At 53.4% G+C, this 57,671-nt stretch carries 60 protein-coding genes and 3 tRNA genes (1 of these 63 running past the window's edge); 61 read left to right on the top strand and 2 right to left on the bottom strand.

Annotation, left to right across the window (positions count from 1 at the left end):
• The 7 genes from KJ869_09895 to KJ869_09925 all read left to right on the top strand — a co-directional run.
• A partial coding sequence (locus KJ869_09895) for a tetratricopeptide repeat protein (GenBank protein ID MBU1577500.1) occupies positions 1-580 on the top strand: 580 nt, incomplete at its 5' end.
• Between the two features lie 198 nt (positions 581-778).
• Positions 779-1,180 carry a type II toxin-antitoxin system RelE/ParE family toxin gene (locus KJ869_09900; GenBank protein MBU1577501.1) on the top strand — a complete coding sequence of 134 codons (402 nt, stop codon included), beginning with the start codon at positions 779-781 and terminating at the stop codon, positions 1,178-1,180.
• Positions 1,155-1,436 carry a helix-turn-helix domain-containing protein gene (locus KJ869_09905; protein MBU1577502.1) on the top strand — a complete coding sequence of 94 codons (282 nt, stop codon included), beginning with the start codon at positions 1,155-1,157 and terminating at the stop codon, positions 1,434-1,436. Before KJ869_09900 ends, KJ869_09905 begins: the two co-directional genes overlap by 26 nt.
• A gap of 105 nt (positions 1,437-1,541) precedes the next feature.
• Complete coding sequence (ispG, locus tag KJ869_09910) at positions 1,542-2,615, top strand: flavodoxin-dependent (E)-4-hydroxy-3-methylbut-2-enyl-diphosphate synthase (GenBank protein MBU1577503.1); 1,074 nt, start codon at positions 1,542-1,544, stop codon at positions 2,613-2,615.
• A 197-nt stretch (positions 2,616-2,812) separates the two neighbouring features.
• Positions 2,813-3,694: a signal peptide peptidase SppA gene (sppA, locus tag KJ869_09915; GenBank protein MBU1577504.1), complete on the top strand. Its 882-nt coding sequence runs from the start codon at positions 2,813-2,815 to the stop codon at positions 3,692-3,694.
• A gap of 128 nt (positions 3,695-3,822) precedes the next feature.
• A tRNA-Cys gene (locus KJ869_09920) sits at positions 3,823-3,897 on the top strand.
• Between the two features lie 178 nt (positions 3,898-4,075).
• Positions 4,076-4,163: transfer RNA gene (locus tag KJ869_09925), tRNA-Leu, on the top strand.
• An 847-nt stretch (positions 4,164-5,010) separates the two neighbouring features.
• On the opposite strand, the gene KJ869_09930 is transcribed toward KJ869_09925, so the two are convergent.
• Positions 5,011-5,086: transfer RNA gene (locus tag KJ869_09930), tRNA-Gly, on the bottom strand.
• A gap of 193 nt (positions 5,087-5,279) precedes the next feature.
• Between KJ869_09930 and KJ869_09935 the strand changes: the two genes are divergently transcribed.
• The 7 genes from KJ869_09935 to KJ869_09965 all read left to right on the top strand — a co-directional run bounded on the left by KJ869_09935 (position 5,280) and on the right by KJ869_09965 (position 12,570).
• Positions 5,280-5,483, top strand: coding sequence for a 4Fe-4S binding protein (locus KJ869_09935; GenBank protein ID MBU1577505.1), 204 nt, complete (start codon positions 5,280-5,282; stop codon positions 5,481-5,483).
• 60 nt (positions 5,484-5,543) lie between these two features.
• The gene (gene vorB / locus KJ869_09940; protein ID MBU1577506.1) at positions 5,544-6,800 is read left to right on the top strand and encodes a 3-methyl-2-oxobutanoate dehydrogenase subunit VorB; all 1,257 of its coding nucleotides are present in this window, start codon (positions 5,544-5,546) and stop codon (positions 6,798-6,800) included.
• Positions 6,800-7,555, top strand: a complete 756-nt coding sequence (locus tag KJ869_09945; GenBank protein MBU1577507.1) for a 2-oxoglutarate oxidoreductase — start codon at positions 6,800-6,802, stop codon at positions 7,553-7,555. The genes vorB and KJ869_09945 overlap by 1 nt, the downstream gene beginning before the upstream one ends.
• Entirely contained in the window at positions 7,555-8,091 is a 537-nt protein-coding gene (locus KJ869_09950; protein MBU1577508.1) for a 2-oxoacid:acceptor oxidoreductase family protein, read from the top strand. Before KJ869_09945 ends, KJ869_09950 begins: the two co-directional genes overlap by 1 nt.
• 99 nt (positions 8,092-8,190) lie before the next feature.
• Positions 8,191-9,576, top strand: a complete 1,386-nt coding sequence (locus KJ869_09955) for a tetratricopeptide repeat protein (GenBank protein MBU1577509.1) — start codon at positions 8,191-8,193, stop codon at positions 9,574-9,576.
• Between the two features lie 19 nt (positions 9,577-9,595).
• Positions 9,596-10,360: a hypothetical protein gene (locus KJ869_09960; GenBank protein MBU1577510.1), complete on the top strand. Its 765-nt coding sequence runs from the start codon at positions 9,596-9,598 to the stop codon at positions 10,358-10,360.
• A gap of 836 nt (positions 10,361-11,196) precedes the next feature.
• Positions 11,197-12,570: a T9SS type A sorting domain-containing protein gene (locus KJ869_09965; GenBank protein ID MBU1577511.1), complete on the top strand. Its 1,374-nt coding sequence runs from the start codon at positions 11,197-11,199 to the stop codon at positions 12,568-12,570.
• A 55-nt stretch (positions 12,571-12,625) separates the two neighbouring features.
• Here KJ869_09965 and KJ869_09970 read toward each other — a convergent pair whose 3' ends face one another.
• The gene (locus tag KJ869_09970) at positions 12,626-13,147 is read right to left on the bottom strand and encodes a hypothetical protein (protein MBU1577512.1); all 522 of its coding nucleotides are present in this window, start codon (positions 13,145-13,147) and stop codon (positions 12,626-12,628) included.
• 175 nt (positions 13,148-13,322) lie between these two features.
• Between KJ869_09970 and pgsA the strand changes: the two genes are divergently transcribed.
• The 47 genes from pgsA to alaS all read left to right on the top strand — a co-directional run.
• Positions 13,323-13,919, top strand: coding sequence for a CDP-diacylglycerol--glycerol-3-phosphate 3-phosphatidyltransferase (pgsA, locus tag KJ869_09975; GenBank protein ID MBU1577513.1), 597 nt, complete (start codon positions 13,323-13,325; stop codon positions 13,917-13,919).
• Between the two features lie 3 nt (positions 13,920-13,922).
• Positions 13,923-14,438 (top strand): phosphatidylglycerophosphatase A, encoded by a 516-nt coding sequence (locus tag KJ869_09980; GenBank protein MBU1577514.1) that lies wholly within the window; start codon positions 13,923-13,925, stop codon positions 14,436-14,438.
• A 55-nt stretch (positions 14,439-14,493) separates the two neighbouring features.
• The gene (locus tag KJ869_09985; GenBank protein MBU1577515.1) at positions 14,494-15,729 is read left to right on the top strand and encodes a competence/damage-inducible protein A; all 1,236 of its coding nucleotides are present in this window, start codon (positions 14,494-14,496) and stop codon (positions 15,727-15,729) included.
• A 300-nt stretch (positions 15,730-16,029) separates the two neighbouring features.
• Complete coding sequence (gene thpR / locus KJ869_09990) at positions 16,030-16,602, top strand: RNA 2',3'-cyclic phosphodiesterase (GenBank protein MBU1577516.1); 573 nt, start codon at positions 16,030-16,032, stop codon at positions 16,600-16,602.
• Positions 16,603-16,695: 93 nt separating this feature from the next.
• On the top strand, positions 16,696-17,424 hold the full coding sequence (gene truA / locus KJ869_09995) for a tRNA pseudouridine(38-40) synthase TruA (protein ID MBU1577517.1): 729 nt from the start codon (positions 16,696-16,698) through the stop codon (positions 17,422-17,424).
• Positions 17,425-17,946, top strand: a complete 522-nt coding sequence (locus tag KJ869_10000; GenBank protein MBU1577518.1) for a Mov34/MPN/PAD-1 family protein — start codon at positions 17,425-17,427, stop codon at positions 17,944-17,946. It begins immediately after the preceding gene.
• Positions 17,943-19,019 carry a peptide chain release factor 1 gene (gene prfA / locus KJ869_10005; protein MBU1577519.1) on the top strand — a complete coding sequence of 359 codons (1,077 nt, stop codon included), beginning with the start codon at positions 17,943-17,945 and terminating at the stop codon, positions 19,017-19,019. Before KJ869_10000 ends, prfA begins: the two co-directional genes overlap by 4 nt.
• A gap of 31 nt (positions 19,020-19,050) precedes the next feature.
• Positions 19,051-19,893: a peptide chain release factor N(5)-glutamine methyltransferase gene (gene prmC, locus KJ869_10010; protein ID MBU1577520.1), complete on the top strand. Its 843-nt coding sequence runs from the start codon at positions 19,051-19,053 to the stop codon at positions 19,891-19,893.
• Positions 19,894-19,989: 96 nt separating this feature from the next.
• On the top strand, positions 19,990-20,301 hold the full coding sequence (locus tag KJ869_10015; GenBank protein MBU1577521.1) for a (2Fe-2S)-binding protein: 312 nt from the start codon (positions 19,990-19,992) through the stop codon (positions 20,299-20,301).
• 31 nt (positions 20,302-20,332) lie between these two features.
• Positions 20,333-21,415 (top strand): FAD-dependent oxidoreductase, encoded by a 1,083-nt coding sequence (locus KJ869_10020; protein ID MBU1577522.1) that lies wholly within the window; start codon positions 20,333-20,335, stop codon positions 21,413-21,415.
• A 15-nt stretch (positions 21,416-21,430) separates the two neighbouring features.
• A complete protein-coding gene (locus KJ869_10025; protein MBU1577523.1) occupies positions 21,431-22,225 on the top strand; it encodes a hypothetical protein in 795 nt (264 codons plus the stop codon).
• 8 nt (positions 22,226-22,233) lie between these two features.
• Complete coding sequence (locus tag KJ869_10030; protein MBU1577524.1) at positions 22,234-22,734, top strand: 4Fe-4S binding protein; 501 nt, start codon at positions 22,234-22,236, stop codon at positions 22,732-22,734.
• Between the two features lie 136 nt (positions 22,735-22,870).
• Positions 22,871-24,010 (top strand): fibronectin type III domain-containing protein, encoded by a 1,140-nt coding sequence (locus KJ869_10035; GenBank protein ID MBU1577525.1) that lies wholly within the window; start codon positions 22,871-22,873, stop codon positions 24,008-24,010.
• Positions 24,011-24,022: 12 nt separating this feature from the next.
• Entirely contained in the window at positions 24,023-24,643 is a 621-nt protein-coding gene (locus tag KJ869_10040; GenBank protein ID MBU1577526.1) for a hypothetical protein, read from the top strand.
• Position 24,644: 1 nt separating this feature from the next.
• Complete coding sequence (locus KJ869_10045) at positions 24,645-25,496, top strand: hypothetical protein (protein ID MBU1577527.1); 852 nt, start codon at positions 24,645-24,647, stop codon at positions 25,494-25,496.
• Positions 25,497-25,539: 43 nt separating this feature from the next.
• Entirely contained in the window at positions 25,540-26,172 is a 633-nt protein-coding gene (locus KJ869_10050; protein ID MBU1577528.1) for a hypothetical protein, read from the top strand.
• Between the two features lie 86 nt (positions 26,173-26,258).
• A complete protein-coding gene (locus KJ869_10055; GenBank protein MBU1577529.1) occupies positions 26,259-27,440 on the top strand; it encodes a fibronectin type III domain-containing protein in 1,182 nt (393 codons plus the stop codon).
• Between the two features lie 9 nt (positions 27,441-27,449).
• On the top strand, positions 27,450-28,088 hold the full coding sequence (locus KJ869_10060; protein MBU1577530.1) for a hypothetical protein: 639 nt from the start codon (positions 27,450-27,452) through the stop codon (positions 28,086-28,088).
• On the top strand, positions 28,085-28,933 hold the full coding sequence (locus KJ869_10065) for a hypothetical protein (protein MBU1577531.1): 849 nt from the start codon (positions 28,085-28,087) through the stop codon (positions 28,931-28,933). Before KJ869_10060 ends, KJ869_10065 begins: the two co-directional genes overlap by 4 nt.
• A 10-nt stretch (positions 28,934-28,943) precedes the next feature.
• Positions 28,944-29,576: a hypothetical protein gene (locus KJ869_10070; protein ID MBU1577532.1), complete on the top strand. Its 633-nt coding sequence runs from the start codon at positions 28,944-28,946 to the stop codon at positions 29,574-29,576.
• Positions 29,577-29,646: 70 nt separating this feature from the next.
• Positions 29,647-29,916 carry a (2Fe-2S)-binding protein gene (locus KJ869_10075; GenBank protein MBU1577533.1) on the top strand — a complete coding sequence of 90 codons (270 nt, stop codon included), beginning with the start codon at positions 29,647-29,649 and terminating at the stop codon, positions 29,914-29,916.
• Positions 29,917-29,918: 2 nt separating this feature from the next.
• On the top strand, positions 29,919-31,055 hold the full coding sequence (locus KJ869_10080; protein MBU1577534.1) for an FAD-binding oxidoreductase: 1,137 nt from the start codon (positions 29,919-29,921) through the stop codon (positions 31,053-31,055).
• Between the two features lie 37 nt (positions 31,056-31,092).
• Positions 31,093-31,458, top strand: a complete 366-nt coding sequence (locus KJ869_10085; protein MBU1577535.1) for a helix-turn-helix domain-containing protein — start codon at positions 31,093-31,095, stop codon at positions 31,456-31,458.
• 41 nt (positions 31,459-31,499) lie between these two features.
• Positions 31,500-32,021 carry a hypothetical protein gene (locus tag KJ869_10090; GenBank protein ID MBU1577536.1) on the top strand — a complete coding sequence of 174 codons (522 nt, stop codon included), beginning with the start codon at positions 31,500-31,502 and terminating at the stop codon, positions 32,019-32,021.
• A 22-nt stretch (positions 32,022-32,043) separates the two neighbouring features.
• Positions 32,044-32,478: an Hsp20/alpha crystallin family protein gene (locus KJ869_10095; GenBank protein ID MBU1577537.1), complete on the top strand. Its 435-nt coding sequence runs from the start codon at positions 32,044-32,046 to the stop codon at positions 32,476-32,478.
• A 78-nt stretch (positions 32,479-32,556) separates the two neighbouring features.
• Positions 32,557-34,905, top strand: a complete 2,349-nt coding sequence (gene lon / locus KJ869_10100) for an endopeptidase La (GenBank protein ID MBU1577538.1) — start codon at positions 32,557-32,559, stop codon at positions 34,903-34,905.
• 1 nt (position 34,906) lies between these two features.
• Positions 34,907-35,923, top strand: a complete 1,017-nt coding sequence (locus KJ869_10105; GenBank protein ID MBU1577539.1) for a hypothetical protein — start codon at positions 34,907-34,909, stop codon at positions 35,921-35,923.
• A gap of 44 nt (positions 35,924-35,967) precedes the next feature.
• Positions 35,968-36,186 (top strand): zinc ribbon domain-containing protein, encoded by a 219-nt coding sequence (locus KJ869_10110; GenBank protein ID MBU1577540.1) that lies wholly within the window; start codon positions 35,968-35,970, stop codon positions 36,184-36,186.
• Positions 36,187-36,199: 13 nt separating this feature from the next.
• Positions 36,200-36,481 carry an integration host factor subunit beta gene (locus KJ869_10115; GenBank protein MBU1577541.1) on the top strand — a complete coding sequence of 94 codons (282 nt, stop codon included), beginning with the start codon at positions 36,200-36,202 and terminating at the stop codon, positions 36,479-36,481.
• Positions 36,482-36,673: 192 nt separating this feature from the next.
• Complete coding sequence (locus tag KJ869_10120; protein ID MBU1577542.1) at positions 36,674-38,104, top strand: RtcB family protein; 1,431 nt, start codon at positions 36,674-36,676, stop codon at positions 38,102-38,104.
• 115 nt (positions 38,105-38,219) lie between these two features.
• Complete coding sequence (locus KJ869_10125; protein ID MBU1577543.1) at positions 38,220-38,726, top strand: hypothetical protein; 507 nt, start codon at positions 38,220-38,222, stop codon at positions 38,724-38,726.
• 89 nt (positions 38,727-38,815) lie between these two features.
• On the top strand, positions 38,816-39,352 hold the full coding sequence (locus tag KJ869_10130; GenBank protein ID MBU1577544.1) for an RNA polymerase sigma factor: 537 nt from the start codon (positions 38,816-38,818) through the stop codon (positions 39,350-39,352).
• A 293-nt stretch (positions 39,353-39,645) separates the two neighbouring features.
• Positions 39,646-40,137: a hypothetical protein gene (locus KJ869_10135; protein ID MBU1577545.1), complete on the top strand. Its 492-nt coding sequence runs from the start codon at positions 39,646-39,648 to the stop codon at positions 40,135-40,137.
• Between the two features lies 1 nt (position 40,138).
• The gene (locus KJ869_10140) at positions 40,139-40,666 is read left to right on the top strand and encodes a hypothetical protein (GenBank protein ID MBU1577546.1); all 528 of its coding nucleotides are present in this window, start codon (positions 40,139-40,141) and stop codon (positions 40,664-40,666) included.
• Positions 40,667-40,784: 118 nt separating this feature from the next.
• Entirely contained in the window at positions 40,785-41,294 is a 510-nt protein-coding gene (locus KJ869_10145) for a hypothetical protein (GenBank protein MBU1577547.1), read from the top strand.
• A gap of 87 nt (positions 41,295-41,381) precedes the next feature.
• Positions 41,382-43,637, top strand: coding sequence for a sigma 54-interacting transcriptional regulator (locus KJ869_10150; protein MBU1577548.1), 2,256 nt, complete (start codon positions 41,382-41,384; stop codon positions 43,635-43,637).
• Between the two features lie 171 nt (positions 43,638-43,808).
• A complete protein-coding gene (locus tag KJ869_10155) occupies positions 43,809-44,258 on the top strand; it encodes a type II secretion system GspH family protein (GenBank protein ID MBU1577549.1) in 450 nt (149 codons plus the stop codon).
• A gap of 24 nt (positions 44,259-44,282) precedes the next feature.
• On the top strand, positions 44,283-44,648 hold the full coding sequence (locus KJ869_10160; GenBank protein ID MBU1577550.1) for a prepilin-type N-terminal cleavage/methylation domain-containing protein: 366 nt from the start codon (positions 44,283-44,285) through the stop codon (positions 44,646-44,648).
• Positions 44,649-44,671: 23 nt separating this feature from the next.
• Complete coding sequence (locus KJ869_10165) at positions 44,672-47,836, top strand: prepilin-type N-terminal cleavage/methylation domain-containing protein (GenBank protein ID MBU1577551.1); 3,165 nt, start codon at positions 44,672-44,674, stop codon at positions 47,834-47,836.
• A gap of 14 nt (positions 47,837-47,850) precedes the next feature.
• Entirely contained in the window at positions 47,851-49,206 is a 1,356-nt protein-coding gene (locus KJ869_10170; protein ID MBU1577552.1) for a pilus assembly PilX N-terminal domain-containing protein, read from the top strand.
• A gap of 318 nt (positions 49,207-49,524) precedes the next feature.
• A complete protein-coding gene (locus KJ869_10175) occupies positions 49,525-50,754 on the top strand; it encodes a hypothetical protein (GenBank protein MBU1577553.1) in 1,230 nt (409 codons plus the stop codon).
• A gap of 135 nt (positions 50,755-50,889) precedes the next feature.
• On the top strand, positions 50,890-51,780 hold the full coding sequence (locus KJ869_10180) for an RnfABCDGE type electron transport complex subunit D (protein MBU1577554.1): 891 nt from the start codon (positions 50,890-50,892) through the stop codon (positions 51,778-51,780).
• A 69-nt stretch (positions 51,781-51,849) separates the two neighbouring features.
• Positions 51,850-52,917, top strand: coding sequence for a recombinase RecA (gene recA, locus KJ869_10185; GenBank protein MBU1577555.1), 1,068 nt, complete (start codon positions 51,850-51,852; stop codon positions 52,915-52,917).
• A 94-nt stretch (positions 52,918-53,011) separates the two neighbouring features.
• A complete protein-coding gene (locus tag KJ869_10190; protein ID MBU1577556.1) occupies positions 53,012-53,485 on the top strand; it encodes a recombination regulator RecX in 474 nt (157 codons plus the stop codon).
• Between the two features lie 32 nt (positions 53,486-53,517).
• Positions 53,518-54,183 (top strand): hemolysin III family protein, encoded by a 666-nt coding sequence (locus tag KJ869_10195; GenBank protein ID MBU1577557.1) that lies wholly within the window; start codon positions 53,518-53,520, stop codon positions 54,181-54,183.
• A gap of 132 nt (positions 54,184-54,315) precedes the next feature.
• Positions 54,316-55,065 (top strand): hypothetical protein, encoded by a 750-nt coding sequence (locus KJ869_10200; protein MBU1577558.1) that lies wholly within the window; start codon positions 54,316-54,318, stop codon positions 55,063-55,065.
• Positions 55,066-55,170: 105 nt separating this feature from the next.
• Positions 55,171-57,671, top strand: partial view of an alanine--tRNA ligase gene (gene alaS, locus KJ869_10205; protein ID MBU1577559.1) — the 5' portion only. Its footprint extends 136 nt past the window's final position; 2,501 of the gene's 2,637 nt are visible here — the first part of the coding sequence; the start codon lies at positions 55,171-55,173; its stop codon lies beyond the right edge, outside the window.

The following is a 57,671-nucleotide window of genomic DNA, read 5'->3' on the forward strand; positions in this document are numbered from 1 at the left end:
AAATATTAATGATGCAAAAAAATATTTTGAAAAAGCTTTAGATTTAGACCCAAAAAATATTACAATTATTGGATATAATGCAGATTTTTTATCAAAATATCTGAAAGAATATGAAAAAGCAGAGAAATTATATAGGAAGATATTAGAAGTCGAGCCAGTTAATGTGGAAATTATTGGCAATTATGCAAATGTCTTAATGGAAATAAATAAAAATTACGATCAAGCAGAGGAATTATATAAGAAGATATTGGATATTGACCCTACCCATTGTAATACTCTTGGAAATTATGCACGTTTGTTGTTATGGAAGGGCAACATGGAAAAGGCCAAAGAATACATAGAAAAAGCTTTCGCAAGTAACAAAGAAAACCAAGATTTAATGTGTGAATTATGGTTTTATCGTTATGCGCATTTTCCCGAATATTATGAAATAGGGAAACAAAAATTAGAAGAACTAATTAATGCAGGCGTAAAATCTATTGGGTGGAATTTAAAGCCAAATATTGAAATTGCTAAAAAGGCTGGACACCCAGAAATAGAAACGTTAGAAAAATTCGCAAAGCAAATAACAGAACCATAGATTAAAAATTCCTTGTCTAATACTTAAAAGCCCCCTTCCCAAGGGGGCCTTTTTTATTTCCCGCACCTATTCTAAAAATATTTCAATAAATCTTCATTTGGGTCATTGACGAAAATTTGCCAAATAGACTATTATTAGTAAAACAAACCCAAAATAATTAATAAATACATCTTGACAATACATCACAATTGATGTAGAATGAAAAAGACTTGGAAGATCATTTATTACGAGACGGAAGGCGGGGAATCCCGGATAGAAGACTTTATAAAAGCCCTTCCGCCCAGAAGCCGGGCAAAGGTCATGAGTTTTATCGGTCTGCTGGAGGAACGCGGACCCGATCTGCCCAGGCCCTATGCCGACCTGCTGAAAGACGGCATTCACGAATTGAGGATAAAGGTCACCGGCAATCAGTACCGTTTTTTGTATTTCTTTTGTTTCCGGGATTATATCGTTTTAACCCATGCAATACGTAAAAATTCCGACCGGGTGCCTGCCGGGGAAATAAAGGCGGCTGTGGGCATCAGGTGTGATTTTCTTAAGAGGTACAGCCTGAAAAAGCTACAGGAGGAGTTCAATGAAGACATTTCAAAAGCATCTTAAAAAGGAGATGCAAAATAAAAAATTTACCAAGGCATACCGGGAAGAAAAGGAATTGGCGGAATTGGCCGTTAAGATAGCAGAAACCAGAACTGCATATCATTTGACCCAAAGGGAACTGGCATCTAAGGCCCATATAACCCAGCAGCAGTTATCCAAGGTCGAGAACGGCGAGAACTGCTATATGACAACCCTGCTTAAAATATTCAGGGCATTGGATCTGGATTTTTCACTTTGCTCTGCCGGCCGTAAAATATAGCCGTTCATAACCGGTCAATCGATGGATATTGCGGCCCCCTTCTATAAGGGGGGCATTTTTATTCCCCTATTGCATTTTCCCTAACTATTTGCGATAATACCCCAAATGCCAGAAAAGATACAAAATACCTATCCCCGCCGTAAATCCCAGCCAGTCAAGGTGGGGAATATCGTCATCGGCGGCAGTGCCCCGGTGTCCATCCAGTCCATGACCAACACCGATCCCTGCAACGTCAGGGCCACTTTGGCCCAGATAAAAAAATTAGAGAAGGCCGGGTGCCAGATCATCCGCCTGGCGGTGCCGGATAAAAAGTCCGCCACCGCTCTGGCCCGTATCCGGCAGGGCACCAAAATGCCCTTGGTGGCCGATATCCATTTCGACCACCGCCTGGCCCTGATGGCCCTGGATGCCGGGGTGGACAAACTGCGCATCAACCCCGGGAACATCGGCTCTCAAGATAAGATCAGACAGGTGGTCAAGGCTGCGGCCGGTAAAAAGGTTCCCATCCGCATCGGGGTCAATGCCGGCTCGCTGGAGAAGGATATTCTGACCCGGGACGGCCATCCCACCGCCCGGGGCATGGTAGCCAGCGCCCTGCGCCATGTTCAGATACTGGAGGACCTGGGATTCGACGATATCGTCATCTCGCTCAAAGGCACGGACGTGCCCATGACCATCGAGGCCTATAGAAAAATATCCAAAATGATTCCCTATCCTTTGCACCTGGGCATCACCGAAGCCGGGACCCCGGCGGCCGGTGCCATCCGTTCGGCGGTGGGCATCGGGACCCTTTTGGCCGAGGGCATCGGGGACACCATCCGAGTATCGCTATCAGGCGATCCGGCCCGGGAGATCCCGGTGGCCCGGGAGATCGTTCAGTCATTGGGGCTGGGAACCTTCGGCCCGGTGGTCCATGCCTGCCCCACCTGCGGCCGCTGCAAGATAGACGTGGCCAGGATCGCTGCTCAGGTGGAGAGGAGAATCGCCGGGATAAAAAAACCGCTAAAAGTGGCGGTGATGGGCTGTGTGGTCAACGGGCCGGGCGAGGCCCGGGAGGCCGACCTGGGGATCGCCGGCGGCGACGGTCTGGGCCTGCTGTTCCAAAAGGGAAAGATCATAGCCAAGGTCAAAGAAAAGGATATGGTGAACCAATTGGTATCGTTAGCCAAAAAAATGTAAACACATATTTTTTTAGGACACGGATAAACACTGATTTACTAATCATGTACCAAACAGGAGATACTCCACATAAGTTTAAAGTTAAAATTCAAAGAACAATAACCTTTGTGTCTTGGTGTCTTTGTGGTTTAATTAGGTCAGTTAAATCTGCGTCCAATAAATTCCGGTTAATCCGGTTTAGTAATCAGGAGTAATTTATGAAGAAAAAAGGGATTTTCATAACCTTGATCGTGGCCGCGGTGCTGATGGTCGTCGTCATCTTCGTCGGCGCCATCGTGATGGCGGTGTCCGACAACAGCGCCATGGATATCTCCTACGGAAAATCGGTGGGGCTGGTGGAGATCGTCGGGCCGATAGTCTCATCCGAAAACGCCGTGCGGATGATAAAGAAATACCGCGACAACAACTCCGTCAAGGCCATCGTGATCCGGCTGGAGACGCCGGGCGGCGGAGTGGCCGCTTCCCAGGAGATATATGAGGCTATCAAAACGGCCAGGGAAAAGAAGCCGGTGGTCTGCTCCATGGGCGAGGTGGCGGCCTCCGGCGGGTATTATATAGCCTGCGGCTGCGATTCCATCGTGGCCAATCCCGGCAGCCTCACCGGCTCCATCGGGGTCATTTTAAGCTACGCCGTGGTGGAGGAACTGTTCAGGAAGATCGGCATCAGCTATGAGGTGATCAAGGCCGGAGCGGTAAAGGATATGGGCTCGCCCTTCCGCCAGATGTCTCCCCAGGAGAGGGCGTTATTGCAGGCCACCATAGACGACGTGCATCTGCAGTTTATGGAAGCGGTGTCGGAGGGCCGCAGCATCCCGCTGGACTCGGTAAAATTGTTTGCCGATGGCAGGGTTCTCTCCGGACGGCAGGCCTATCAGCTTAAACTGGTTGACAGGCTGGGAACCCAGGACGATGCAGTGATAATGGCCGGTAACATGGCCGGGCTTAAGGAAACCCCCAAGGTGATCAAGGAGAGGAAACGCCGTCCCTCGATATTCGACCTGCTGGCCGAAAGCGCCGAGACCCTGTCCAACTTGAATAGATCAGCCCAGACCAAACTGGAGTATCGGCTGGGGAATTAGGCTGAAAAGGGATTTTCTTGACAGGCGGGGCCGAAAACTGGTAAAATTGGTTTATTGATATTTGGGGCGGCCCTTCAGTAGCAAGGCAAAGGGCCGGGCTCAGGACAGGGAAGCAATAACATTAGTAAGGCGGCTTAGCCAAGTGGTAAGGCGACGGTCTGCAAAACCGTTATTCAGCGGTTCGAACCCGCTAGCCGCCTCCAGTTAAGGAACTTATTCAGAGTGGGTCATTCCCGTCCCGCATCACAGTGCGAGATAAACTCCGGCGGGCCTGTCCGCCGCAGTTCGCCGATGGCGAACGAAGGAGGAAATCCATATCCCATCTGGATACCTGCTTCCGCAGGTATGACAAAAGGCAATCAAAGAAGTGCTACACATTATGCCGGGGTGGCGGAACTGGTAGACGCAAGGGACTTAAAATCCCTCGTTCCTCAAGAACGTGTCGGTTCGATTCCGACCCTCGGTACCAGTACAAGGCAGGACTGCTGAAAAGCAGCCTGCCTTTTTGATTTTATTTTTGCCGCTAAAATTACTTTCCCGCTTTCTCTTATAACACCTCTCCCCTACCCCTCTCCTAAAGCATTAGGAGAGGGAAGGGTGAGGTCGAAAGTTTTAGGGGGCGGCAAACTAACGTAATTAATAATAATATGTCTTCACCCCGCTGTTTTATTATCACCAAGACTATTATGCCAGTAACGCCGACCGTAGCCGCCCCCTAAGACCCAGCTTAACCTGTAAATTCTTACAGGTTAAGTTAAGTGGACCAGGCGTCCAAATGGGGTCCGGGGACACAGTGCGAATAACTGCGGGAAACAATATAAAAACGATCACTGCTTCGCAGCGTGTGCTCTTTTCATTAAATTATTGTTGTTTATATAAGCGGTTCATTAATCTTTTAGCCCTGTGCCCCCGGCGGGTCTTTCGCCCTTTCTGCCCGGACAGAAAGGGCAGAGGGATAAAAAATCCATCAAATTTGCCCTCATAAAGATAATTCGAAAAAACTGTAGATAGGCAATAAAAAAGGACAGGCTTTAAAAGCCTGTCCTGTAATTATCTGGAGCGGGCGACCCCGATTGGCAATTAAAAAGCCCCGGATGTTATCGGGGCGGGGATGTCACAAATCTGGAGCGGGCGATGGGATTTTCCGCCGGCAGAGAAATAGTAGCCCTATCGACGGCGGATGCGCCGTTGAATTGCTGTCGTGTTTTACGGCCGGCGCAGAACCCACGCATCAATGGAACTAAGCAAGACAGCGATCGAGCCGGATCAGCCAAATAAAAAAGCCCCGTTAAAACAGGGCTGATTTATTATAAAAATGGAGCGGGCGATGGGATTCGAACCCACGACGTCTACCTTGGCAAGGTAGCACTCTAGCCACTGAGTTACGCCCGCAAACAGTGGTAATTATATATAAATATCCGGCGGGTGTCAAGGGTTTTGTTATATACCGCAAATCACGAAGCAGGTTTAGCCATAAACTTTATGGGTTTATTTCCCTTGAAAATATTCCCCGATTCTGATACAATAAATGAACCTCATTTCCAGCCAAATAAAATCCTTAATATATAATTTCAGGAGGTCCACTATGCCAGAAATCAGGGTCGATGAGACCCGCTGCAAAGGATGTGAGCTATGCACTAAGGCCTGCCCCAAAAGCTGCATAGAGATGTCCGACACCTTCAGCGTTACCGGCTATTACCCGGCCAAACTGGCCAAAACGGATTGCTGCATAGGCTGCGGTCTGTGCGCCCAAATATGCCCCGACCTGGCCATTGCGGTGTGGAAGTAAAGCATTATCATTCTTTATCCACGCCTTTTCTGTTTAAGCTAAACTTTTAGGAGAAAATAAATGGGTGAAAAGATCTTAATGAAGGGCAATGAAGCCCTGGCCGAGGGCGCGGTCCTGGCCGGATGCCGCTTCTTTTCCGGGTATCCCATCACTCCGCAGAACGAGGTGCCGGAGTATATGTCCTGGCGCCTTCCCGAAGCGGGGGGGATTTTTATCCAGGCTGAATCCGAGGTGTCAGCCATCAATATGATCTACGGAGCTGCGGCTACCGGGATCCGCACCATGACCTCGTCCTCCAGCCCGGGCATCAGCCTCAAGCAGGAGGGCATCTCCTACTGCGCCGGGGCCGACCTGCCGATATTCTTCGCCAATGTGGTCCGGGGCGGTCCGGGGCTGGGCAACATTGCCGCCTCGCAGGGAGACTACAACCAGTCGGTCAAGGGAGGAGGCCACGGGGATTACCACACCATCGTGCTGGCCCCGAATTCGGTGGACGAGATGGGCAACTTTCCCAAGAGATGCTACGAGCTGGCCGAGAAATACCGGATGCCGGCCATGATCCTGGCCGACGGCATCCTGGGACAGATGATGGAGCCGGTGGAGTTCAAGTTCCAGCCGGTGGATCCGGCAACTTTAAAGAAGCCCGATTGGTCCTTGGGCAACGCCGCCGGGAGAAAGAAAAGAATCGTCCGTTCCTACGACCTGCGGGAGGGCGAATTGGAGAAAATGAACTGGGCTCGGGCCAAGAAGTTCCAGGAGATCGAGGACCGGGAGGTTCTGTTCGAGGAAAAGAATACCGCCGATGCCCAGCTGGTGCTGGTGGCCTACGGCACCTCATCCCGCATTGCTGCCTCTGCCATGAAGATGGCCCGCGATAAGGGCCTGAAGGTCGGTTTATTCCGGCCCATTACCCTGTGGCCGTTCCCCAAGAAACAGCTGGCCAAAATGGCCCAAAGGGTCAAGAATTTCCTGGTGGTGGAGATGAGCCAGGGCCAGTTCGTGGACGACGTCCGCCTGGCCATCAATGGCACCGCCCAGGTCGATCTCTACGCCCGGCCGGCCGGGATCCCCTCGGGTGAGGAAGTGTTTGCCGTGGTAGAGAAGCTTTACAAGAGCATCAAACCGGCGATTGCGATTAAAATAGTTGAAAAGACCAAACAGGTTAAAAAAGTCAAACAGACGAAAAAAGCCAAGGCCCCCAAAAAGGCCAAACCAACAAAGAAGCCCAAGCCTGTTAAAAAAACCCAGCCGGTCAAAAAGAAAACAGTAAAAATAAAGGCTGCCAAAAAATCGACCAAGAAAGGAGGGCGTAGATAATGGAGTTGATCAATAAAAAGCCATCCAGTCTGGTCGACATTAAAATGCATTACTGCCCGGGCTGCGGCCACGGGATAGTGCACCGCCTTATCGCCGAAGTGATGGACGAACTGGGCATCCGGGAAAGGACCGTGGGGGTGGCCCCGGTGGGCTGCGCGGTGTTCTCCGACGATTATTTCAACTGCGACATGATCCAGGGGCCGCACGGCCGCGGGCCGGCCATCGCCACCGGCATCAAGCGTTCCCAGCCCGGCTGTATCGTGTTCTCCTACCAGGGGGACGGCGATCTGGCCTCCATCGGGATGGCCGAGACGGTCCATTCGGCGGCTCGCTCCGAGAACATCACCATCATCTTCATTAACAATGCCATCTATGGCATGACCGGCGGACAGATGGCCCCCACCACTCTGATGGGCCAGCCGGCCACCACCTGTCCCAAGGGGCGCGATGCCAAGGTCAACGGCTACCCCATCAAGGTCTGCGAACTGCTGTCCCAGCTGGAAGGCGCCAGGTATCTGGAGCGGACCTCGGTCAGCAGCGCCCAGGGGGTGATCAAGACCAAGAGGGCTATCAAAAAGGCCTTTCAGAATCAGGTCGAGGGAAAAGGCTTCTCGCTGGTCGAGATCCTGTCCATGTGCCCCACCAACTGGGGGATGAACTCCCTGCAGGGCGTTAAATTCGTGGACGAAAAGATGATGCCGGTGTATCCGCTGGGCGTATTCCGCTCGACGGAGCAGGAAGGAGGGCAGAGATAATGTATCAAGGAATTAGAATCTCGGGTTTCGGCGGCCAGGGCGTGATCTCGGCCGGCATTCTGCTGGCCCAAGCCGGGCTGCTGGAGAACAAGAACGTCTCCTGGTTTCCGGCCTACGGGGCCGAGATGCGCGGCGGCACCGCCAATTGCTCGGTGGTCATCGCCTCCGAGGAGGTGTCCAGTCCGGTGGTCTCCCGTCCTGACACCGTCATCGTGATGAACGAGCCTTCGCTGGCCAAGTTCGAGCCATTGATAAAACCCGGCGGATTGCTGATCATCAACAGTTCGCTGGTAAATTCCAGGCCCAAGCGGACCGACATCAAGGTGGCCTATGTGCCCTGCAACAAGATCGCCGAGGAGATCGGGACCACCAAGATTGCCAACATGGTGGCCCTGGGCGCTTATGCCGGACTGACCGGGGCGGTATCGGTCGATTCCATCGTCAAGGCTCTCGACAAGGTGTTCAAGCGGGCAAAACCGGAGATGCTGGAGCTTAATGTCAAGGCCCTAAAAAAAGGCGCGGAAACAAAGATCTAGGATATATTCACCCAAACAGGCGGGCCTTATAGCCCGCTTGTTTTATATTATTTGAAAAGAATGTCAAAATATAACATAGATACGATCGCCATTTTGGAAATGCCGGGTCCCCGACCGGGGCAAATTTCGTATTATCCCTTCTCGCTACATTCCAAAAGGGCCTCAATATTTACAATAACCGGCCAGTGGACCCAGGCTGAGGAGACTAATTACAGCAATCTGAGCGCGGCCAGGCAAGCCCAAAGTCCCAAAGAAATCGTCGCTGGAGCCAATCAGCTGGGGTTTATCCTATTGCAGAGGGGTAAATACCAGGAGGCCTTGCCGCTGTTCCTGGAGGCAATAGCGATCTCTGAAAAATCCGGCCTGAAACATGTAAACCATGACGCCATGGGGAACCTGGGCACATTGTACCGCAACCAAGGGGACTATGCCGAAGCCCAGAAATATTTTGATCTGACCAAACAGCAGGCCCGGGCTCAGGGCAATGACCATTCCCTGAGCATCGTCCTAGGCAATCAGGGACTGATGTACTGGTATCAAGGCCTGCATGAGAAGGCCATGGACTGTTATAATCAGAAACTGTCAATTGATGAGAAGATAGGAAATCTTTATCTGCTGGGAACCGATTATGGTAATATCGGAGGTGTCCATTTTTCTCGGGGAGATTTTGTACAGGCCGAAAATTGCTATCAAAAACAGATCTCTCTGGCCCGCCAGATAGGCGATAAGTATTCCCTGAGGGTGGCCCTGAACAACCTGGCCGGGATCTATGATAATCAGGAGAACTACCAAAAAGCTCTGGACTGCTATCAGACCAGCCTGAAGATAGCCCGGGAGCTGGGCAACCTGGCCGGGGAGAGGGTGGTGCTGAATAATCTGGGGATCCTTCTATCATACCAAGGAGAATATGCCCAAGCCCTGAAATATGCCACCCAGAGCCTGGGGCTGGCCAGGGGTTTGGGGGACAGGCGGGGCGAGGCGATCGTGATGATGACTTTGGGGATCATTTATAAAACTAAAGGTGGCAATGCAGAGGCCCTAGATCAGTATAAAAGGGCGGAATCTATTTTCGTGGAATTATCGTTAAAAGAATATTTATGCGAATGCCAGGCATTAATAGCGACGGCTTTGCTGGATGCCGAGAGGGCGGATCTATCGTTGGATTACTCTCGAACAGCTTCGGCCGCAGCGGTTCAATCAGGAAATAGTGAAATTATTGTCAGATGTAAAATTATTGAGACCAGAGCGGGGTTTTTAAAAGGCGGCCAAATGACGCCGGAGAAAGCTACCATAGGTTTATTGGAGATGCTGCCTTCCTGCCCGAAAAAAATGGAGGTTGAACTGAACATTCTGCTTTTCGAGATTACCCATGAACCTAAATACCGTCAAGCTGCTTTGGATGCTATTCATTCCCGGCCCAACTGGCAGTTTCGGAAGGATTATCGGGAGTGGGTGAAGGAGCTGGAAAATATTTCTTTGAAATAATGTCGAAAAGGATCTGAGCATGTCCGAAAATAAACTGCCGAGAGAGCAGATCATTCAGGCCGTAGTAGATGCTTTGGAACCATTGAATTATGTTCATACCCTGTGGCAGGGCGGGGCGGCGGCCTTTGGCCGGGTGGATCGGTGGAGCGATATAGACTTTATGGTCATCGCCGACCGGGAATCCATCCCTCGGGTCTTCCAGGTCGCCGAAGCGACCATCGAAAAGCTGGCCGGGTTCGACCTGATCTTCGATGTGCCCCAGCCCACCTCCCACGGCTTCTTTCAGAAATTTTACCGGTTGAGGCAGGCCAGCCCGTTTCTGCTGATAGATCTGGCGGTGGGCGAGCTGGAGAAGCCGGATAAGTTCCTGGAGCCGGAGATCCACGGCCACCCCATCGTCCATTTCGACCGGAAGGACATCATTGCCTCCCAGCCGCTGGACAGGGAGAAATTCAAAGAAAATATGAAAATAGCGTTGGGGCGGGCCAAGGTTCGTTTTGACATTTTTCAATTGTTCTTTGACAAGGAATATAACCGGAGCAATTACCTGGATGCCTTTGATTTCTATTACAACTTCGCCATCGGCGGGCTGCTATCGGTCCTGCGGATGAAGCATTCACCGTATCATTACACCTTCCGATCTAAGTATGCCAATTACGACCTGCCGCCGGAGGTGGTACTAAGGTTGGAGGATCTCTATTTTGTCAAAGGCCCGGAGGATATGAAGGCCAAATACCAACAGGTGAAGGATTGGTTCGCCGAGGCAGTATCCGAGGTAGAATAAAATAAATTTTACTGTTGACATTCAGATAGGGTGGGATTATACTTCAGGCGCCGATAATAAGGAGCCTGATGATCCCATCCTTTAATTATTTTAAGGAGGCGGGTATGAAAAGATCATGGTTGGTCTCTTTTGCGTTGCTTTTCTGCTGGACATGCCTTTTAGCCGCTCCGGCTAAAAAGGGCATATCCTTTGAAGGAGCTTCCGGTCAAACAACATTTGTGAAATCACCGGCCGCAAAGGCTCCGGCCGGGATGGTGACCATCGGGCCCATGGGCTATGCCGATGCCTGGCGAACTATAGCCCCAAGCTACGCTAAAAGCATAGTTTCCAGCAAGAGCGGAGACTCCTTGATGCTGCTGTATTCGCAGTACAGCGGTTCTGGGGGAACCCCGTCTAACCTAACTTTTGCTTATTCAACAGATGAAGGGCAATTTTGGAATAACCAAACTATTGTATCGAACAGAAGCTCACGTACATATTCCGCATTGGCTGCGGATTTTTTCTTTACACCGTATCTGATATGGGCGGACAGAATTACTATTGCACCTTGGCCAATATGTATTAGTTACGATTCGGGTGGGTTCACTTCGGGGATATGGAGCACTCCTGTGAATCTTACCGATTCAGGGGCATTTTATCTGCCTACGCTGTCAATTTTTGATGATGGATCTGATTTCCGGCTGATTTGCAGTGCAGTTTCGTCTTCTGTAGCCTTTGGAGGCGATGCCGGAATATTTATGGCTTTAACAACGGATAGAAGTTTAGGGGCATGGGATCCTCCATGGGATATTTCGTTCCCTTGGGGTTGGAAGGAATGGTATACCTGCCCTTATGACTTGGGCAATGCTGACTGGATATTCTCACCCAGCGGGGATACGGTCTTCGCATTTTGGGAAGAAGAGGATACCATCACATACAATTACCGGCCCATGTATAGGATATCCACCGACGGCGGAATCAACTGGGGGATCGCGAATATTTTGACCGTTTCAGGCAGCGATGCCAACGGACATCCTTATCAGTATACTGACGGTGGCTGGTGGTACCGTTACGACGGATGCTGGGCGGGGGACAGGCCGCACCTGCTTTATGGCCATTCCGACGGGGTGTGGAACGGTTTGGCTCTGTTTGAATATCATCCCACGATGGCGGGTGATTTTTCCCAATGGACCTGCACCCGCATCTCCGAGATCCCGGGCAACCTGGCCGGGGTGACGCCCGGCGACCTGGTGGGTTCTTACGCCGATTACCCGTCCATCAGTTATGACCAATACGGCAATATCTTTGCAACCTATGTGGGCTATTCCCAGAATTCTAATACCACCACAGATATCATCGGAGTGGCCTCCACCGACGGCGGCAACACCTGGCTGCAACATGTCTACCTGACCAACTCTGGCGCCACCTACGATTACAGCTTTGTCGAAGCGGCCGAATATACCGGCGGGGACAAGCTGCATATCCTGGCCCCGCCCGCCGCGATGGACAGCCTGTATTACCTGACTGTTCCCACCGCCACCCTGCTGGCAGCCCCTGCCAGGCCGCGGGAGATCGACCTTCCCAACCTGCTGTGCGGCACTGCCGAGGGTGGAGTGGGCGGCCCGATCGATGCGGTGATGGACACCGTCAACAACGACACCCTGCATTTTATATGGGGGCCTATGATTGGTATCAATGGCCAGTATGAATTGACAATTTCCAAAACACCAAATTGGGCTAATGCTGCCGGCAACTATGATTATATATCGTGGTGCAACACCAATTACACACCGCCAGTGATCGGTTTACCCCAGGCAGGCGTGGTATGGTATTACAAGGTCAGATCTCATTATGGAGGAGAGAATTCACCCTGGAGTCAAGTGTACGACTTTTTCTACAACGGCACCGCCATCAACACCATAGACTGGTTATCTCCGTCAGGCGTAGCCGGCAAGCCGGGCACCGTGGTTCAGCCCTTCGTGCTGAACCAGAACCGGCCCAACCCGGTGAGCGGCAACACCGCGATATCCTTCAGCCTGCCCAGAGCCGGGGACTACAGCCTCAAGGTCTACAACGTGGCCGGACAGGTTGTCAGCATCGTCAACGGCCGTGGTGACGCGGGCAACAATACCGTCAACTGGAACAGCCGGGCTGTCTCCAACGGCGTTTACTTCTATCAGTTAAACGCCGCCGGCAGCACCGCCGTTAAAAAGATGGTGGTCATAAAATAAAAGAAAAATAAAAAAGGGCGCTGATGTCAGCGCCCTTTTTCTGTTCTGTCCGGAATTACTTCCGGCCCTTGCCGGATTTCTTGTTATCTTTGTCTTTCTTGTCCTTGTCGTCTTTCTTGTCCTGCTTTTCTTCTTTGATTTCTTTTTTAATTCCCTTCTGGTCCTGTTTTTTATCCCAGCGTTTTTCCTTTTCCCATTGCTTCCAGTTCTTATTCATATCCTGATGTTTGATGCCGGAATGGGCCGTGGCCATTTTGCGCCACTCGGGTGAGAGCTTGAAAAACGGTGCCGGAACATATTTGTTCTTCCGATATTTCCAAGGGCCGTTGTAATGATGGGCCCGATACCAGCGGTTGTGATGGAACCTCCACCAGTAACCGCCATGGAAGAAGTAATCGTGCTCGTAACCGTAGATGAAATAGATGTAGGTCCCGGGGATGACCGCCATCACCGGCTCCTCCTTGATCTGCACCAGTGGTAGGTTGATGTTGATTTTCACTTTAGTGTCGGCCATCAGTCGTGGCGTCCAAAGCGAGCTAAACATCAATAAGGCAATAAGGGCTAATTTTGTTTTCATTTCCGTTCTCCTTTCTATTTACAATGATAACCAGTGGATATGCTTTTGTCAAGCCTTTGTTGAATAAAGATTAGAGTACCTGGCCGGGAATCAGGTTCCTGGGCTATCCTTAAAAAATTGGCTAACTTTATTGTTTGACATAGCTTGCAAAATCTGATAAATTTATGACATGATAATGAATTTGCCCAATATTCTCACCCTGAGCCGGCTGGTTATCAGCCCGATCTTCATGGCCCTGCTTTTGATGGACAACGTTTACTCGCGATTGGGGGCCCTGATCCTTTTTATCCTGGCTTCGGTAACCGACCTGCTGGACGGGTATCTGGCCCGGAAAAACGGCCAGCAAACCGATTTCGGCAAGTTTATGGACCCGGTGGCGGACAAGTTCCTGATCGCCCTGGCCCTAGTATCATTCGTGGCTTTAAAGGAAGCCAGCACCTGGATGGTGATGATCATCATTGGGCGGGAGTTCCTGATAATGGGACTGCGGACCCTGGTGGCCTACCGCCGCGAGGTGATGGAGTCCAGTTTTCTGGCCAAGATCAAGACCTTCAGCCAGATGGCCTCGGTGTTCGGGATCCTGCTGTATATATGCCTCAATGATTGCGTGGATGCGGGTTTTATTAGCATCTCCTGGCAGTTTCTGGCCGATTTGAAATTCTCTTTCGATGTCCTGCTGTTCCTGTCCATGCTTTTAACCCTACTGTCTGGTGTGGATTATGTGATCAAGAACCGCTGGCTGATATTGGGGCTTTTCAAGGACAATATGTAAAAAATGAGAATAATAAAAGATAAAATCGCCTTGATATTGGCCACCGGTTTTGGCTCGGGATATTCCCCGGTGGCTCCGGGCACTGCCGGGAGCCTGTTGGCTCTTGTCATCTGGTGGCTGGCGCCGCCTTTTTTGTGGCTGAGGGCATCATTGTTGGTTCTGTCACTATTCTTTGGGGTCTGGTCGGCGACCCAGGCCGAGAAAAAATGGGGGCATGACAACGGGAAGATCGTGATAGACGAAGTGGCCGGGATGTGGATCACGCTGTTGTTTCTGCCCAAGCTGTTTCTGGTATATCTGATAGCTTTCCTGCTGTTCCGGGCCATGGACATAATAAAGCCGCTGGGCGCCAGGCAGATCCAAAAACTTCCCGGCGGTTGGGGGGTGGTGGCCGATGATGTGCTGGCCGGGATCTATGCCAATATCCTATGCCAGATCGTGGTGATGATATTCTGGCCGGCTAATAATGTCCCATTGAAAATGCTGGCCGCTGCCATAAATAAGTTATTTAACTTATAAACGGACCACCCCTTTGATCCCCTCCTTGATCAAGTAGGGAGAAATTTATGATACTATGAAAGCCTCCATAATCACCATAGGCAACGAGATACTTTCCGGGATGACCATAGATACCAATTCGTCATATCTGGCCAAGGAACTGGGAACGATAGGTATTCCGGTGATTCTCAATATCTCCGTTGGGGACAGGGCCATTGATATTAAACAGGCTTTCAAACAGGCCCTGGCCGGGTCGGATATCGTTCTTTGTGCCGGGGGGCTGGGGCCGACCAGTGACGATATCACCAAGAAAGTTGCGGCAAAATTCTTTGGATTGAAACTCAAACTCGATAAAAAAACTTTGGAGCATATCCGATCCCGTTTTGCCAAGCGGGGAATAGAGATGCCGGTCTGCAACCGCGGGCAGGCTATGGTACCCGACAAGGCCGAGGCGCTGTTCAACCCCGAAGGGACCGCCCCGGGTTTGTTGTTCAAAAGAAGGAAAAAGATATTGGCCCTTTTGCCCGGCGTGCCCCGCGAAATGAAGACCATCTTTGCCGGGTCTCTGAAAGAAAGGCTGAATGCCTTGAGTTGTGGGATGAATATCCGGACGCTGACTGTAAGGACAACCGGAATTTCCGAGTCGGCCATCGCTGAAAAGTTGGTCCCATTCGAAAAAGGACTGGCCAAAGGTACTCTGGCATTTTTGCCAACGCACCTCGGCGTGGATCTAAGGCTTGCCATCTCGGGGAAGGCCGTGATAGCCATAGATAAAAAACTGAACGACCTATCAGCAAAGGTCTCCGGCCTGTTGGGGCAGGTCATATATGGAAAAGGCGACGAAACTATGGAAGATGTTGTCGGCCGCCTGCTGAAAGAAAAGAAGCTGACCCTGACCACCGCCGAATCCTGTTCAGGAGGGTTGATAGCAGATAGGATAACCAATATTTCAGGCTCCTCGGATTATTATCTGGGCTCGGTGGTTGCCTACAGCAATGTCCTTAAAGAGAAGATGTTGGGTGTGAAATCCCAGACCCTGCGTTTGCACGGTGCGGTCAGCAAAGAGACGGCGATAGAGATGGCCAATGGTGTGCGGGGCAGGCTGGGCAGCGATCTGGGGCTGGCCATCACCGGCATAGCCGGACCGGGCGGTGGGACCGATAAGAAGCCTGTCGGCCTAGTGTTCATGGCCCTGGCCGGGCCCAAGGGGACGATGGCGGAGGAGAAAAGGTTTTTGGACCAACGCCGGCATATCAAGGAATCGGCCGCTCAGGCGGCGCTGAATATGCTGAGGTTATACTTGTTGAAATAAATATCATTGCCAACGTCATTCTGAGCCTGACTATATGCTGTGCTAACCGAAGAATCTAATGTCACACATTCGGCTTGTAAAATGAATGCAGTTCTCAGTGTGACCGACCTTTATGTCACCACTTCGGCAGCATCATAATAGCTAACCTCAGTGCAGGCGCGGAGCCAAGCAGCGTGCCGAGCAAGTCGAACGGGTGATGTTCTGGATTCGGCAAGATACCTTTCTGCTGAAGAATCTACGGTCACACATTCGGTTTGTGTAATAATGGCAATACTCAGTGTGACAAATAATATCCATGATATGAACACACAGAAAACAGTCCGCTGTTTCATCGCTCTGGAACTGCCGCCCGATACACAATCCATGCTGGGGGGCATTATCGGACAGTTGAAAACTTCCGGGGCCGATGTCAAATGGGTGGATCCGGCCAACATCCATCTGACCCTTAAATTCCTGGGCGAGATCCCTGAAGCCGGCGTTTTGCGAACCGGGCTGGCGCTCAATACCCTGAAGGGAAAATTAAAAGCCATAGATTCCGGCTTGGGCGTTCTGGGAGCCTTCCCATCGGTGGACAGGCCGAAGGTGATCTGGGCGGGGCTGTCGCAGGGCGCGGAAGAGATTAAGGAAATCTACAGAGAAGTGGAGAGATTAACGGCCGATATCTCCGAAGAAAATAAAGGCCGGGAGTTCAACCCTCATTTGACTTTGGGCAGGGTTCGTTCGGACAAGAATCTGCAGCAGTTGAAAGAAGCAATAAAACAAGCTGACATTCTCCAAAAGGGTTTTGAATTCAATCGCCTGGTATTGATGAAAAGCACCCTGACTCGGGAAGGGGCGATATATTCTGAGTTGAATGGAGTAGAGTTGGTTTGAACCACCAAGGCACAAAGACATAAAGCAACTATTGTTGTGTACTCGAATTTCCTCTTACTTGCTAAACCCTAATATTAATGTTAAAATTACAAGTTGCGCAATATCAAGCTAAACATAGAATACGACGGGACCGATTTCGCCGGGTGGCAGGTCCAGCCCGGCCAGAGAACGGTCCAGGGATTGTTGGAGGAAAAGCTTTCCTCCATGCTGGAGGAGAAGATATCGGTCCTCGGTTCCGGGCGGACCGACGCCGGGGTCCATGCCGCCGGGCAGGTAGCCAATTTCAAGACCTCCCGCGATATTCCATTAAAAGCCTTCGAAGAAGGCCTGAACTCTTTGCTTCCCCGCGATGTGGCCATCATCAAGGCCGAGGAAGCGGCCGAGGAGTTTCATGCCCGGTTTGATGCCAAGAACCGCCGCTACCGCTATCAGATTGTCTTCCGGCGTTCTCCACTCAGGGAACGCTATGCCTGGCGGATGACATATAAGGCCGATCCGGCTATTCTGAAGTCCCTGGCGGCACAGATGCTGGGACAGCACGATTTCACCGCCTTTGCCTCGGCCCAGGCCGAGGTCAATAACTTCATCTGCCTGATCGAGAAGGCCGAGTGGATATTTGCCGACGATATGTGGACCTTCGAGATAAAGGCCAACCGTTTTCTGCATAACATGGTCCGCATTCTGGTCGGAACGATGATAGACATGGCCCGGGGACAGATGGATCACAATGATCTCCTAAAGATACTGGAAGCAAAGGACAGAACATTGGCCGGGAAAACCGCCCCAGCTTGCGGTTTGTGCCTGATGGAGGTATTGTACTAAATGCAGGTATTCATCAACGAAGCGGCCTTCTGGGGCCTGCTGGTCTCGGCCATCGAGGTCTACAAGAAGGAATCCTACGGGTTGCTTTTGGGCCACCGGGACGGCGACATGTTCATGGTGGTCAACGCCATCGCCTGCCAGAAGGCCGAGCGGCACGCCACCTGGGTCAAGGCCAGGGACAAATCCTACGCCCGGATAGTAAACTTCTTCCAGAACCTGCCCAACCTGTACATCGTGGGCGATTTCCATTCCCATCCCCGGCATAACACCACCCTGAGCGAAGACGATCTCTATGGCATGAGCCCCGGACACGTCTACATCGTGATCGAGATCAAGGACAAGGCCAAGGAGAAGTACTGGAGCTATAACGAGGACGGCACCCTGTCCGGCACCACCGACAACTGGTTCATCAAGATAGCCTCTTATTACATAGACCCTGAGACCGGAAAACACCGGATGGCCGACGTGCTGTGTCCTTTCGCCATCGGGTTCAACATCAAACCCAGAACACCATCGAGATGATAGAAAAGAAACTTATAAAGATCGAAGAACGCTACCGCGAATTGGAAAAACTTATCAGCGACCCGGCGATAATATCCGATCAGCAGAGATACCGCGACCTGTCCCGGGAGTATCGTCAGGCCTCTCCCATAATTGCCAAATATACCGAGTACCGAAATACCGCCAAACAGCTGGAGGACAATAAGGCGTTGGTGGCCGAGAGGGGTGACAAGGAGCTGACCGAGATGGCCCAGGCCGAACTGCCGGAACTGGAAGCCAGATATCAAAACCTGACCGAGGAGCTGAAAAAACTGCTGGTGCCAAAGGATCCCAGCGATTTCAAGAACGCCATTGTGGAGATCCGGGCCGGGACCGGCGGCGAGGAGGCGGCCATCTTCGCCGGGGACCTGTACCGGATGTACATCCGCTATGCCGAGCGTAAGGGATTCAAGATAGACATCATGAATTCCAACCCCACCCAGCTGGGCGGCTTCAAGGAAGTGATCTTCACCGTGCAGGGCGAGGGAACCTACGGGCAGTATAAATACGAAAGCGGAGTGCACCGGGTCCAAAGGGTGCCGCGCACCGAGGCCTCGGGGCGCCTGCATACCTCGGCGGCCACGGTGGCGGTACTGCCCGAGGCCGAGGAGGTGGACCTGCAGATAAACGCCAACGACCTGAGGGTGGACACCTTCTGTTCCTCCGGGGCCGGAGGGCAGTGCGTCAATACCACCTACTCGGCGGTGCGGATCACCCACATTCCCAGCGGGCTGGTGGTGTCCTGTCAGGACGAGCGCTCCCAGATAAAGAACCGGGCCAAGGCTATGACGGTGCTGCGTTCCCGCCTGCTGGAGAAGATGGAGAAGGAGCACAACGCCAAGCTGGCCCAGGAAAGAAAATTGCTGGTAAAATCAGGGGACCGCAGCGATAAGATCAGGACCTATAACTTTCCACAGAACCGCGTTACCGATCACCGCATCGGGCTGACCCTCTATAACCTGGACGGGGTGATGGACGGCCAGATCGACCAAATCATTGAAGGCCTAACCAATGCCGAGCAGGTCGAGGGGCTGGAAGTGGCGGAGGAAAATTGATCCGGCAAATAAAAACAGAAGACGGTCTCAGATGACCATCGGGGAATTATTAAATTACGGTTTTGACCACCTCCTACGGTCCGGGATTCCGGAAGCCGTCATGGAGGCCGAACTATTGCTTGAATACGTCATGGACCAGGATCGGATATATCTGCATCTGAACCGCAACCAGGACGTATCCGTAACTGTTCAGGAAAAATACCAGTCATACATCGCCGATCGCTGCCGACACAGACCTTTGCAATACATCGTCGGGCAGACGGAATTTTACGGATTAAAATTCACTACGGATAAAAGGGCGCTGATACCCCGGCCCGAGACCGAGATCCTGGTGGAGGAGGTTTTGGAGAACTGGCAGTTGGGGTTCCATACGATTCTGGATATTGGGACCGGCAGCGGGGCTATAGCCGTTGCCTTGGCCAAGCATCTGGTTTCGGTCAGGATAACAGCCACCGATCATAGCCCGGAGACTCTGGAGCTGGCCGGGATCAATGTGAAGAGTTTTGGCCTGGAGGACAGGATCAGTTTGGTGCAGGCAGATTTATTCCCGCCGGAAAATGGCAGATTCGACTGCATCGTATCCAACCCGCCATATATTCCCAGCGATCAGATCGCCGCCCTGCAGCCCGAGGTAAGTCAGTTTGAACCTATCCAGGCGCTGGACGGCGGGCCCGACGGGCTGGACTTCTATCGCAGGATAGCTGGAGGCATTGCCGATCGTCTCAATCATCCAGGGCTGGTTGCTCTGGAGGTCGGGATGGGGCAGGCGGAGGAAGTGGCTCGGATGATGAGCCAGGCGCTTCCGGCATCCGAAATAATCATCAAAAAGGATCTGGCCGGGATAAATAGGGTGGTGCTGATAAAAATGCAATAACCCCAAGGGATAAAATGTCTTGACAACGATAAAATTTTACAGTATCATTACTTTTTATTGTTAATAATCCGCAAATAACTGCCAATTTATGGTCAGATGAGAATAGACAAACATCCCATACTTGACTTAAAAAAAGGGACCAAGATAGAATTTTATTTCGAGGGGCAGCCGGTTGAGGGATACCAGGGAGAACCCATTGCGGCTGCTCTGCATGCCGCCGGGATCAAGGTGCTGCGCCACAGCGTCAAGCTGGACAGACCCCGGGGCTTTTTTTGTGCGGTGGGAAAGTGTTCATCCTGCCTGATGGAGGTGGATGGAGTGCCCAATATTTTCTCCTGCATCACACCCATCCGCGATGGCATGCAGGTAAGGCGGCAAAAGGGACGGGGCCGGATCTCCCTAAAATGAATCAATACTACGACACTGTCTTTAAGAATCCATGACAAATACCGACTTTCTAATCATCGGGGGAGGCCCGGCCGGGCTGATGGCGGCGCTGTCGGCCTCGGAGTTCGGCCTGGAGCCGCTGATAATTGACGAGAACCAAAGCATCGGGGGCCAGCTGATAAAGCAGACCCACATGTTCTTTGGTTCCAAGGCCGAGAGAGCTGGGACCAGGGGTTTTGAGATAGGTCTGGAGCTGGAGCAGGAGATAGGGAAGCGCAACATCAGTATCGAGCGCCAGGCCTCGGCGGTGGGATATTATCCCGACGGAACGTTGGCGGTGCAGCAGAATGAAAAAGTGACCCCGCTTAAACCCAAGGCCATTCTGGTGGCCACCGGAGCCTCGGAGAATTTTGTTTCCTTTTCCGGCAGCGACCTACCCGGTGTATATGGAGCCGGAGCAGTGCAGACTTTGATGAACGTTTACGGCATCAAGCCGGGCCACAGCGTGCTGATGGTGGGCTCGGGCAACATCGGGCTGATAGTATCCTACCAGCTGATGCAGGCCGGGGTCGAAGTCAAGGCCGTCATCGAGGGCCTGCCCAAGATCGGGGGCTACCTGGTGCATGCCTCAAAGATAGCCCGGGCGGGGGTGCCAATTTTAACCCGTCACACCATCCTCAACGCATTTGGGGAGGAACAGGTCAGCGGTGCGGTGATATCAAAAATTGACGATAAATGGCAGACCATAGAGGGTACCCAGCAGACACTGGAGGTGGACACCATCTGCCTGGCGGTGGGGCTTTCCCCATTGACCGAACTTTTATGGCAGGCCGGCTGCCAGATGAACTACATTCCGGAGCTGGGCGGCCAGGTGGCCTGGCATGATGATCTGATGATGACCACTGCCCCGGGGATATTCACCGCCGGCGACGTCAGTGGGATCGAAGAGGCCTCCACCGCCATGCTGGAGGGTGAGCTGGCCGGATTGGGTGCGGTCAAATTTCTCAGGGGCGGGTCAAAAGAATTGCAATGTCGGATAGATGATACTACTTGCCGTTTGGCAGGTCTCCGGGCCGGCCCGTTCGGGCAGAAGGCCAGGGAGGGGAAGTGCAAGCTGGCGGAGTGCAGACGATAAATTAGAGGCAAAATTATGAAATATGATAATTGCGAATTTACTTTTTATGGCGATTTATTAGGAGTTTCGAACTATTATAAAATTAGCCCGGATAAAGCTTATTCAAAATTGAATACTTTTTATAACAAATCATTCGAAATTTTCAAAGAATTAGTTGATAATGACCAAGAATTAAAGATATTTTTGTTTAGTGATTCGATATTTGTTACAGGCAAGAAGTTAGAAACAGCATTAAAGCATATTTCATATCTTTATTCTACCCTTTTCCAGAACAATCTTCTATTGCGTGGTGCAATAGTTAAAGGTTTGTTAGAATTCCAACCCAGAGTAGAAATAAAAAGATTTACGAAACAGCTACCCAAAGGGGATGTTTTATTTCGTGCGGTTGAATTAGAAAAGCGTAGCAAAGGTGCGCGACTTTTAATAGAGACTAAATTAGCACAACAGATACTGCCCAAAGAATGGTATACGAATGAAGGTTATGATAGTAATATCGATAGAAAGATTCCAGAGCATAGTATTGTAAGAAAAATAAAACTCACTTCTGATTGGTCTGCTTATGAATATTTATGGCCACTAATAGAAGAAGATGAATACCCTTTAACTAATAAAGTTAAGATGGGTTATAAGGAATTAATTTTAATTATCGAAAATTTAAAAAGCATTAGTCCCAAAGAGGCAACTGCACACATAATTGAAACAAAAAAGATGTTTCAAAGTATAAAATTTAGTTTAAAATACAACTATGAGCGAAATTACAACAAAGCACTTGCAGAATCTCTCAAAGAATTACAAAAAAAAATTACATAACGATCCAAATGCTCAGCGAAAAATTAACAACCTGCGGAATCGCCGATGCCACCGATATCAAAACCTCCTGGCCGTCGGAAGAGCGGCTGAAAAAAGGCCCGGTGGTCATCGTGGAATGCTTCCAGGAGATCCCCTGCAACCCCTGCGAGACCAGCTGTCCCCGCAACGCCATTATAGTGGGGGAGAATATCAACGACCTGCCCCGGGTGGATCACAACAAGTGCAACGGCTGTACCGTCTGCGTCTCCCGCTGTCCGGGCTTGGCCATTTTTGTGATTGACGTCAATTTCTCGGAAAAGGAAAGCTTGGTAACCATGCCTTATGAGTTTCTGCCCCTGCCGGAGAAAGGCGATATGGTCGATGGCCTGGACCGTGAAGGCAAAACATGCTGCCGGGCTAAGGTGGTCAAAGTGGTTAACACCAAGGCCCAGGGCAAGACCCCGCTGGTGACCCTGGCCATACCCAGAGGAATGGAAATGTCAACCCGGTTTTTCAAGCTGGTTTCCTGATTTTTTGCCACCAAGTCACCAAGACACAAAAAACATGAATTATATATTCCTTGTTGTATAATCTTTGGTGCCTTAGTGTATTTATGGTGGAATTGCCAAAAATAAAAACATATCATTAATAACCAAAAGGGACGTTATGACCAAGATCAAATCCGCAGTTCTGCTGATGTTGTTCCTGCTTCCGGCCCTGGCCCCGGCCCTGGAGCCGCCCACCGATATCAAGCTGACTGACGCTCCCAATGACGACGGCTCCACCGTCATCATGAAATGGCAACCATCACCCTCGGAAAATGAGCCCGGCTTCATGGGCTACAATATCGAGAGGTCCGTGCTGCCCAACGACTCGTTCCAGATGATCGCCTGGGTTCCCAAGGGATACGTCGAGCACCAGGACAATTCGGTCGAGGTTATGGGTAAAAATTATTATTATAAGGTGGTGGCCGTCAACGAGAGCGGCGACAGCGCTGTCAGCGCCGTAGCCGGGCCGATAGCCACCACCCAGGACTGGTTCAATACCGGCAAGCTGAACACCCTTTTCGGCACCTTCCTTTTTATCGCCATCACCCTTTTATACATCTACTGGGCCCGCAAGGGCAAGCTGTTCATCCGGCGCATTGCCGGCCTGGATGCGGTGGAGGAGGCCATCGGCCGGGCCACCGAGATGGGCCGTCCCATCCTTTACTGCAACGGCATCGGGTGGATAGATTCCATATCCACCGTGGCTGCCCTGAACATCCTGGGTCAGGTGGCCAAGAAGACCGCCGAGTACGACACCCCGCTGACCGTTCCCACCGCCGACCCGGTGGTTCATGCGGTGGCCCGGGAGATGGTCAAGGAGGGCTATAAGAGCGCGGGCCGCCCGGATCTGTTCAAGGAGGACTCGGTATATTTTATCACCAGCGATCAGATGGGGTACGCCGCAGCCCTGGCCGGGATAATGGTCCGCGAGAGGCCGGCCACCAACTTTTTCATGGGTTACTATGCGGCCGAATCCCTGGTGCTGGCCGAGTCCGGGGCGGCCACCGGGGCCATCCAGATAGCCGGGACCGACCAGATATCCCAGCTGCCGTTCTTCATCACCGCCTGCGATTACACCCTGATCGGCGAGGAGCTGTACGCCGCCTCGGCCTACCTGTCCAAGGAGCCGCTGCTGGTGGGAAGCCTTAAGGGCCAGGACGCCTGCAAGCTGGTGATCATACTGTTCGTCCTGCTGGGCACCCTGACGGCCCTGATCTTCCGTTCCGATCTTATCTACAACCTATTCAGAATTCACTAAAGGTAAATGAATATGAAAAAAAATATTCCCTTGGCCATAGTCTTCGTGCTGGGAGTGGCATTCATCATCCAGTTCTTCATTCCCAGCCGGCCGTCGCAGATAGCCTTCAATACCATGATCGAATGGGACCTGATTCTTTTTGTCTTCGCCTCGGTGATAGCGGTGGACAGCCTGGTGCGCCACCATATCCTGAAGATCTCCCGCAAGACCAAGGGCTGGGGATACAGCATCGTCTATCTGGGCGCGGCGGTGTTCATGATCCTGGCGGCGGTGTTCAGCGGCACCCGGGAGGGCAGTTTTTATATGAAGCTGTTCAATTACGCCCTGGCCCCCATGCAGGCCACCATGTTCGCTATCCTGGCCTTCTACATGGCCTCGGCCAGCTACCGGGCCTTTCGGGCCAAATCCACCGAGGCCACCATGCTGCTGGTCTCGGCCTTTATCGTGATGCTGGGGCTGATCCCGCAGGGGGCCGCCATCTGGAGCGGCCTGCCCAAGGTTTCCGAGTGGCTGCTGGTAATTCCCAATATGGCTGCCAAACGGGGCATCACCTTCGGGATCGGGCTGGGCATTACCGCCACCTCCCTGAAGATCATTCTGGGCATCGAACGCAACTGGATGGGGGGGCACTGATATGCTAAAGTTTTTGGCCAAGTTCGGAAAGCTTGACCGCCGGATCGTATTCGCCCTTCTGCTGGTTTCCATTCTGGTGCCGCTGCTGTTCAACATAAAACCCCGGTTCTATGTTGATTCCGCCACCAAGGGTATTTATGATTATGTGGATCAAATCAAACCCAACGGGCGCCCCTTGCTGGTATCCTTCGATTACGATCCCCAGGTGGCCGCCGAACTGGATCCCATGGCCCGGGCGGTGCTGCGGCATTGTTTTGCCCGGGGGGTAAAGGTTGTGGGGATGTCCCTGGCTCCTCAGGGAGACGCCATCGGCGAAGGGATCATCACCCAGGTGGCCAGGGAGTATGATAAAAAATTGGGCCGTGATTATTGCTATTTTGGCTTCAGGCCCGGGGGCACCATTATCATGCTGCAGTTGGGGGTCAATGTCAAAAAGGCCCTGCCACTGGATTATTACCAGACGCCCTACGACAGCCTCCCCATGATGAAAAACATCCACAACTACGACGACATCGCCATGGTGCTGTCCCTGGCCGGCTCCACCTATCCGGTAAGCTGGATGATTTTTGCCGGCACCAAATTCGGGGTCAAAATCGGAGCCGGGCAGACCGCGGTGATGGCTCCGGATAATTATCCCTTCCTGCAGACCAAGCAGTTTATCGGACAGCTGGGCGGCATGAAGGGGGGGGCGGAATATGAACAACTGATCGTCGATGCGGGGTATTATAATACGCCTGATGTGGCCAGCAAGGCCATGGGGGCCATCGCCTATTCGCACCTGCTGATAATCCTGCTGATCATTCTGGGGAATATCGGATATTTCATCTCCAAAAAAATCGAACAGAAAAAATAACCCCGTCATTCTCAGAACCTTTTTTAAAACTAAGGATATAAAGATGAGCACAAATATCTGGGTATGGATCGCGGCCCTGCTGAGCCTGGCCATCTTCTCCTACCTTTACAAGGACAACCCGGCCTTTAAATTTGCCGAACACCTTTTCACCGGGCTGTCGGTGGGCTATTTCATCGTTCTCTATTGGAACAATTACACCCTGCCCTATATCGTCACCCCCCTGAAAAATCACCAGTGGATAACCCTGATCCCCATGGCCATCGGGATGATGTACCTGTTCCGGTTCATCCCCAAGCTGAACCATCTGATCCTGATACCCATCGCGGTCAGCCTGGGTTTCTGGAACGGGATGTCCATCCCGGTCACCTTCGAGGCCGACGTATTAAAGCAGATCCAGGGCACCATGATCAATACCTCCATGCTAAGCAACATCTGGGATCCCCAGAAGGGTCTGATGGTGGGCCTGCTGGTGATGGTGGGGGTGATCAGCACCATCACTTATTTCTATTTCTCCCGGGAGCACAAGGGGCCTCTCAAGGTCACCGCCAACATCGGCATCTGGTTCGTGATGATCGGCTTCGGGGCCACCTTCGGATACACCGTCATGGCCCGGGTCTCGCTGCTGATCGCCCGGATGCAGTTCCTGTTCACCGACTGGATACATCTGATAAAATAAGTCGGGCCAGGGGCAGTTTTAAATGTTCGAAAGGCCATAAAGGTTATATCTGTATATAATCAACAACCATAAAACGGAGAATATTGATGAGGCTTAAAATTTATGCCCTGCTGCTGGCGATGGCGGCGGCCCTGCCGTGTCTGGCAGCGCCTCCCGGGCCGGAGGCAACGATGGCGGCCGTCACCGTAGCCCCGCCGTCCGACATCAAAGCCGCCGACACCCCCAACGATGCCGGCAATGCCATTACCGTAACCTGGCAGGCGTCGCCGGACGAGGCCCAAAAGTTGATCGAGGGCTACGAGGTCCTGCGGTCCGAAACTCCGGACGGGGAATTTATCAAGGTGGGTTACGTGCCTTACGGCTTCACCAGCTTTGACGACCAGGATGTCCCGGCCAACAGCCAGGATTATTTCTACCAGGTCAAGGCGGTGGGCCGGGAGAGCCAGGCCCTGAGCTTGGTGTCTGTCTCGGCCAGGTCTGTGGAGCAATGGTTCAACACCATGCGCATCAATGCCCTGATCAGCTGCATCCTGTTCACCATGATCGTGATGATATTCATCGGCCGGGCCAAGAGCGGCCAGAGCCTTTTCATCCGCCGCATCGCCGGGCTGTCGGAGGTAGAGGAGGCGGTGGGCCGGGCCACAGAGATGGGGCGTCCCATCCTATATGTGCCGGGGCTTTCGGGTATCTCGGATGTGGCCACCATCGCCGCCCTGAACATTCTGGGCCAGGTGGCCAAGAAGACCGCTGAATACGGCACCCCGTTGCTGGTGCCCAATCGCGATCCGGTGGTATTCACCGTGGCCCAGGAGATAGTCAAGGAGGCCTACAACGAGATCGGCCGTCCCGACGCCTACAACCATGACTCGGTGTTCTACCTGACCGACAGCCAGATGGGCTTCGCCTCCGGGGTGGACGGCATCATGACCCGGGAAAAACCGGCTACCAATTTCTTCATGGGCATGTTCTGGGCGGAAAGCCTGATTCTGGCCGAGACCGGAGCAGCCACCGGGGCCATCCAAATAGCCGGCACCGACTCCATCTCCCAACTGCCGTTCTTCATCACCGCCTGCGACTATACCCTGATCGGCGAGGAACTGTACGCCGCGTCGGCTTATCTTTCCCGGGAACCAATGCTGCTGGGTACGCTAAAGGGCCAGGACTGGAGCAAGGCCGTCATTGTGATGCTGCTAATCGTCGGCCTGGCTATATCGCTGATCAGCCCCGGGGTCAGACAAATCATCCTGCAAATGCTAAAGGTAGGTTAAGGAGAAAAAATGAAAAGACAGATACCTTTGATAATCGTGTTGACCCTGGGGATATTTTTCTTCATCCAGTTCTTCGTCCCCAGCCAGATATCAACCAACATCTATCAGACCACCCTGCAGTGGACCATCGTCATCAGCGCCTTTGCCATCGTGCTGGCCATCGGCAGCCTGGTCAACCATCACATGCTGAAGATCAAAAGGCGCAAGCCGCATTGGTGGAACAGCATCGTGACCCTGGTGGCCCTGGTGGTGATGGCCCTGCTGGGCATCTTCGGAAGGGTAAAGGGGCTGGAGCCGCTGGGCAACCTGTTTCATACCTTGTTCCTTTATGTCCAGGCTCCCATGGATTCGGCCATGTTCGCTATCCTGGCTTTCTACATGGCCTCAGCGGCTTATAGGGCTTTCCGGGCTCGCTCCCAGGAGGCGGCTTTGCTGCTGATATCCGGATTTATCGTGATGCTGGGGGTGATCCCCTTCGGCTCCATGCTCTGGTCCAAGATCCCGGATATCGCCGAATGGATCATGATGGTTCCCAACATGGCCGCCAAGCGGGGGATCCTGTTTGGAATCGGTCTGGGGATGACGGCCACCTCGCTGAAGATAATTCTGGGCATTGAACGCAGCTGGCTGGGAGGAGGCGGCAAATGAAGATATTAGAGAATCTGACCAAAATAAACCGCCGGTATATCTTCCTGCTGGTGGCCCTGGCGGTGATCATTCCCCTGATAGTTCCCATGAAACTGCCCACCATCCCGGGAAAATATACCATCAAGCTGTACGACTTTATAGATAAGATACCGCCCCAGAGCCAGCCGGTGGTTATTGCGGCCGATTACAGCCCCTCCATGATGCCCGAGCTGCAGCCGATGCTGGAAGCCGTCATCCGGCACTGTTTTGCTAAGAAGATCAGGGTCATTATTCTGACCCTTGATCCCAACGGCGCGGCTCTTTCGGAAGCGGCCCTTAAAAAGATCGCTCCGGAATATGGTGCCCAGAACGGCCGGGATTATGCGTTCCTGGGATTCAAGCCGGGCTATTCCATCGTGATGATGTCTATTGGCGAGAGTTTCATAAAGACCTTTCCCACCGATTTTTACGGCACCCCGCTTGACAGCCTGCCGATGATGGCCGGCGTCCGCAACTACGCCGATGTGCCCTTAGTGATCTCCATTGCCGGCAGTGCCGTCACCCAGAGTTGGATCGCTTACGCCCATACCAGGTACCATGCCAATGTGGGCGCCGGCTGCACCGCGGTCAGCACCGCCGACTACTATCCTTTCCTGCAGTCCGGACAGTTAGTGGGACTTTTGAACGGAATGAAGGGGGCCAGCGAGTATGAATATTTGAATGAGAAGAACGGCTATTCCCGGGCCATCAAGATCGCCGGACGGGGGATGAACGCCGTTTCTATAGTTCACCTGCTGTTGATGCTGTTCATCATCCTGGGCAATATCGGCTATCTGGTGACCCGGCACAACCAGAGCAAGAAGTAAGGAGAGCGAAATGATATTTTCAACCAACCCCTGGGTGTGGATCGCAGCAACATTGACACTGTGCATCTTCTCATTTTTATACAAGGAAAATCCCTTCTACCGTTTTGCCGAGCATCTTTTCGTTGGCATCTCGGCCGGATACGGAGTAGCCATCTACTGGAACAACGCCATAGTGCCCAACCTCTACGTGCCGGTGTTTCAGCAACACAATTACTGGTTCATAATTCCCGGCCTTATCGGGATGATGTTCTTTTTCCGGTTCAGCGTAAAAACCGGCTGGTTGATATTGATCCCCTTGGCGGTGCTGCTGGGAACCGGCAGCGGAATGGCTTTGGCGCCCACTTTCCAGACCAACATCCTCAAACAGATGCAGAGCGCCATCGCCGACGCCACCAACCTTAAGCTCGGCGGCTGGAGCTTAGTTTGGGGCCTAGTCACTTTTGTGGGAGTGCTGACCACCTTGAGTTATTTCTTCTTCTCCCGGGAGCAGAAGGGCGCCCTTAAAGTATCGGCCAACATCGGCATCTGGTTCATCATGATCGGCTTCGGGGCTAGTTTTGGCAACACCGTGATGGCCCGGATCTCCCTGCTGATCGGCCGGATGCAGTTCCTGCTGACTGATTGGATACATATCATCAAGTAACTGACCTCTCCCTCGATCCCTCTCCTAATGCTTTAGGAGAGGGAAGGGTGAGGTTGTAATATTGAAAAGCATGGCAAATAACGACGATAAAATAATCTGCCGCTGCGAGGACATTACCGAGTCCGAGGTCCTGGAAGCAATTGAGAAAGGCGCAGCCACCGCCGACGAGGTCAAGCGCCTGACCCGGGCCGGCATGGGCCATTGCCAGGGAAGAACCTGCCGCCGGCTGGTCAACCAGATCCTGACCCGGAAGCTGGGCCAGAACCCGGAGGATCAAAAGGCGGTTACCCAGCGCTCTCCGCTGCAGCCCATCTCGCTGAAAATTCTGGCGGATTCATAAAGATGTCCAAAAGCGCCGACGTCATAATCATCGGTGGCGGTATCGTCGGAGCGGCCACCGGGTACTATCTGGCCCAGGCAGGATATAAGGTCCGGCTGATCGAGAAGGGCTATCTGTGCGCCGGCTCCACCGGGCGCTGCATTGGCGGCATCCGCCAGCAGTTCACCTCCGAGGGATCCATCAAGCTGATGCTGGAGAGCGTAAGGCATTTCAGCAACATGAAAGAGGAATTGGGTATCGATGTCCACTGGTATCCCGGCGGGTATCTGTTCCTGGCCCACAGCCCGGAGAAGAAGGAAGCCTTTTTGGCTAATATCGCCGTTCAGCAGAGCTTCGGTCTGAAGGACGTCCGCTGGGTGGATGCTTACGAAGCCGGGCAGGTTGCCCCGGGGCTGAATATCGACGGCCTGCTGGGCGGCTCCTACTGTCCGTCCGATGGACAGGCCTATCCCTTTGCCGTGGTCAATGGCTACGCCGAAAAGATCAAATCACTGGGTGGCCGGATAAACACCTTTACCGAGGTGACCGCCATATTGCAGGGCGGAGGCCGGGTCCAGGGTGTTAAAACCGCCGAGGGGCCTGAATATCATGCCGCTATCGTCATCAACGCCGCCGGGCCCTGGGCCAAGGAGATCGGGATGATGGCTGGTATCAGTGTGCCGGTGGAGCCGGAGCGGCATGAGGCCCTGATAACCGAGGGGGTGGAGTATCTGAACATCCCCATGCTGGTTGATTACCGGACTGACGGAGGCTATTTCCAGCAGTTCCGCCACAACGGACAGTTCATCGGCTGCTACTCGCCGGTTCCCAGTGTGCCCGGGCATTCCACCGATTCCACCCATGAGTTTTTGCATGAGATGCCCAAAAGAATGCTGAAGCTGGTTCCCGCCCTGGCCCCGGTCAAGGTCATCCGCCAGTGGTCGGGCAGCTATGAGAACACCCCGGACGGCAACCCCATCCTGGATAGATCGCCGCTGGAGGGTTTCTATGTCATCGCCGGTATGTGCGGGCATGGCTTCATGCTGGGTCCGGCCATCGGGCGAATGGCGGCCGATTTCATAAAGAAAGGCGCAAAAGAGCCGCCCATCGCCGAGTTCGCCCTGGAGCGCGATTATTCCAGCCAGGAGGCAATGAAATAAATCTGAAAAAGTTATGGTAATTAAAAGGAGAAAAGAAATGGACTCTCTCATCAAATTAATAGGGGCCAATGCCCGCAGGATCCGCAAGGCCAAGGGTCTCTCCCAGCAAAAACTCGGAGAGAAGGCCGGATTCGATTATCGCTATATCGGCTTTATCGAACAGGCCCGGGTAAACCCCACTATCAAGACACTGGAGAAGGTGGCCTCAGCTCTGAATGTCACGGTTCGCGACCTCTTTCCGGCAAATTCGGAAGTTGAGGCGAATAAAAAAGGGGTGCCGGCCAAGATCAGCGACCGGGAGAGGATCACCTCCATCATCATGCGGGACCTGAATAAGGCGGACAATGCAAAATTAAAACAGCTGCGCCGCATCATCAAGATCACGGTCGGCGCCGAAGACTAAGCTAACACCCGGTAAAAGTTGGGAAAATTTAGAGGTTCTGAATGATATTAGCCGGGGCCCTGGAAAAATTCAAGACCTTGGAACTGAAGATGTCCGAGGTCTATCTGTGGTGTTCCATCAGCTTTGAGGACCTGGAACTCCGGCAATTCTTTGCCGACATGTCCGACGAGGAACTGTCGCATGCCAGGGCCTTGGAAAACATCAGCAAGATCCCGGCGATAAAGGATGTCAACTTCGAAATCCCGGACTATCTTCCGGAGAGGATCGGACAAAACATGGCTGAGATTTTCACCCGGCTGAAGCAGGAAAAAGAGCTGGATAAGATATTCCTGCATCTGGTGGAACTGGAGAGCAGCGAGATCAACCAGGCCTTCGACAGTATTCTGAGAGGCGTCAACGATGCCAATATCCAGCGGGTCGATTTTTTGAGCAACAGCACCCGCCGGCATATATTGATGTTGGCCAGCCAGGCGGAAAAGCTGAAGCTTTCGGATGACATCCGCAATAAAATAGGGCAGATCTGTGTGACCGGCCGGGATTATTTCAGGCTGTTCATCCCGTAAGGAATCGAAGGAGGATAGAATTATGCCAAATCAACCGGTAAAGGTAATGCGGGTGTATCGCCGCGACCTGAGCGGTCTGTTGAATGACATGACCGACCAGACCCAGCCCTTTTATCTGGTGGAGGAGGAGACCCTCTGGCATCCCAGCTGCGACGTATACGAGACCGACGATGAACTGGTGATCAAGCTGGATTTGGCTGGCATCTCCAAGGATGACATCAATATCACCTTCGTCCCCGGAGCAATTGTGATAAGAGGTTCCCGGCTGGACAATGCCGGCGAGGATAAGAAACGCTTCTACCACAAGATAGAGATAAACCAGGGTTGGTTCGAGAAGATCATACCCCTGCCGGAGACGATTAGCGACAAGGTCAAAAGTTCGGTCTACAAGGATGGGATGCTGGATATCAGGATCTCCAAGAAAAAAGCCAGGACTGTGGAGATAAAGATTGAATGAATTTCCGGAAGGGCGATCATCTGGCATCCGCCGGCGGACGGATCTAAAATTATAACCGAATCATTGAATAGGTATTGAATGCCCGAAGAATCCAAAGAAATAAAAATACCGGGAGAGCTTCCCATCCTGCCGCTCAAGGGGCAGGTGGTCTTTCCGTATCTGATAGTTCCCCTGGTCATCTCCAACGAGAAGATGATCAAGCTTACCGACGAGACCCTGCTGGGAAACAAGATCATCGGCCTGTGCACCCAGCTGCGGCAGGATACCGACGAGCCCAAGGAGGACGAGATCTACCAGGTCGGCACCGCAGCCCTGATCATCAAGATGCTCCGGTTCCCGGACGGCAGCATCAGGATACTGGTGCAGGGGCTGAATCGGATCAAGATAACCAAATTCGTCCAGAACGAGCCCTATTTCAAGGCCAAGGTGGAGGTGCTGAAGGAGAAGGGCCGGAAGAGCATCGAGGCCGAGGCCCTGATGCGGAACGTGGTGTCCCTGTTCCAGAAGATCATCTCCCTGGCCCCCTACCTGCCGGACGAACTGCAGGCGGTCTCCCTGAACATCGAAGACAGCGGCAAGATGGCCGATCTGATCGCCTCCAACCTCAACCTGACCATCGCCGAGCGCCAGCAGATACTGGAGACCATTGATCCCAAGGATCGGCTGCAGAAGCTGATCCCGCTGCTCTCCAAGGAGCTCTCCATCCTGGAGCTGGGCGACAAGATCCGGAACCAGGTCAAGACCGAGATGGACAAGGACCAGCGGGACTATTTCCTGCGGGAGCAGATGAAGGCCATCCAGCGGGAGCTGGGCGAGGGCGACGAGCATTCTCTGGAGGTGGGCAACCTGCGCAAAAAGGTGGAGAAGGCAAAATTAAGCCCCGAGGCCCTGAAAGCGGCCCATGAGGAGCTGGACCGGCTGGGCCGGATGCCCCCCCACGCCGCCGAGTACACCGTGGCCCGCACCTATATCGACTGGCTGGTAAAGCTTCCCTGGAGCGTCTCCACCACCGACAGCCTGGATGTGGTGGCCGCCCGGAAGATATTAGACGAGGATCATTACGACCTGGAGAAAGTCAAGGACCGGATCATAGAGTACCTGGCGGTCCGCAAGCTAAAAGGGGACGCCAAGGGCCCCATCCTGTGCTTCGTGGGCCCTCCGGGCGTGGGCAAAACCTCGCTGGGCCGCTCCATCGCCCGGGCCCTGGGCCGGAAGTTCTACCGCATCTCGCTGGGCGGGATCCGGGATGAGGCCGAGATCCGCGGCTTCCGGCGCACCTATATCGGCTCGATGCCGGGCCGCATCATCCAGGGGCTGAAGCATACCGAGACCAATAATCCGGTGTTCATGCTGGACGAGGTGGACAAGATTGGGTTGGACTTCCGGGGAGATCCGGCGGCGGCCCTGCTGGAGGTGCTGGACCCCGAGCAGAATTTCTCCTTTGCCGACCATTACCTGGATGTGGCCTTCGATCTTTCCAAGGTGATGTTCATCACCACCGCCAATGTGATGGATCCCATCCCCTCGGCCCTCAAGGACCGGATGGAGGTGCTGGAATTGCCGGGCTACATCGAGGAGGAGAAACTGCACATTGCCCTGAAATACCTGGTTCCCCGGCAGATCAAGGAGAACGGCCTGACCGAGGCCCACATCAAATTCAGCGATCAGTCCATCAGCCAGATAATCTCCCAGTACACCCGCGAGGCCGGGGTCAGAAACTTGGAGCGGGAGATTGCCACCGTCTGCCGCAAGGTGGCTAAAGACGTGGCCTCCGGAGACAAAATCAAAAAGGCCGTCACACCCCAGAGCCTGCATAAATACCTGGGTCCCCAGAAGGTATTCCCTGAGGTGGCCGAGCGGACCGGCGAGGTGGGCATGGCCACTGGGCTGGCCTGGACCCCGGTGGGCGGGGAGATACTTTTTATCGAAGCCACCAAGATGCTTGGCAAGAAGGGCCTTAGTCTGACTGGCTCCCTGGGCGAGGTGATGAAGGAATCGGCCCAGGCCGCCCTGTCCTACATCCGGGCCAAATCCAAGATCTATAAGATAGACCCTCGTTTCTTTGAAAAGTTTGACATCCACATCCACGTGCCGTCCGGTGCCATTCCCAAGGACGGACCCTCGGCCGGGGTGACCATGGCTACCGCCCTGATATCGCTGCTGACCGACCGGCCGGTGAAGGCCAACCTGGCCATGACCGGCGAGATTACCCTGAGGGGCAAGGTGATGCCGGTGGGCGGCATCAAGGAGAAGGTGATAGCCGCCAAAAGGGCCGGCATCAAGGAGATCATCATGCCGGAGCAGAACAAGAAGGATCTGGAGGAGGTGCCGGATCATGTGCGGAAGAATCTGAAATTTCATTACGTCAGCAACATCGAGAGCGTGGCCAAAATAGCCTTCGGGCCGAAGATCCGGAAAGGCAGATGAATTGAGCCTGTTTACCGCCCTGGCCATAAGCCTGTCCCGCCGATACGGCCGCCAAAAACCGGTGGATTTCACCGGGGTTTTGAAAAAGCCCGGCAAGATCCTGTGCTTCCCGGCCCAGGACGAAGGCGAGCTGCTGTGCGCCATCCCGGCCATAAGGGCCCTGCGCAAACATTACCGGGACAGTCTGCTCACCCTGCTGATCGACGAGGACAAGCGCGGGCTGTGGCATTTTGACAACGAGGTGGACGAGGTGATAGATTTCCGCCCCCGGTTGGTTAACGGCCTAGCTTCTAAGGAATCCCGCCGGTTGAAGAAGATCTTCCGCCAGCGTCGGTTCGACCTGCTGCTGGATCTGAACTACCGTCCCCTGGAACAATTATCGTACCTGTTCTTCCGCTCCGGGATAGAGGTACGGTACGGCCAGGAGACCGGGCGGGACTATCCCTTTAAAAATTTCATCATCAAAGCCGGTACTCTTTCGGCTGACGAGATAACCCGCAGTTTGGACATCATCAAACCCCTGGGGGCCCAGGTGTCCGGCCATCACCCGGCCTGGCCCAAGCTGGTGGGGCTGGAGGGCAAAAGGGAGTTTCGGGAAAGGCTCAAAGAGGAGGGCCTGAAAAAAGGCCAGTCGGTGCTGGCCCTGGACGGAAGCCATTGGAAAAAAAAGAACTTTGAAAAGACCCTGACGGCCCTGGCTAAAAACCCGCACCTAAAGCTGATCGTGATAAACCCTGGTGAAAAGATGCCGGAGCAGGCCCTAATCGGGCAGACGGTGATGAACTCGCCTTCGTCGGCCGAAGCGGCCGAGGCCCTTTCCCAGGCCCGGGGTTTCATCGGCTCCAAGAACGACGTCTTTTCCATAGCCTATATGCTCAAGGTACACAGCCTGATTACCGCCGGGCCCCAAAGCCGCGGCCTGCCCCTGGCGGGGGAATTGCTGCAGATACGCCACGGAAAACTGCCTTTCGAGATCGGCGACCAGGAGCTGAATATTTTCCTGCAAAAAATATTTTAAAATTCCTATTGACAAACACTGCTCCGAAATTGTATCATAATGCTATGCCAATCTTTGAGTTTGAATGCAGCAGGTGTAATCGTAAATTTGAACAGCTGATGCGCCTCTCGGAAAGCAAACCCGCCTGCCCGGATTGCGGCAGTAACAAGACAGAAAAAATATTTTCCACATTCGGCTGCAAGACCGAGAGAGGTTTCGTTTCGGCCGGAAAGTCCGGAGGATGCGGCGGCTGTACATCTCATAACTGTTCCAGTTGTAACTAAGGAGGGTTCACAAATGACTAAGGCTGATCTGGTGAAGTTGGTTTGCGATAAAACCGGGGTTACCCAGCGGGATGCCAAGATCGTGGTCGATTCCTTTCTGGATGTCATCACCCTGACATTAAGCGAGGGCAAGAACATAGAGATCAGGGGATTCGGCCGATTCAAGGTCAAGGAGCGCAAGCCGCGTCTGGCCCGTAATCCCAGGCGCCCCACCGAGACGGTCCAGATACCTGCCAGGTTGGTCCCCATATTTCAGCCTTCCAACGAGTTGAAGGCTCAGGTCTCAAAGAAGTAAAAATAATTAAATATGATAAATCAGAAGGAGGTTTGCATTTTAAATGCCTTGCGGTAAGAAAAAAAAGAAACACAAGATAGCAACCCATAAACGCAAAAAAAGACTCAGGGCCGATCGGCACAAGAAAAAGTTGCGTTAGTGCTTGTGGCTATTCCCTTCGGGAATAGCCATTTTGATTTTAATGGCGCGATCATGGAAATAGAACAAATAGATCAATACCGCTGGCGGATACCCCGGGCCGGGGCCATGCAGGTGGACGGTCTGTTGTACGCCGACCGGGAGATGATGGAGCAGGCCCGGAGCGAGAGATCTCTGCTGCAGGTGTCAAACGTGGCCTGTCTGCCGGGCATCGTGGGATCATCACTGGCCATGCCGGATATCCATCAGGGATACGGCTTCCCCATCGGAGGGGTGGCAGCCATGACAATGGATGGCGTCATCTCGCCGGGCGGGGTGGGGTCGGACATCAACTGCGGGGTGCGGTTGGTCAGAACCAACCTGCTGTATGACGACGTCAAGGATAGGGTCAAGGATCTGGTCGATGCGATGTTTCAACTTGTCCCTTCGGGGATCGGCTCCAAGGGGGCCATAAAATTATCTCCGGCCCAGGAAAGGGCCGCGCTGGAAAAAGGGGCATCCTGGGCGGTGGAGAACGGATACGGCTGGAAGGGCGACCTGGAGTTCACCGAATCCCAGGGCTGTCTGCCGGGGGCCGACCCCGATAAACTCTCCAAACGTTCCTTTGATCGGGGACGGGAGCAATTGGGCACCCTGGGGGCCGGCAACCATTTTTTGGAGATCCAAAAAGTGGTCGAGATGTACGACCTCAAGACCGCCGGAGCCTTCGGGATAGAAAAGGACCAGATAGTGGTGATGATCCACTCCGGTTCCCGGGGGCTGGGTTTCCAGACCTGCGAGGATCAGGTGGACATCATGCTGAGGGCCATGCCCAAATACGGCATCAATATTCCGGACCGCCAGCTGGCCTGCTGCCCCATAGAATCGCCTGAGGGCCGCGATTACCTGGCGGCCATGGCCTGCTCGGCCAACTACGCCTGGGCCAACCGCCAGTGCCTGATGCATTTGGTGCGCCAAAGTTTCGAACGGGTATTCCGGACCAGCGCTGAAAAGCTGGGGATGTCGTTGTTATATGATGTGGCCCACAATATCGCCAAGTTTGAGACCCACCAGTATAATGGAAAAAGCATCAAGCTATGCGTTCACCGCAAGGGGGCTACCAGGGCCTTCGGCCCCGGCCACCGTGAACTGCCCGAACGCTACCGCCCCTACGGCCAGCCGGTGATCATCCCCGGGGACATGGGCCGGGCTTCCTATCTTTTAACCGGAACCGAAAGAGCCATGCAGGAGACCTGGGGCTCCACTTGCCACGGGGCCGGAAGGCTTATGTCGCGCACCCAGGCCCTGAAAAATACTAGGGGCCGGTCCATCGCCCGGGAGTTGGGCGAGAAGGGCATAATCGTCCGCTCCCACGGCAACGATACCCTGCGCGAGGAGATGCCGGAGGCCTATAAGGATGTCAACCAGGTGGTGTCGGTGGTGCACAATGCCGGCATCTCGAATATGGTGGCCAAGATGAAACCGCTGGGAGTGGTAAAGGGATAAAAATATTTTTTTGTTGCTTGACTTTTATTATTTTATGCTATAAACTTAACCAAGTTGTAATTATAAACCGAAATATATCAACACAATCACACAAAAACTTAAAAGGAGTAATGTTATGAAGAAGTTGGTTTTGGTTCTGGTGGCCCTGGTTGCCATAACTGCAATTGCTTCGGCCGATGGCTACAAAAAAGGTGACAAATATATCGGCCCGTTGGTGGGCATGGGGTGGCATGATTTGATGCTCGGCGGCCAGTTCGAGTACGGGTTCCATGAGAATATCAGCGGCGGTGCCATCCTTGGATGGTCCTCGCAGTCTGAGGATTATTACTGGGCCGAATATACATACACCTACATAGCGATCGGGGCGCAGGGCAACTATCACTTCAAGCCAGGCGAGAAGTTCGATCCGTTCGTTGGCGCAGTACTTGGATATGATATTGTTTCTTGGGATGTGAAGTATAATCCTGGTTATACCTCTTGGTACGGCTATGATGCAACCGCCAATTCCATGTTCTTCGGCGGAGCTCTGGGTTGCAACTATGATTTCAGCCCGACGATGGTAGGCACCGCCCGGGTCGGGTATCCGTACTATTTGGCGGCAGGCGTTTCCTTCAAGTTTTAGTAAATACAATCAAAAGCCCCGCTTAAGCGGGGCTTTTTTGTTTTAAACCATATCTTATAAGCATAAGTCTAATCTATTGAATATCAACCATGCCTGAATCCTTAATGAATGCCATACAAGAAGTTAAAGCCGGGAATACCAGCTCTTTCAATGAGATCATTCGGGCTCATCAGCAGGGCATCTATCGGCTATGCTACCGCCTTACCGGCAACATTGAGGATGCCAAGGACCTCACTCAGGAGGTGTTCATTAAGGCCTTAAAAGGCATTGGATCGTTCAGAGGAGAGAGCGACATCAGGACCTGGCTCTACCGGATAGCCATCAACACCGGATCAACCTGGCGAAAAAAGAATCTTAACCAACCCCTTTCTTTTGAAGTTACCGGAGAGGTGGCCGACAACAAGACCCGTGACGTTCTTTTACAGAGAAAGATTTCTGAGGCGGTGGATTCACTGCCTTACAAACAAAGATCGGTGTTCGTGATGCATCATTACGAGGGATACAAACACGACGAGATCGCCCGGATCACCGCCCGGTCAGTAGGCAGCGTCAAGGCCAATTATTTCCAGGCAGTCCAGAAGCTGAAGGGGAAACTTAAGGATTTCGCGGAGTACGGAAATGAATGACCAACCGAGATCATCTCACAAAGGCACTAAGACACCCCCGCTTTACGGGGTTCACGCATTTTATTTGTAGCAGTAGTTCTCAAGGCTTGGTGACGGAAAATGAGATCGGGGCGATCATAGGTGATTTGCGATTTGGTAAGTAAGAGAAATGGATTGCTTCCTTTGTTAGGCATAAGGTCATTTCGCAATGACGAAGTGGGTGCGTCATCGCGAGGAAAACATAATATATGGCATGCGAAGCGATCCAAAAAACGAAGGCAAACAGTGTATCAGTGGCTTAGTGAGAGGAAAAAATGAATAAAAACAAAAAAATAACGTCTGATCTGGAATTGTTCGCAATTCTAGACAAATGGCAGGTGGAGATGCCCGACCAGCAGTTCTTTGCCAACCTGCCGGCCGTGGTCCAGCAGGCCGCCCTGAAACCATCCAGGCCTTGGTGGAGCGCTGTCTTGGCCCCCCTGCCGGTAACGTCTTTTATTATGGTTGCCGCCCTGGCATTCGGGATAGCGACCATTCAGTCCCGGATATCGTCCGACAACAGGATCTCCCTGACTGCGGCCCACTGGGCCTCCGAGAAATACGGCTGGTCAAACATCGATGAAGCCCTGGAAGCAGTAGCCCAAGATATTCCTGTCTCCCAGAATAATTCGCATGAGAAATATCTTTCCACCCTGCAGAAGGGAACCTATCTCTACGGGACGGACAATGCCGCCCAGATGCTGGATGAACTGTCCGAAACCGAAATGGAGTATATCCTTTCGGAACTGCAGAATACAAGGAGCTGAAATGAAAAAAATAATGTTGATACTGGCCCTGTCGCTTATATCGCTTCCGGTGTTGGCCCAAAACCGGATGACGGTCATGATGCAGGAGTATGACAGCCTGTGCCCCCCGGAATGCCCGCCGCCGCCCGAGCACCGGGAACGCAGGATGCTGGAGGCGGTGAGGGTGACCCGGATGACCGAAATGCTTGAGCTTTCCAACCAGCAGATATCCAGGTTCTTTCCCAAGCTCAAACAGATGGAGGAGAGTCAGCGGGAGGTGCGCAAAAAACATCGGGCGCTGGTGGTCCAGCTTGAAGAGCTGATGATCAGAAAAGCCAAGGACCAGGAGCTGAAAGCCAAGCTGGATTCCCTTGACAAGCTGCAGAAGGAAACCTTAAAGAACATGGAGAAGATCCACCAGGAGCTGGATGCCATGCTTACCATCCAGCAGCGGGCCATGTGGAGGATCTTCGACCAAAACTTTGACGAGGAGATCCGCAAGATGGTGATCCAGGTCAAAGAAAAAAGATATCGCAAGGTGAGGTGGTAACAAATGTTTTCATCAAGGTGCTGCGCCAGGAATAAAGAATTAAACCTTTGGACGGCCGGTGCAGTCCAATCAACAAACAACAGCAGATAACAATAACCATTAAACCTAAGGAGAACAAATGAAAAAAGCAATTCTATTGATGGTGCCGGCCCTGATGTTGGCGGCCAGCGCCATGGCCCAATGCCCCAGCGGGGGGGAGAAGAAAATCCGGATCGAGAAGCGCATCGAAAAGGGCGATCCCGGAATGATGCACCAGGGGCGCGGCCAGTGGTGGGAAAATCCGGAATTAGCCAAGGAGATCGGTTTGACCGAGACTCAGGTCAAAAAGATCGACGGCATGGCCACCACCCACCGCAAAGAAACGATCAGGACCGAGGCCGACCTAAAGATCGCCAAGATGGAACTGCAGGACCTGATGGATGACCTGGGGAACGACGGCGCCATCAGGAAGAAGGCGTCGGAGGTCTCCAAACTTCAGGAGAAGATCTATAACTCCCGGATCGAGCACCGCCTGGCCATGAACAAAGTGCTGACCGCCGAACAGCAGAAAAAGATGAAATCCATGAAGCATATGAAAATGAAAAAAACCATGATCAAAGATGATTGCGGCGGCTGCGGCAACAAATAAAATTCACCCGGCTTATAAATGGGATGCCTTTAGGGCATCCCATTTTTTTATTGACAGTCGCAATGGGTTATGATATTCTGTTATGCTATGAAGCGCAAATGGTTAAAATACGAACGGGAGACCCGGTTGGTCGGGTTTCTGCTAGTGATGATTTTGTCGGTAGTGAACCTGGTTTCTATTTTAATGTTCAACTATTCGGTCAGGCAATACCGCTGGCAGATGGAGGGGCATTTGGCAGCCACTGCCCGGCTGGCAGCGGAAAGCTATCGGGGAAACCCGGGTCTTTCCGTGGACAGCATTGAGGCCAAGTGGTCGGCCCTGGCCAGCATCTCCGGCATCAGCGCCATCGGGCTGGCCGACAACAACGGCCAGTGGAAGGCGGCCAGCAACCGGTATCTATTGGAAGCCTATCTTTTTCCGGACGTGACTGATATTGAACAGGCAACCAGCTGGGGGAAATTAGCTCCTGGCAGAATGGTCTACAACCCAAATCGGGAGGGCTATGGATTTGTCAACTATTCCCTCAGGGAGGGCCTGAAAGGGAATATTCTGGTTATGCTGGCCCCGGCCGGCTTGCTGCCTTCGCTGGAATCCGGCGCCAGGTTGCAAAATATCTGGTCGGCCATAATCTTTCTGGCCGTATTGATCGGACTGTTTCTGTATCTGCGGCTGATATTCAATCCCTTCCGAAGCATGGCCGGGCTGGCCCGTGATGCTGCAGGGGAGGGGAAACTCCCGGGTTCCGATGTCGAGCTGGTGATGGATACATATCAAGGTATGATCACCGAACTGAGGCAGAAGGGGCGTGATCTGAATGATTTGTATGCCAAGGAGCGGGTGAGGGCTGATGATCTGGAACAGTTCAGCCGACAGATATTGGATAGCGTGGACAAAGGGATGATCAGCATTGACAATGCCGGGAAAATGCTGGCCTGCAACCCGGCGGCCAGGGACATCTTCGGCATCGCCGTCATTGAATCCTGCGCCGATATATTCAGCCGGGAGGAACTGGAGGCCATCGGCCGGGGCGCTAAACTTATGACCAAGGAACTGGAAAGCCCGGCCGGCCGGGCCAGGACCATCCAGGTGGAGATTAGCGACTTGAAAAATTCTGGCGGACAAAAGATGGGAAAAAACCTGGTGATATCGGACATCACCGATATCAAGAGGATGGAGGAACTGGAGGAGCTGTCCGAGAAATCGGCCCTGTTGGAAAGCGCCTCCCGGAACCTGCTGGCAAAGGTACAGCCGGGCCTGCAGGAGATAAAACAATCCCTGGAAAATTACTCCGGCGAAGCTGCCGGCCTGCAGTTAGAGAAACTGGAGAGATTGATCGCCGAGTACGGTCAGTATTTCAGTTATCGGGACCAAATAAGCGATCAGCCCAGATCGCCGGATATCGTCTTTGCCTCCGCGGCCATGCGGGAAGTTTTGAACCTGGCGGCCAGGGTGGCCCCGGCCGACAGCACGGTAATGATAACCGGGGATAGCGGCACCGGCAAGGAATTGATCGCCCGGGAGATCCACCGCCTGAGCCCCCGATCGGGAAAACCCTTTATCACCATAAACTGTGCGGCCCTGCCGGAAAATCTTCTGGAGTCAGAACTGTTCGGGTATGTCAAGGGCGCCTTTACCGGAGCCGGCCGCGATAAGCCCGGCCTGCTGAGGGCGGCCGAGGGCGGCAGTTTTTTCCTGGATGAGATCGGGGAGCTTCCCCTGGGCCTGCAACCCAAGATCCTTAGGGCCATCCAGGAGAAGGAGGTCACGCCGGTGGGCGGCACCAAGAGCATAAAGATCGACATCCGGCTGATAGCCGCCAGCAACCAGGATCTGGGAAAGATGGCGGCCGAGGGAAAATTCCGGCAGGATCTTTTCTACCGGCTGAATGTTTTTCCCATCTGCTTGAGTCCGCTTAACCAAAGGCCCGAGGATATCGAGCCGCTGGCCTATCATTTTATAGAAAAGCATAGTCTCAAAAATAAAAAGAAGATCGAATCCATCGATGCCGGAGCGCTGGCAGCCTTAAAGAAATACAACTGGCCGGGCAACGTCAGGGAACTGGAGAATGCCATAGAGAGAGCCATGCTGTTCGCCCGGGGCCGAAAGATAAATCTGGAGGACCTGAATATCGTACTGCCGCCCGATGATGAAATTGAAGTGAATGTTGGCGACGAGGGATTACTGTCCGTTTCGGCCAAAGCGGCGGCCAAGGCCGAAGCCGAATTGATCGAGAAGGTGCTGGCCCAGACCGGCGGCAATAAAAGCCAGGCCGCCCGCCGGTTGCAGATAAGCTACCGGGTGATGCTTAAAAAGATCAAGGATTACGGCCTGAATAAAGCTTAAGATTATTACCGGGAGGTCCATATTGTTACCTTCGGGTAACAATATTTAGGGTTTATGTCAAGCTGACTGAAACACAGGATGGTCTGCAGTATCTTGTTATCCAAGATGTTAAATGGCTGGCAAAGAGAATGGCATTAATATTGCTTATAAATAAATGGTGGAGGTAGGAAAATGAAAAAGAACGGGTTTTCCCTGATTGAGTTGATGACGGTGATCATAATTATTGGCATTATGGCCGGACTGACCGTTCCCGGTATCATGAAAAATATACCGCACAGGAAACAGAAGGATGCCCGCAGCCAGCTGTTCGGCGAACTGCACCTGATCCGCCAGATGGCAATGGGCAAGGATGTTTTCTATTGCCTGGATGTTATCAGCAGCACCCAGTACCGGGTATTTGTCGATAATAGCCTTTCCCCTAACGGCCTTTATGATGGCGGGGAAACGATACTACGGACAGTGCAGCTGCCATCGGGCATAACCTTCTCCAACACCACTTTTTCGGTCGGTTTTCGGCCTACCGGAGTGCTGATAAATAACACTATCAACGCCCTGGCCATTCAAAACACCGTTGGCTCCAGAGATACCATCTACATCATGCAGTCGGGCAGTATCTTTTAAAATTTTAAGGGAGGTTGGGAAACCATGAACAAGCATGGCATGTCACTTGTCGAACTGATGGTCTCCATTACCATATTATCCATAACTCTTTTGGGCATAGCGGCGCTTTTCCCACGGGGAATGGGACACACCACCCAGTCCCGGCTGCTGACTCAGGCTACCAACCTGGCCATGGAGAAGTCCGAGGAATTCGAAAGGATGCCCGCCACTCATGCCGACCTGACTTTGGGGGCCCATCAGGAAACCGTTGACGGATTTACCCGCGACTGGGTGATCACCAACGAAAACATCACCACCAAGATCAAACGGGCCGTCATCACGGTCACCTGGGTGGCCGGCGCCTCCACCATGAACAGCATCGGGACCACGGTTTTCCTGTACAAACCCTAAACTTTTAAATACAGAGGTATGTCATGAACAGAAAAGGGTTTTCTTTAGTCGAGCTGATGATTTCAGTGGTGGTGCTGGGGATTGTGATGGCAGCCGTAGTCACCATGATGATCAACAGCGACAAGGCCAAACGCAAGAATGAATCACTGATAGAGGCCCAGCAACAGGGTTCGGCGGCCATGGAGATGCTGGTCCGGGATATCCGCAGCGCCGGGTACGAAGTGGCCACCCTTAACGAACAGCCGATAATAGCCTACGCCATGCCGTTCGAGATCATATTCAACACCAATCTCAACCCATTTCCCGATAGTCTGGGCCTGAAACAGCCCCGGGCCTACGATCCGGGCATAAGCCCGCTGTGTCCCAATTATACCATCGGCGCCACTTTCACCGGAGGGGCCGAGACCTATCGCTACACCCTGGATTCCAACCACGACGGCATCTTCGGCGTGGCCGACCGCATCGATGATGCGGTGGAGCTGAGAACCCGAAATCCTGATGATTATGTGTTGATCCGCCAGACCTACGGCCGGATGGACGACAACACCAACAATGTCTATCCCAACCGGAATTTCGATATCGCCCTGGTGAGGGGCCCGGTGGCGGCCGACGACCAGGATATCATCCCCATGTTCCAGTATTGGTACCGGGATGTTGTCAGCAATGTGCTGGTGCTGTGGGGCGATACCGACGGAGACGAAGTGCTGACCGGGGTCGAGCGACTTTTCGCCAATCCCCCCCAGAACATTCTGATGAGCATCGAGATGATAACCATCACCGTCACCACCGAGACCCGGATACCAGTGGACAGAAACCAGTACCGCCGGGTGGTGGTGTCCACCACCACCAATCTGGCCAATGTGCCCAACACCAAAGCCAAATACGGCATCACTGGCAAACTTAAGGATGAATCTGGCGGCGGCATCGCTGGAGGCAAGGTCTATCTAAGTACCGGATCCATCCAGACCTCCAACGGCTCGGGGGATTATACCTTTGCGGTGGAGAACGGGATCTACGTAGTGACACCGGAGAAGCTGATAAACAGCGGCAGTTACTTTTATGTGCTGAAGAATCCCCAGGATTCGTCAGTGACGGTGGCCGACGCCGATGCGCCCAATGTCGATTTTCGCTATCAGAGCATCAGCAGCGGCGACATGCGGGATGTAGGCGGCAAGGTCTACAACGATTCTATTGTTCCCATTGGCGTAACGCCAGGTGTGCCTCCGGCGCCCGACACCGACGAGCGCGGGATAACCGGGGTGGTGGTGGCGGTAAAGGGAAAGCCGACCATTGCCGATTCCACCATCTTAAACATCAGCACCACCACCGATGCCCTCGGCGACTACCGGTTCACCCTGCCTCAGGGCATCTATACGATTACCGAGATAGATTCCCCCGGCTATTATTCCACCACCCCCAATATCGTGGTGGACACCCTAGGCGCCACCGATAATCTTAACGTAAATTTCGGCGATTCCCGCGCCGGCATGGGCACCATCAACATCAAGGTGTGGAATGACGCCGACAAGGACAGCACTTTGGACACCGGCGAACCCGGACTGGGCAACGTCTTCTGCATGGTGGTCAACACCAACAACGGCGACCTGGCGGGATCCGGGCGGACCGATGCCAACGGAGACCTGGTTATCAACCTGCCGGGCGACTCTTTATATACGGTGATGGAGATAGACCCCGATTCCATGATCTCCACCTGCGGTCTTTTCAGAGCGATAGGCTCCACCAGTTGGAGCGTCGCCAGTACCCTCAACCAGGTAGACAGCCTTTTTGTGCCCAAGGATTCCACCCGCTATGTGATGTTCGGCGACGTGGTGGGCTATGTGGCCATACCGCTGGGCCAGACCGAGCGGGTGCTGTCCATGATCCTGCCGGACCTGAGGGAATACCGGGAGCCCCCAGGGGATAGAAACAATCCGTTGTCCTATTCGGCCGACCCGGATATCGTGCTGGGAACGGTCAATACCACCGGGGCGGTATCCAACCTGCTTGTATGGTATAACCGCTATCAGAGCTCTGCCACCCCGGCCAGCGCATTGTTCCCGACAGCCTTCGATTCCTCCGCTAACCTTACCACCGACATTACCGCGTTGGCCGGCGGAGACATAAACTCCCATTTAGGCAGCACCACCGAGGATGTCATCTGCGGGCTCAAGGAGAACGTGGGGGCTTTTAATATCTCGGTAGGCCGCACCCACGACGGCGGCCTGACTGGCGCGAACTTCAACCGGGACAAAGGGCTTATGAGGGATGCCGTCCTTAATTATGCCACATCTACCCCGGTGAGCAATACCTCGGTGCTGGCACTGGGCACCGGAAACCTCACCCCCACCACCCTAACGACGCTCCGTTTGGATTTTGCCGCCGGCACCAAAGTTGCCGACAACGAAGGGCGGGTGGAGATATGGAAGAGCAACAGCGCCACCAATAACCCCCCCACTTTTACTTTGGACACCGTGATCGCCACCGCCGGCGGCGGGACCCCGCTAGGCGAGGTCCGAGCCCTGCTCCTGATGGATGTGGTGGATAGCACCGGCACTTTGGGCAGCGATCTGCCCAACAATTACCAGGACCTGATAATCGCCACCAAGACCGGAAGTTTCCCCACCTACACCGGGCAGTTGGTCATCTACCGCCGGGCCGGGTTAAACAAACGCTTCATCCACCAGGCGACCTATAACATCAGCGACGGATACATAAACGCGCTGGGGACCTATCGCTCCCGCGGCACCAGCTTTCCCAACGACATAATCTGCGGACTGAGGACCAACGGATCCACGGTGGACGACTACAAGGGCCGGCTGTCCCTGTGGTACAACAACAATGACGGCACCTTCGGCTCGACCGGAGCGCCCAACGTCTCCCGGGTGACCGAGGGTGAGGTGCTGTGCCTGAGCGCCAACAATCTTAACATAGATTACATGATTGATGTGGCGGTGGGCCTTAAGTTCGGCGAATATACCGGAGGCACCCGCTTCTACTACAACACCAGCGGCAGCCTGGCCCTGGCCGGCTCCGATCCCTCCGGCGGCAAGTACACCGGCGAGGTGGTGACCATCCGCTCCAAAACCCTCCGGCCCTATACCACCAAGGTCGACGTGGTGGTCGGCGAGCGGTTCCTGTCGGGCGGCGTGGGCTATGGAAGAGTAATCATCTACCATCATAAATATTAAAGAGGACAAAAGCCATGAAACGGATAAAAAATCAAAAGGGGGTGGCCCTGGTGCTGTCGCTGATGGTCATCTTGGTGCTGTCGGTGATGGCCAGCGGGCTGATGTTCAACATCATCAACGAAAAAACCATCACCGCCAACCGGATGCGCAGTTCCCAGGCACTGTTGCTGTCCAAAGCCGGCACCTCGGAGGCCATCGCCCGGCTGTCGCAGCAGCCTGGCACCACTTGGGGCATCGCCCAGGATATCTCCAGCGGCTCCCTTAACCCCGAGTGGCGCTGCTACATCACCCTGGATGCCGGCGGCTCACCCGAAGGTCCCATCGTTTACGCGCAGACCCTGCAGACCGGGACCGCGCTTCAGTACAGCACCAACCGCAACGCTTTGGGCGACACCTTCTCCACCCTGCAGGTACGCTACAAGAGGATCGATCTGAACGGCGACGGCGCCATCACCAACGACGAGGTGTACTTTTATGACTACAAGCGGGAGATGGTGGTGCTGGGCAGGACGAGTCCCACTCCGGTTGACGCCTATCCGATATGGGAGATCATCTCCACCGGGCGGGTGGGCAATTCGCGCCGGACCATGGTGACCGAGGTCAGCGTGCCCAGTTTTAACACCCGGACCAGGGCCGGATTAAGCAGCAAGGCACCGGTTACCGGAAACGGCAATGCCGACGTCTGCGGACATGACCATCCGCAGACCACCCCCTATAATTTAAGCCCGCCCAACTGCTTTACCCTGACTACCGCCCAGCCCCATGGCTGGCACGTAGCAGCCGAGGACTCGCACGGCATAGCGGCCAACAGTTTTGCCAATCTCGCCCCCAAAGCCACCTGCACCCAGGCCGGCTGCTTGCCCGGGATAGAGACCAACGCTACATTTGATAATGTCGGCGCCAACCGCAAGGCCTGGGGCAATCCCGATGTTGTTGAAAACTCCACCTCGCCCATCTATCCGATATGGGAGATGCTGGGAATGGAAGAGACGGCCTGCAAGAACCTGCCCTGGGGCAATAATATGTATCCGGTTACAGGCCTGGTGCGGGTGGGGTCCCCCGGCACTACCACCATGTATGCCGGGGGCGGCTCCGGGCTGCAGCATGACGGCATCCTGTGGGTCCTGGGAAACCTGCATTCCGCCTCAAACATATCGTTCAAGGGCTTGATCTACATCGAGGGCAATTATCAGTCCGGCGGCACCACCTGGGTGCTGGGGGGTATCGTGGTGCAGGGCGCCACCCAGACCTCCATCACCGGCAGCATCGATGTGCTCTATTCCAGCCAGACCTTGGCCCGGGTGTCCCGGCTGGCCAATGCCGCCGGGATGGTGGTGCTTAGCCAACGTGAGGTTGACCAAAAATTTTAAACAGCTTCCTCAAAAAAGGTGATTTCCAGCTTGCTGGAAGTCGCCTTTTTTATTTGACTTTTATTTGATAGTGTCTTATACTTAACAAGTTAGTTTTAGTGTAACTTACGAAACCAGTCGCGGTGAAAACGTTTTGATTGCCAACTTTAATATTTTATGATTTTTGTGGCCTGCCTATGCCGTCCGCTTACGCTTTATATTATGGCTTCCGCGAGTGCCATAGCTTTAGCGGAGGCACTAACTACGCTTGGCATAAAAGCACGGCTTCGTGCAGGCAGGCCGATCAAGGAAATGATTATGCAAGTATCAAGTATATAGATGAAAAATTCCATCACCGGCGGCTGGCATTGGCCGGCCAAAATGTTCTGCTATAAAAAGCCCATAGAAAATTCCGACCGGCCGGATTTTCTGACCATACCCCTGTGGCGGGGCGGCAAGGCCTCGGTTTTCCCCGGGGACTGGGTCCATGCCTACGATGCCATCGGCTATAATTCAAAGGGCCTTCCGGTTTATGCCCCGCTGGCCGGGCAGGTGGAGAGAGTGGAGGACTTTCTCGATCTGGTGGCCCGGCCCAAGAATTTTGATTTCCCCCGGCTGACGATTTATCTGCAGGTGTCGGAGGCCCAGCATCAGCCGAATGTTGTGCTGGAGCCGTTTCCCAATTACTGGGAGAAGACACGGGGCGATCTGGGCCATCGGATATGGGAGGCCGGGATCAGGGATCTGCAGGAACCGCCGGATATAGGCCTACTGATATTCAACGGCCTGAGCCTGGAGCCGCCGGTATCAGGCAATATCCGCCTGTTGCGGGAGGTCCCGGAGAAACTGATAGAGGGAATGCGGGTCCTGATGCAGGTTCACCGTTCGGTGCGGGGGAGGGTGGTCATTTCCTCCGACATGCCGGATCTGATAGAGCGGATGAAGGTGCTGTTGACCAGCGCGGTGAATATATCGGTGGATATCGTGGAGCCCAAATATCCCCAGGGTCATATGAGCCTGCTGAAGGATAATTTCCCCGGATCCGCCAGCTCCCGGGTCTACGGCCTGGAGGAGGTGTGGAACATCCGGCAGGCGGTGATCGAGGGATTGCCGATGGTCTCCAAACTGTGCACCGTCTGGGACCAGACCTCCGGGCAGTCGGCCAATGTCCGCCTACCGCTGGGTATAAACATGGAGCAGATATTCAAGCGCGACCTGTCGCGCTACCGCAAGATCAAGCTGATCCTGGGCGGGCTGATGACCGGGCAGAGCTATTACAGCCCGAAGATGCCGGTGACCCCGGACACCGACGGGGTGATCATGATGAAGGACGACGTTTCCTGGGAGAACAACCTATGCAGCAACTGCGGGGAATGCTCCAACATCTGCCCCCGGAACCTAAGCCCCCACTGTCTCTATGCCGCGGTCGGCAGCGGCGAAAGGAACAAATATTCCGCCCTGGGCCTGGGGACATGCCTGGAGTGCGGGCTGTGCAGCTTCGTCTGCCCGTCGCGAATTCATCTGCTGCATCAGATCAAGGTAGGCAAAACGATGATGAAGGGCAGTTGACGCGGCAGTGTCTCTCGGGGAGGGTTATCCAGGCTTGGATTCCCGTCGGAGTTTATCCCGCACCGTGATGCGGGACGGGAATGACACGTTGCGATATTTATTCGTCGGAGCTATAACCAAAAGGAACTGATTTTGATGTTCAACGTATCGTTGTGGCCCCATATTCGTACCCGCTTTGACTGGAAACAGCTGGGCTTCCGCAGATTCATTGCCCTGCTGCCGCTGGCCGGCTTCGGCCTCTACCTTTGGGGATGGGGCTTGGCATCATCGCTGTTGTTGTCCCTGTTCCTGGGGTTGGTCTGGCACATCTATGCTTTAAAAAAAGGCCGCCGGAAAAGAACGGATTTTTGGTTCGTCAATGATGCCATCCTGATAAACCTTATGATGCCGGCAGGCATCGGCTGCTTGATCCCGGCCGGACTGACGGTGGTCTGCGGGATGCTGCGAACCTACGTCAGGGATCGGGAGTACGCCTATCCCCTGAACTTTCCCCTGGTGCTGGCGCTGCTGGTCCTGGCGGCGGGCAATTATTTCGGCGGGGAAACAAGCCTAAACAACTTCATCGGGCGGGGGGCCGTTTTTAGCGGCCGGTTGTATTTCCTTTCCGGGTGGCTGCCGGTAGGGCTGACGGTTCTGTTCTCGTTTTTATTCCTCAACCGGCTTTACAAATGGAGAATATTGCTGGCCGGTCTGTTGATGCCCCTGACCTTTCTTTATCTGCAATACCGGGCTTACGGGGGGCTGGAAATATTCCAATTGTCATGGATGGTCAACCTTTTTCTGTTTTCGCTGGGGGTGCTGGGCGCCGACCATATGTCAACCCCGGCCAGGCACTGGGGGCAGTATTGGTACGGAATGCTCTGCGGCATCCTGATATTCCTGTTCTCTTTAAAGGGGCTGATGCTGGAGGGGATTCTGTTCGCTCCGGTCATTGCCGGACTGGCCACGCCCCTGCTGGACAAGCTGGGCGGGGTGGCTTTGCGCCCGGCCGAAACATTCAACCTGCCAGGAGATTCCGGGGTTTGACCAACCCAAAACGATATGCTAAAATAAATTAAAATAGGTTAAACCTATTATTTTGAGAGGAGTATGAAAATGGCAGAGGGCGAAAAAGCAAAAGCCTTGGATCTGGCAGTATCGCAGATCGAAAAACAGTTCGGCAAGGGCGCCATAATGAAATGGGGCAGCCGCGACGCCGGGGTCAATGTGGAGGTGATATCCACCGGCTCCATATCGCTGGACTATGCCCTGGGGGTGGGCGGCGTGCCCCGCGGCAGGGTGGTGGAGATATACGGCCCGGAGGCCTCGGGCAAGACCACCCTGGCCCTGTCCATAGTGGCCCAGGCCCAGAAGAATGGCGGCACCGCCGCCTATATAGACGCCGAGCATGCCCTGGATTCCAAATACGCCCGGGCCATGGGGGTGGACGTGGACAATCTGCTGATCTCCCAGCCGGACACCGGCGAGGACGCTTTGGAGATCACCGAGACCCTGGTCCGCAGCAACGCCATGGATGTGATCGTGATCGATTCGGTGGCGGCCCTGGTGCCCAAGGCCGAGATCGAGGGGGACATGGGCGATTCCCACATGGGCCTGCAGGCCCGGCTGATGTCCCAGGCCCTGCGCAAACTGACGGCGGTGGCCAACCGCTCCAAGACCTGCATCGTATTCATCAACCAGATCCGGATGAAGATCGGGGTGATGTTCGGCAACCCCGAGACCACCCCGGGCGGCCTGGCCCTGAAATTTCATTCCTCGGTCAGGATGGACATCCGCCGGATAGAGACCATCAAGCAGGGCGACCAGATGATCGGCAACCGGGTGAGGGTAAAGGTGGTCAAGAACAAGATGGCGCCGCCCTTCCGGAACACTGAATTCGAGATCATCTTTGGAGAGGGCATCTCCTACGCCGGAGACCTGATGGACCTGGCGGTGGAGAACAACGTCATCGAGAAAGCCGGGGCCTGGTTCTCCTACCAGGGCGAACGGCTGGGGCAGGGCCGGGACAACATCAAGACCATGCTCAAGCAGAATCCCGATCTGTTGCAGAAGATAGAGATCGAACTTAAGGCCAAGCTCAATCAGCCGGCCGGGCAGAAGACAGAAGATAAGGACCCGGAGAAAGAGGAGAAGGAAGAGCCCAAGAAGCGGGGGCGGAAATAAATCGTACGATTGTTATGCTTAGAGATACGAGGACCATACGATTGTCAAACAATGGTATGACGACAGTGTCACTACCGTATCGCAACGTTAAATAATGGATATAAATAAAGCCCGGAATTACGCCCTGCGGCTGTTGGCGCTGCGCGGCCGCTCGGTCAAGGACATCAGGGACAAGCTCAAGGCCAGGGCGGCCTCCCCGGCGGATATTGATCTGGTGATAGATGATCTGCTGTCGCTGGGGCTTTTGGACGATGAGAAATTCGCCCGGGACTGGATCGAGAACCGGCAGCACTTCCGGCCCACCGGCGTGGTCCGTTTGCGGCAGGAGCTTTTTGCCAAGGGGATAGACCGGGAGATAGTTGACCAGGCCATCCGGGAGTATAAAAGCAATGTGGACGAGTTCCCTGCGGCCCTGGACCTGGCCCGGAGAAAGATGAAGCTTTACCGCAAGCTGGACGCCGACACTGCCAGGCGTCGCTTGGCTGGGTTTCTGGCTCGCCGGGGGTACGAGGGCTCGGTAGTATCCAAGGTCTTGAAGACATTGCTGAAGGAAAATATTTTAGAATGATCCAAACTACCATCCGGCGCTGGCTCAAGCTAATGACTGCAGTGCGGGACGCCGATGCAGATTCGGTGGAACGCTACACGCCGGGCGAGGAGACCACCAACGCTATCCTGCACGGGGTGGGGCTGGGGCTGGCCATTGCGGCCCTGGTGGTATTGGTGGTGCTGGCCAGCCTGTCCGGGAACGCCTGGCACATAGTCAGCTTTAGCATCTACGGCGCGACCCTGGTGTTGCTTTATTTATCGTCGACTCTGTATCACGGTTTTTACGCTGGGCGGGCTAAGCAATTGTTCCGGATCTTTGACCACTCGGCAATATTTCTTCTGATAGCCGGGACCTACACCCCGATCGCGCTGATCACCCTGCATGGCCGGCTGGGCTGGACGGTGTTCGGCGTGGTGTGGGGCATAGCGGCGGCAGGAATAGTGGGCAAGGCTTTTTGGGCGAATCGTTTTGCGGTGCTGTCCACGTTATTATACCTGGCGATGGGTTGGATAGTGGTGATCGTGGCCAAACCACTGCTGACGAACCTCAACACAGCCAGCCTGGTGTTCCTGGGGGTGGGAGGGCTGTTCTACACGCTGGGGACGGTGTTCTACCTGTGGCGCAAGTTAAAGTTCCACCACGCCATCTGGCACCTATTCGTGCTGGCCGGGAGCATCTGTCACTTTTTTACCATACTGTTTTTGCTGCCGAAATAAAGAGGATAATGAAATAGGGTGCTGATTGTGGTAATTTCTAATTATAGATATCTTAGATTTCGTTCCTAACTATTATTTTATGCTTTATAAATTAACATGCGCAATCACATAATAAATAAATACGGCGCTTATGTGCCAGACAAAGCTACGTTGTCATTCTTAAAGTTTACTTCCGAATTAGGAATTTGTGAATTATTGATGGTATACATTAATATTGCCGAGGAACTTTTATCTACAAATAATGAATTTGTTGTTGAAAGATTAACCCGGATATACCAGGATCAAGAAAATGAACTGTCGAATGAATTAGTGAAATTATTAACAAAAAACGGTGCAGAAAGTTTTACCCAAAGTAAATCATATGAGCATTACTTTTGTCAAATGGCGTTTAGTAGATCAATAGATAACCTGATAACTTATTTTAAAGACATACTTGCTGAAGTGATTAATATAAAGCCAGAAATACTTAAATCAAACGAAACGATCAATTATGAATTTGTTCTTAGTTTTGATGATATTAATGAATTAAAAAATGCCTTAGCAGAAAAGAAAATTGAGGAGCTTTTCTATGGCGGTGTTATAAATATAAAAAATTATTTTGAAAAACGTTTAGGTGTAATTCTATTTGACAAACAAGATGCATTTGATCAAATTAATTACATAATAAAAATACGTAATTTAATTGTGCATAATAGGGGTATGGTTAATAGTGAATTCAAAAAGGAATTTCCGTTGGTGTCGCAGAAGGTAGGTGATTCCTATAGTTTCAAGTATGAAGAAATATCTAAACTTAATTTAGATATACAAAATTTCATAGCATATACTGATGACAAAATTGGATCAAAATTTAATTTGCCGTTGTTGGATAATCTGCCCGGGTGATTTTTGACTAGTGTGAAATGCTGAAAGCGAAATATCGGTAACAAAACCAGTACTATTTAGTCCGATTGATCCGTAGCACAAAATAAAATAAAAACATTCAAACCCATGCAAACATCAAATCAAATACGTCAATCATTCCTGGATTTCTTCAAATCCAAAGGCCACACCATCGTGCCGTCCGATTCGGTGGTGCCGTCGGACGATACCACCTTGTTGTTCACCAACGCCGGAATGAACCAGTTCAAGAAGATCTTCCTGGGGCTGGAGGACCGGGGCTACAAGCGGGCGGCCGACAGCCAGAAGGTCTTGCGGGTCTCCGGCAAACATAACGACCTGGAGGAGGTGGGCCGGGACCATACCCATCACACCTTCTTCGAGATGCTGGGCAACTGGTCCTTCGGCGACTATTACAAGAAGGAGGCCATCTCCTGGGCCTGGGAACTGCTGACCGGGGTCTGGAAACTGCCCAAGGACAAACTGTACGCCACGGTCTACGTCAACGACGAAGAGGCTTATAATTTTTGGAAGACCTTGACCGATATGGAGCCTTCGCACATCAGCCGTCACGGCGAGAAGGATAATTTCTGGGAGATGGGCGAGACCGGCCCCTGCGTGCCGTGCTCCGAGATCCACATGGACATGGGCCAGGGCAGCTGTCCCAAGGAGGGAAAGGACGGCCACATATGCGGGGTCAACGTTGATGGTTGCGGGCGTTTTGTGGAGATCTGGAACTTGGTGTTCATCCAGTACGACCGGGGACCTGACGGGAAACTGACCGAACTGCCCAGCAAGCATGTGGACACCGGGATGGGCTTCGAGCGCATCGTCCGGGTGATGCAAAAGAAAAATTCCAACTATGACACCGATCTTTTCTATCCCGTCATCAAGGCGGTGGAGAAGATATCGGGTAAAACCTACGGCCAGGGACAGACCGACGTTTCCTTCAGGGTGGTTGCCGACCACATCCGGGCCCTGATCTTTACCATCGGGGACGGTGTGCTGCCGTCCAACGAGGGCCGGGGCTACGTGATCCGGCGGATCCTGCGGCGGGCGGCCCGGCACGGGCGCCTGCTGGGGCTGACCGAGCCGTTCCTGTATAATCTGGTGCCGGGGGTCATAGATATCATGGGCCAGGCTTATCCCGAACTTAAGCCCCGGACCGAACACATTGCCATGGTCATCAAAAACGAGGAAGAGACTTTCGTTTCCACCATTGCGGTGGGGCTTACCAAATTGCTGGAATCGGCCGCGGCCATCACCCTCCCCAATGACAAATCCATACCCGGGGAAGTGCTGTTCAAACTCTACGATACCTTTGGTTTCCCCATAGACCTGGCCCAGGAGATCGCAACGGAACAGGGACTGACCCTCGATCTGGACGGGTTCAATAAGGCCCTGGAACAGCAGAAGGAGCGGGCCCGGGCGGCCCGGGGCGAGGTGTCCTACTCTGTTCAGAAGAGCGTGGACTATCCCTCCTGCATTTTCGTGGGCTATAACAATCTGGAGCAAAAATCCAAGGTCACCGGGATATTCATCAAAGAACTGGCCATTGACCAGGCCGAGAAGGGCCGGAAAGTTGACATCACCTTGGAGAACACCCCGTTCTATGGCGAGGGCGGCGGACAGGCTGGCGACGTGGGAATTTTGGAGAATCCCAACTGCCGGATAAAGATTCTGAACACAGTCAAGACCTTCAACGGGTCCACGGTGCATCAGGCCGAGATCGTTTCCGGCACGATAAAGGTCAAGGATGAAATCACGGCCACGGTAGACCAGCAGGCACGACTGAGCACCGCCCGGCACCATACAGCCACCCACCTGTTGCAGGCGGCCTTGCAGCAGATAGTGGGCAAGCATGTCCAACAGCAGGGTTCGATGGTCAGCCCGGAGCGCCTGCGGTTCGATTTCACGAATTTTACCGCCCTGGACCAGATGCAATTGGACGAGGTGGAGCACTTAGTCAACCGCAAGATCATGGACAACCTTCCGGTGGCCGACCGGCACATGAAGCTGGCCGAGGCCCAGCAGACCGGGGCCATGGCCCTGTTCGGCGAGAAATACGGCGAGGAGGTCCGGGTGATCTCCTGCGGCGATTTCTCCAAAGAACTGTGCGGTGGCACTCATGTTAAAAACAGCGGCGAGCTGGGGCTGTTCCGGATAATAAAAGAAGAAGCCATCGCCTCTGGGGTGCGGCGGATCGAGGCCGTGGCCGGCGAGGCCGCCTACCAGCAGATCAAACAGGATCAGCTGCTGGTGTCCGAAATCCAGGACCGGCTTAAGGCCAACCGCGAGGACATCGTCAAGAAGCTCAATGCCCAGATGGAGGAGCTGAAGACTCTGGAGAAGGCCAAGAAGGATGTGGCCAGACAGCAGCAGGGTGGTATGGTCGAAGGGTTGGTTAAAGAGGTTAAAAAAGTCAAAGATGTTGAATTGCTGGTCAAACTGCTGGATGGCCTTTCCCAGGACGACATGCGGGAGATGGCCGACAAGCTGCGGATGAAACTGCCGGGCGGAGTCATAATTCTGGCCAGTACGGACGACGGCAAGTTCGGGTTCACTATCGCGGTGGGGGACCATCTGGTCAAGGCCAAGAAATATATGGCCGG

This window comes from Candidatus Edwardsbacteria bacterium (assembly GCA_018821925.1).
Classification (GTDB): Bacteria; Edwardsbacteria; AC1; order AC1; family EtOH8; genus UBA2226.

Excerpts from the sequence above, each read along its gene's own strand:
- KJ869_10170 (MBU1577552.1), top strand. The coding sequence starts at position 47,851 with ATGAAACGGATAAAAAATCAAAAGGGGGTGGCCCTGGTGCTGTCGCTG.
- KJ869_10160 (MBU1577550.1), top strand. The coding sequence starts at position 44,283 with ATGAACAAGCATGGCATGTCACTTGTCGAACTGATGGTCTCCATTACC.
- KJ869_10125 (MBU1577543.1), top strand. The coding sequence starts at position 38,220 with ATGAAGAAGTTGGTTTTGGTTCTGGTGGCCCTGGTTGCCATAACTGCA.
- KJ869_10040 (MBU1577526.1), top strand. The coding sequence starts at position 24,023 with ATGAAAAAAAATATTCCCTTGGCCATAGTCTTCGTGCTGGGAGTGGCA.
- KJ869_10140 (MBU1577546.1), top strand. The coding sequence starts at position 40,139 with ATGAAAAAAATAATGTTGATACTGGCCCTGTCGCTTATATCGCTTCCG.
- KJ869_10115 (MBU1577541.1), top strand. The coding sequence starts at position 36,200 with ATGACTAAGGCTGATCTGGTGAAGTTGGTTTGCGATAAAACCGGGGTT.
- KJ869_10070 (MBU1577532.1), top strand. The coding sequence starts at position 28,944 with ATGATATTTTCAACCAACCCCTGGGTGTGGATCGCAGCAACATTGACA.
- KJ869_10180 (MBU1577554.1), top strand. The coding sequence starts at position 50,890 with ATGTTCAACGTATCGTTGTGGCCCCATATTCGTACCCGCTTTGACTGG.
- KJ869_10165 (MBU1577551.1), top strand. The coding sequence starts at position 44,672 with ATGAACAGAAAAGGGTTTTCTTTAGTCGAGCTGATGATTTCAGTGGTG.
- KJ869_09950 (MBU1577508.1), top strand. The coding sequence starts at position 7,555 with ATGTATCAAGGAATTAGAATCTCGGGTTTCGGCGGCCAGGGCGTGATC.
- KJ869_09900 (MBU1577501.1), top strand. The coding sequence starts at position 779 with ATGAAAAAGACTTGGAAGATCATTTATTACGAGACGGAAGGCGGGGAA.
- KJ869_09960 (MBU1577510.1), top strand. The coding sequence starts at position 9,596 with ATGTCCGAAAATAAACTGCCGAGAGAGCAGATCATTCAGGCCGTAGTA.
- prfA (MBU1577519.1), top strand. The coding sequence starts at position 17,943 with ATGATAGAAAAGAAACTTATAAAGATCGAAGAACGCTACCGCGAATTG.
- KJ869_09945 (MBU1577507.1), top strand. The coding sequence starts at position 6,800 with ATGGAGTTGATCAATAAAAAGCCATCCAGTCTGGTCGACATTAAAATG.
- KJ869_10065 (MBU1577531.1), top strand. The coding sequence starts at position 28,085 with ATGAAGATATTAGAGAATCTGACCAAAATAAACCGCCGGTATATCTTC.
- KJ869_10080 (MBU1577534.1), top strand. The coding sequence starts at position 29,919 with ATGTCCAAAAGCGCCGACGTCATAATCATCGGTGGCGGTATCGTCGGA.
- KJ869_09905 (MBU1577502.1), top strand. The coding sequence starts at position 1,155 with ATGAAGACATTTCAAAAGCATCTTAAAAAGGAGATGCAAAATAAAAAA.
- sppA (MBU1577504.1), top strand. The coding sequence starts at position 2,813 with ATGAAGAAAAAAGGGATTTTCATAACCTTGATCGTGGCCGCGGTGCTG.
- KJ869_10015 (MBU1577521.1), top strand. The coding sequence starts at position 19,990 with ATGAGAATAGACAAACATCCCATACTTGACTTAAAAAAAGGGACCAAG.
- KJ869_10095 (MBU1577537.1), top strand. The coding sequence starts at position 32,044 with ATGCCAAATCAACCGGTAAAGGTAATGCGGGTGTATCGCCGCGACCTG.
- KJ869_09970 (MBU1577512.1), bottom strand. The coding sequence starts at position 13,147 with ATGAAAACAAAATTAGCCCTTATTGCCTTATTGATGTTTAGCTCGCTT.
- KJ869_10025 (MBU1577523.1), top strand. The coding sequence starts at position 21,431 with ATGAAATATGATAATTGCGAATTTACTTTTTATGGCGATTTATTAGGA.
- KJ869_10190 (MBU1577556.1), top strand. The coding sequence starts at position 53,012 with ATGGATATAAATAAAGCCCGGAATTACGCCCTGCGGCTGTTGGCGCTG.
- KJ869_10145 (MBU1577547.1), top strand. The coding sequence starts at position 40,785 with ATGAAAAAAGCAATTCTATTGATGGTGCCGGCCCTGATGTTGGCGGCC.
- KJ869_09935 (MBU1577505.1), top strand. The coding sequence starts at position 5,280 with ATGCCAGAAATCAGGGTCGATGAGACCCGCTGCAAAGGATGTGAGCTA.
- KJ869_10195 (MBU1577557.1), top strand. The coding sequence starts at position 53,518 with ATGACTGCAGTGCGGGACGCCGATGCAGATTCGGTGGAACGCTACACG.
- KJ869_10110 (MBU1577540.1), top strand. The coding sequence starts at position 35,968 with ATGCCAATCTTTGAGTTTGAATGCAGCAGGTGTAATCGTAAATTTGAA.
- KJ869_10150 (MBU1577548.1), top strand. The coding sequence starts at position 41,382 with ATGAAGCGCAAATGGTTAAAATACGAACGGGAGACCCGGTTGGTCGGG.
- KJ869_10130 (MBU1577544.1), top strand. The coding sequence starts at position 38,816 with ATGCCTGAATCCTTAATGAATGCCATACAAGAAGTTAAAGCCGGGAAT.
- pgsA (MBU1577513.1), top strand. The coding sequence starts at position 13,323 with ATGAATTTGCCCAATATTCTCACCCTGAGCCGGCTGGTTATCAGCCCG.
- KJ869_10135 (MBU1577545.1), top strand. The coding sequence starts at position 39,646 with ATGAATAAAAACAAAAAAATAACGTCTGATCTGGAATTGTTCGCAATT.
- KJ869_10000 (MBU1577518.1), top strand. The coding sequence starts at position 17,425 with ATGCAGGTATTCATCAACGAAGCGGCCTTCTGGGGCCTGCTGGTCTCG.
- recA (MBU1577555.1), top strand. The coding sequence starts at position 51,850 with ATGGCAGAGGGCGAAAAAGCAAAAGCCTTGGATCTGGCAGTATCGCAG.
- KJ869_10020 (MBU1577522.1), top strand. The coding sequence starts at position 20,333 with ATGACAAATACCGACTTTCTAATCATCGGGGGAGGCCCGGCCGGGCTG.
- KJ869_09985 (MBU1577515.1), top strand. The coding sequence starts at position 14,494 with ATGAAAGCCTCCATAATCACCATAGGCAACGAGATACTTTCCGGGATG.
- KJ869_10075 (MBU1577533.1), top strand. The coding sequence starts at position 29,647 with ATGGCAAATAACGACGATAAAATAATCTGCCGCTGCGAGGACATTACC.
- KJ869_10060 (MBU1577530.1), top strand. The coding sequence starts at position 27,450 with ATGAAAAGACAGATACCTTTGATAATCGTGTTGACCCTGGGGATATTT.
- KJ869_10045 (MBU1577527.1), top strand. The coding sequence starts at position 24,645 with ATGCTAAAGTTTTTGGCCAAGTTCGGAAAGCTTGACCGCCGGATCGTA.
- KJ869_10035 (MBU1577525.1), top strand. The coding sequence starts at position 22,871 with ATGACCAAGATCAAATCCGCAGTTCTGCTGATGTTGTTCCTGCTTCCG.
- thpR (MBU1577516.1), top strand. The coding sequence starts at position 16,030 with ATGAACACACAGAAAACAGTCCGCTGTTTCATCGCTCTGGAACTGCCG.
- KJ869_10090 (MBU1577536.1), top strand. The coding sequence starts at position 31,500 with ATGATATTAGCCGGGGCCCTGGAAAAATTCAAGACCTTGGAACTGAAG.
- KJ869_10120 (MBU1577542.1), top strand. The coding sequence starts at position 36,674 with ATGGAAATAGAACAAATAGATCAATACCGCTGGCGGATACCCCGGGCC.
- ispG (MBU1577503.1), top strand. The coding sequence starts at position 1,542 with ATGCCAGAAAAGATACAAAATACCTATCCCCGCCGTAAATCCCAGCCA.
- vorB (MBU1577506.1), top strand. The coding sequence starts at position 5,544 with ATGGGTGAAAAGATCTTAATGAAGGGCAATGAAGCCCTGGCCGAGGGC.
- lon (MBU1577538.1), top strand. The coding sequence starts at position 32,557 with ATGCCCGAAGAATCCAAAGAAATAAAAATACCGGGAGAGCTTCCCATC.
- KJ869_10050 (MBU1577528.1), top strand. The coding sequence starts at position 25,540 with ATGAGCACAAATATCTGGGTATGGATCGCGGCCCTGCTGAGCCTGGCC.
- KJ869_10030 (MBU1577524.1), top strand. The coding sequence starts at position 22,234 with ATGCTCAGCGAAAAATTAACAACCTGCGGAATCGCCGATGCCACCGAT.
- KJ869_10155 (MBU1577549.1), top strand. The coding sequence starts at position 43,809 with ATGAAAAAGAACGGGTTTTCCCTGATTGAGTTGATGACGGTGATCATA.
- KJ869_09980 (MBU1577514.1), top strand. The coding sequence starts at position 13,923 with ATGAGAATAATAAAAGATAAAATCGCCTTGATATTGGCCACCGGTTTT.
- KJ869_10055 (MBU1577529.1), top strand. The coding sequence starts at position 26,259 with ATGAGGCTTAAAATTTATGCCCTGCTGCTGGCGATGGCGGCGGCCCTG.
- prmC (MBU1577520.1), top strand. The coding sequence starts at position 19,051 with ATGACCATCGGGGAATTATTAAATTACGGTTTTGACCACCTCCTACGG.
- KJ869_10175 (MBU1577553.1), top strand. The coding sequence starts at position 49,525 with ATGAAAAATTCCATCACCGGCGGCTGGCATTGGCCGGCCAAAATGTTC.
- KJ869_10085 (MBU1577535.1), top strand. The coding sequence starts at position 31,093 with ATGGACTCTCTCATCAAATTAATAGGGGCCAATGCCCGCAGGATCCGC.
- KJ869_09955 (MBU1577509.1), top strand. The coding sequence starts at position 8,191 with ATGCCGGGTCCCCGACCGGGGCAAATTTCGTATTATCCCTTCTCGCTA.